The sequence below is a fragment of the Legionella pelazae genome, assembly GCF_052527395.1.
This window is the reverse complement of the sequence record NZ_JBNVZS010000015.1, coordinates 1-57,671: the sequence shown is the minus strand read 5'-3', so window position 1 is coordinate 57,671 and position 57,671 is coordinate 1. Positions and strand designations below refer to the sequence as shown.

Here is a 57,671-nt window from a genome sequence, read left to right as displayed (position 1 = left end):
CTAATAAAGCTTCCTCCACCAGTTAGGCGATTAAGCGCTTTCGTTATATCATTAGCTTTTTTCTTATAAAAATCCCAATCATCCTGGCCCTGACTTCGAGCCTGTTGTAATTCTAAAGATAACTTTTCAAAGAATTGTCTTAGTTGTTTTATCTCATCGAAAACCTTAGCTTTGGGAGCTAGTGCTAATGTATTAAATTGTGCTTCAAAGCAATCCTGCGGTGTAGTTAGAGAACAACTCGATATAGGGTATTTAGCGTTTCCAAATAAATCGCCAGCAAGCATTACAATTTCGCCATAGGTAACTTTTATTCCATTCGGAAGAATTAATTCAGAATTAGAATTTTGCAGACCTTTTAAAACAAGAGCATCCCCCAATTCGCGGTGTTCTAAATTTGCAAAGCCAAAGCCACCTTTTTGAATTATTTGCTCTAAGATACTTGTTGTAAAAAAATTTTGTTTCGTCTGACCTCCAATACTAAAAAATGAAATAAATACTAGTAAAAGGCAACGCAGACTATTTTTCATAATAATTGTCCTTTAGCAGAAATAGGAAGTAGAAAAATACTATGTAAGCTTCCAATTAGTTTAAAATTTATGAAGACACCTATTGATGTATAAATTTTCGGCTTAATGTTAATTAACTTTAATTTAAGATATTTAATAATCAGTTAGAAAAGAAACAAGGTAAACTAGCTATTCAGACTTATAAGAATTATTTGCTAAATTGACTACCCAGGCTGTGTCGATATAGCGTTATTAAAAGCTAAAGCTTTTGAAAATACGAAAAGTAGGTTCTTAGGATATAGCTATATACCTAACTTTACCTGTGCTAATTAGGTGTTAAATTTAACTAATCTAAATTTTTGTTTTATTAGATTAGATTAAACAGAAAAACTCTTTTAATTTAATATTATTGAATTTTCTAAATAGCTTAATTAATATCATAAAATTTTTAAATTTTTTATAAATGAGGCTTTAATTAAATGAAAAACTGCCTCATTTGAGCTCGAACAAACAAGTCTTAAAGGTCAATAAATGCTTTATTTAATAACCTTAAGATTAATTAATTAACAATTTGAAATTTAAATGACCTTTACGTTATAATAATGTCTTTATAAAGCGAATTCTTCTCAAAAGAATTAAAAAATCATTTATGTGGTAACAACAATGTATTTTTATTTAAAATTACCGAAACTTTTACCGGAGTTAGTAGAAGCGCTTAAAACTATACCTAAATCTACTACTGAACTTGATTTAAGTTCTAATAGCTTAAGTTTTAGGAATGTTTTAGAAATTAAAGTAGTAGTTAAATCTCTTCCAGATACAATCAGCCGATTAAACTTAAGCTCTAATGGCCTTGGTTATAAGAAATTAGCAGATTTAAGAGATATCTTTCTAATACTTCCGCCTAATATTAATGATCTAGATTTAAGCGAAAATAATATAGGTAGAGCAGAGTTAATAACTATATTACAATCTCTTCCTGAATGCATTACTCATATTAACCTAAATGGAAATCATTTTAGTAGTACAGATTTAATAGAAATTTTTAAAGCTATACCCCCTACAATTGTTGCTTTAAAACTAGATTCTTCTCATCAAGATGTAAAAGCGCTTCAAACTGCCTTAGCATCTGTTTATAAAATTAATCCCTGCCAGTCGGCTCATTTAGCAAAGATATCAGGTCAAAATAGTGAGGTACCGTCTTTATTTAAACAAGTAGCATTTTTTGCACATACTAAGAAACTGATTTCTAACGAGCAAGAAAAAAAATTACCCTTTGAAGTCCTTAACATTTTGAATGGCTTTAAATAAGAAACCTAATAATTTATTGAATTGTATTAAAATAAGTAAAGTTATATGACTAATGAATTACCTTTCAATAAAATATTTTTTAAAATTAATTCTGTGGTATTATTTTGCGTTTTGTATGATATTCTGATAATAGAATTGCCATTAATATCATTAAAGCACCTACAAAAATTGAGCAGTTATCTTCTCCTTCAAATATAGGGCTGCAGTTATTGTAGCAAAAACTGGTTCAAGGGAAAAAATTATTGCTGCTTTTGATGAGCTGACATATCTCTGAAATTTCAACTGTAATATAAAAGCTATAATTGAAGCAAAAATACTACAAAATAAAACTGAGACCCATACATTCATTTGTTGCGGAAGTCTGATTTCATTTGTTAAAAAACTAACTATGCCAACTACAATACAAACGAAGATTGATTGCAAAAAGGTTAATGTTAAAGTCTCATGAATACGAGATGCTTTTCCAGCAATAATAATATAACTTGCAAAACAAAAGGCACAATAAAACCCAAATATCACCTTGATTAATAATTAGTCCATTAGAAAGAGTAATAAGACTGATCCCAACAATGGAAAGAGCAATTGAAACTATTAAATATACAGATGTATAACTTCTGTTTAATAATGACTCAATCAAAGCAACTAATACCACAGATAATCCTGTAATAAAACTTGCAGTTGACGCAGTAGTATAAAAAAGACCAACAGTTTGAAAAATAACAGTACCAGCTAATGATATACCTAATGGTATACCATAATAAGTATTCTTTTTATTAATCTTAATTTTTTTAAAAAATAAAATAAAAAGTAATATGCTAGCAATGCCAAACCACCAGTATAAAAAATTAAAAGGATTAAGGGTTGTGACAGCATCTTTTATAAATGAAAAGGTCATCCCCCATAACATCGTAGCTAATAATATTGCACTTGTCCCAATGACCTTTTTATTATCTTTCATAAGAATTGTTTAGCATCAAATTTAATCTCTAATAATATGATTTAATATTAGGGTAAGTGCTAATACCTTAAAATCTATAAATCCTTTGTATAAGTTTAAAATTTTTATATCTTTTTTGATATCTCGTTAGCTTCTTTATTATTAATTTCTACTAATTTATTTTTAAAAAAACTGAATTTCTTTTGTCTGCTTGGCAATTGATTTTGATCAAGATTATCTATCATTGTTGGCCCCTGTGGAGGACTTGCATTAACTAAGATACCTGGACGCGCTTTAAACATTACTTTTGAGAAAGTAATATTATCTTTCTTCGCTTCCATTATATAATCACCTGGAGGAACATTGGTGAAAGCAACACCACCGTCAAGCGAGGTAACATTTAAGTTTTTACTAAAAGGGTTGGTTTTGTGAATAACTGGAAAAATCCCAAAATAAAATGGCTTTGTTTTTATTTCCGGAGATAAAGTTACTGATACACCAGCAATACCTTGAGGAATATCATCTAAAGTAGTATTTGGTGGAGTAATAGTTGCCGTAATCTGGCTTGCTTTGACATCCTCTTTAACGCCCATTGCTAAAGAAAAAAATTTATAGGCCATATTTGAAGGAACTTGAAAAGAAATATTATTCAAAAAATTACTGTTGTTTATACCATCGGGTGGAACTATAATTGTTGGAGTTTGGGTTGTCTTATAACCAGACCAAAAAGTACCTGGCTTTTCAAAAACTAAAGTAATAGGCTCTCCTATGGACCATTCAAAAGGCCCAAATTTTCCAGCTAAGTCAGTCTGAAATCTTAATTGCCTATTTTCAAGAACCGTAATTGTTGCATTTGAAATTGGGTTGCCAGATATAAATGAGCGAGCAAACCCCGATACTAATGCCTTATCTTTCATTTCTAAATTCCATTTAAATTTATTAATTTAATAATATTTCGTTAGCCTTATGTAAACAAGCTAAGATAACACGATTTAATTTGTTGAAAAAAATTAACTATAAAATAAGAGTAGAGTATGGTTGAAATAGAATAGCTTATTTTTTTATTTATAAAACGAAATAAGCTAATAACTAATAAGGGAGATTGTTCCCTCTACAAGAAAAATTTTTCTAAAATTAATTATTAATTTACATACTGCGTAAAAACAAAACTTGTTTTTTCTGATTTTGAACTTTAAAATAACTAGCCATTAGAATTCATCAATAACCACTTAAGTTAGTTATAGCTACTTTAGGAAACTTAACTTGCAATCTGAACCTCAAATAAAGAATATTAATAATTTAAGTAAGGATATGTTTTTGCTTGATTTAAGTCAAAGTAATCTTGGTAATAAAACAGGTTCAGAATTGAGAGAGATATTTTCTGGTATTCCTGCTCATGTAACTGCATTGGATTTAAGCTGGAATTTTTTTTACCTTCGAAGCTATAAAGAACTAACGAAAGCATTTAAAGCCATAGTTGTTAATGTAACTTCCCTCACTTTAACTTGGAATAATTTTGCTAAACAAACGGGTACTGAATTAGCAAAAATTTTTACCTCTTTTCCTAAACACATTAACACCATTTTTATAAATGGTTTTTGGAATAAAGTTGGAAGTGAACTTGCACTAGCATTAGCTTCTATTCCACCTAGTGTAACTTCTCTTGGATTAAAGAAAAACTATTTACATGAGGTGTCAGAGGAAAATTTAGCTCGACTTAAAGGTTGCTTACCTTATATAAAAACTATTCAACTAACTTATAATGAAGTTCAAGCAATGTCACCTCACCGTAGGCAGATGATTAAAGAAATTTTCCCTCATATAAAACATATTATCTTTTTAGATGATCAAGGAAATAAAGTAGTAAACTCTAATTCATTTATTACTTCGCGTTACAAATGGGAACTTGGGGATAAAAACCTCCCCCCAACTTTACTAAATTGGGCTGCTTTTTATACAGTAAAAAATAAAACTAAGTTAAAAAATGTTCCTCAAGAAATTGTAGATCAAATAAATACCATCCCTAAGAATTTCTTTAGTTAAACTAGGAAAATGGAATACATAGCCAAATGATGATTAAAGAAGCGATATAACCTATAGCCCAAAAAATTGAGCGCAAAGTTGACCAGTTAAGTAAATATAAAGCATGATATAAACACCTAATGAGTAAATAAGTTATTGCTAATATTTGGATCGCATAACCTGTATGTTTAGTAGCAATAGCTGTTAAGCATGCTGTTGAAAAGATAATAAGAGATTCAAAACTATTTTTATGTGCAGCAAGAGCTCGTGCTCCCCAACCTGTAAGTGAGGCTTGTTGTATTCTTGGATTATTATTGTCATAACCTCCTAATTTATTATTCATGGCAAGAGCTACTGGGATCTTGGCTAAATAAGGAAATAAACAAGCAATAAAAAGGCAAATAATTATAATAAACATATAAACTCCGAGAATTAAGTATTAATTAATACAATTAAAAAATTCATTCTTACTCGATAAGAAAACCATACATGGTCTATTTTTTAGCTTTAAAATTGAATGATTGAAAGCTGATTATGAATTAATTTAATCTTATATACGAATTTAAGCTTTTATTTTTAAAATCCTCTATTAAAGCCGCCATCACAAACTAAATTAGTACCGGTAATATGATTAGAACTGTCTGATAAGAAAAACTCTATAATTACTGCTATTTCTTCTGGAGATGCATATTTCCTTAGCGGAACATTTGAAGTAGATTCTCTATATTGCTCTTCAAAAGAAAGATTTTTTTCAATGGCTTTCTCTTGCATATTCTTAATTCCTTGTTCGGTCATTACCCCGCCAGGCGAAATACTATTAACCCGAATTCCTTTTGGACCTAACTCATAGGCTAGAGCTTTTGCCTGAGCTAGCCACATTTTTCTTAAAACCGAATAAAGAGGTTTACCAGGCATATACTGAACGGAAGCAATTCCAGAAAGAATAACTATCTTTGCAGATTTATTTAAAAAGGGCAGTATTAAACGGATTAATTCCATGGGCCCAATAAAACAAGTATTGAAAAGTTCTTGCCATTCATAGGAAAATGGTAAAAATGAAGCGGATGTCAAGGGCTTAGGGGTAATAATAACTACGCCATTAAATTTAGGCTGAGGAGGTCCTAATAAATTAATATAATTTTCGATGCTAATAAGATTAGCAAAATCGATTGTGTGAACATCTATGCTCTTGCTTGAGGTGTTTTGTAGCTCATTTTGCAAGTGAAAGAGTTTAATTTTATCACGGGAAAGTAGTGTAAGCTGATACTCTCTTTTGAATAAAAAATGAGATAATGTTTTCCCTATCCCTCCGGTAGCACCTGTAACAATAATATTTTTTGACATATATTTATATCTAAATTCAATCAAATTAATTTGAGTAACATAATTAATTATAACAGTAATCTCTTAGACAAAGAATTGCAGTTAAATTTAGAGGTAAGCTATGAGTTAGAAGCGCTGTAGAAAAGACTCCTATTTCACGCAAATTATTAAACGAGGCTTAACTATTTAGTTCTATATTAATACCAATTTAAAAGCTTGAATCCTAACTATTCCTAAAATTAAATTATACCGTAATAATTTAAATTATTAATATTTTAATTTTTCTTCGCAACAATTGCATAGATATGCCAATATTTATTATTACCTAAAGCATCTGTTCCCTCTTTTTTTGTCTCTGCAAACCATTTAATGTCAAATTGCTTGAGAAGATTATTTAAATCATCCATGCTCCAGAATGTCATATTAAATCTGTTTGTCGTATTCCAACTATCCTTTACTCCCAAAAATGTTCCTGCAAAAATTCCACCAGGAGGTAATGCTGTTAGGATTAAGCTCCAAAATTTATAGAAGGAATCGGATTTTAAAAAATGAAGGCTATAGTTCGCATTAATTAATGAGGCGAATGGAAGAGATGTTACAGATTCAAAGTTAGCTATCCTCATTATTAATCTATTCCTTAATAATAATGGACATAGCGCATGTAGAGTTGTTATTGCTTCTACGTTGGCATCAATTGCCAACACTGGCCATCCAAGCTCTAATAATTTAATTGTATCTGCTCCTGTACCACATCCAAGATCAATTGCTAAGGGAGCAAAGTCTAATTTATTTTTGTAATTTAAATAGTCAATTGCTTTAATTAAAGGTTCTCTCGGCTGCATAATTTGTTGGGTAATTTGATAATAATTAATCCAATTTTTTTTATTCATTTAAATTTCCAAATTGGTTACCGCCGGGTAACTAATTGACTGAGTAATATGACTTTCGTATCTTTAGAAATCATTAATTAATAATAAAGGAAATTATATGAAAGAAAAAATCATTAAAAAAATTGTTCAAAGGAAACTTTTAAAAAGAGGTAAAGGATGGTGTGGTCCAGGAACATGTATAGGATAGTAATTGTGAGCATCCTGTTTTAAAAATAGGATGCTTTAAATAATAGGATACTTAATATAATGTATAACCCTAGATTAAAGCTAATCACCGCCTATAAAAATGATAGAATTACCGCGCGTTATTCTAAAGATTATCCTAATGCTAAAATGCATTCTAAAGAAGCTTTAAAGGAATTAATGAAGTTTATCTGGCTTTGCCTTAAACATAGCTCAGATAGAGAAAAAGATCCTAATAATCCTTTATTAAATTTTTCTTGTATCATTCATCCAGAAATGGCGGACATTGATAATATGTGGCATACATTTATTCTCTTTACCAGAGATTATCTTGACTTCTGTAACCGGTATTTAGGCGGTATATTCTTCCATCACGAACCTATAACTTCCGAAGATAAATCAGATACAAATTATGAGCATGAATTAAATCTATACTTATCATATGTATATGATAATTTAGGTAAAAGCACGTTATTAAAGTGGTTTGGATAAAATAATAGTTAAAGCGATTTTAAAAATTTACTCTCCGCAGTCAGTATTGTCTCGATATTTGCTTCAGTCCATGTTTTAAGTGCGTTAAGAATAATACCTAGCTCATGTCCTAAAGCTGTTAATGAATATTCGACTCTCATAGGTAAAACAGGAAAAGGTTTTCTATTAATAAACCCTAGGCGCTCTAACTTACTTAGTGTTTGAGTTAGCATTTTAGGAGAAATACCGCCAAGTTCTCGCTTTAACTCACCAAAGCGCAAGGTTTTATATAAGAGTAAATTGATAATTAAAATTGACCATTTATCACTGATTTTTTCTAAAACGTTACGCGAAGGACATTGCTCATTATATACACAAAAATTCACTTTAGACATATAAGTGCTCTTTTACTTGAGTTAATTCCAATTATAAACTAATAGGCATAACCTAAAGATAGGCTCCCAAATTAGCGAAATATTTTTATAGTGTAGTATCTAAACTTACAATATTAATTTATACAAAAATTCAAATAGATTTTATAATTATACAAAAAGATAAAAATTATTTAGGTATTAATTTTTGTTAAACCATCTTTATTAAAATGTTTTACACAGAGTTATCCCCAGAAATTGTGAATAATTTTATTTAGAGCCCTCATTAAAGGGAAGTTACTAGATCAGAAAATAAGTTCGTAATTAATTGTAGGTCTAACATAATTGCAGGACAGTCACTTCTGGGCTTTATTGAAATAGCAAAATTCTATTTTTAGATTTATAAGCTATCTTCGCTATGGACGCAGGATGGTTAACTGTAAATATACAAAATGTTTTTATCTGGATTTGCTAGGTAAATTATAGTACAGATTTATAAATTTAATGTATACTAGTATATTCCTATATATACTTATATATATAAATATATATTACATTAAGCTTCATTCAATTATTAATTGTAATTTATTATTTTTTATAAGCTCATCAAGGCCCTTTCGCAAAAGATAATTCATAATTCCTTGCTTATTTCCATGACAATAATGAGCAATATCATTGGCTATATCTTTTTTTAAATACAGTAACACAGGCTTTTTCTCACACTCTTTTTCTCTATCAATCTTTCCTGCAAATGTAAGCAAGATATCTTCCTGGGAAGGCTTTTTAACTGCTTCTTTTGAATTATCAATGTTATTTGCATCCTCAATAAATTCATCTACCGTTTTAAATTGTTTACTTTTAATTCTATTTTTATAATGAGATCCTAATGTCATAATAAAACCTCTTCTTCAAGCTTTGCCATTTCAGTTATTGATAAGAATTTCTCTTGATATATCTCTTCATATAAAGAAATAATATCGTTACTTGCTTTATGTAGATATTTTTGCGCCCTATAAGGAGGAAGTTGTTTATATTCGTTAGCTTCAAATTCAACTACAGACCAAGAATTAGAAATAGAATATTTAAAAGATACACGGTGACCAATAGTAGTATTACAAAGTAAAAGCGTAGGAAAAGAATCTTTAATAACCAACCTTGCTTCTTCTGTTGTTTTTGTTTGAGCATGTGTCGAACAAGCATTTAAAATAATATAAGTTTTTAAATTAGGATTATAAGTATGTGATAATTCTGAAAGCTCTTCGATTGTTTCAAGCGTATCCATATCAAACTCAGATGGCTGTATAGGAGAGTACCAGTTTGATACAGATTTAGCTACCAAAGCTGATCTCAATTCTATTGAGTCTCGACCACCTACATCAACAATAATATCTTCATATCTTGAAGATAATCTATCTAATTCTGAATTTAGATGTTTACCTAAGATACTTATACAAGTTATCTCCGGCTTTACGCCATTTTCATTTCGCCTATCAAAAAATCTAGCGCCTGAACGTTGTTTATCAGCATCAACAAAGAGTACATCATGCCCTTTTAAAGCTCTCATAATTGCCATATTCACCGCAACAGTAGTTTTTCCTGTACCTCCTTTTTCTCCACCTACTACAATAACATTCGACATTTTGGCTCCTATTATTTTTTTAATCAATCATAACAAGCCAATATATATATGACAATATACCATCATATACCAGTATATATTAATATATATTCGTATATATTAAACTATATTAGGCATACATAAATTACCTTAATATATATTAAGGTAATTTAATATAATATAGTATATATTTATACTTAATTTTCAATAAGTTACGTTAAAATCTCATTTGACAAATTCGCTAAAGGAAAGTATAAGATCTAGTTAGGAAAGCTATATTTTAAAAATAATTATTTGTTAGTTAGATTAATATTAAAACAAGGACTAGCGAAAGCTGAGTAAAAAGGTGATTAAGAATGATAGATAAGAAAATTTGATTTTAACTTTAGAAGCCAAATTAGTGGGCAAACTAATTTGGCTTCTAAAAAAACATAAAACTGGGAACAAAGCTAAAACCTCCAAAGGTTATGAAATAGTTTTCATAGCTCTTGGATCTCTCAACTTTTATTTTAGCTATGTTCCTCTAAAAATTCAATAAGATAAGGAAATTATCTATGGGGAACTTATGTTCAATTTTTCATACACATTTTAAAAAATTGATGTTCTTAACTGATAATCCTAAAAAAGCTGTATTTTTAGATAAATGTATCTACTGGTGGCAAATATCTAAATACACCTTAGGAAATAATCAAATTTGGTTTACACGAAGTATTACAGAGATAGCTAATGAGCTAGCAATATCGGAAAGAACCGTCGGACGTTATCTAAAGGAACTAGTAAATAATGGTCTATTAGAAAAAACATGTAAGTTAAGCGCATCTAATAAAAAAGGGTCTTTCAAAGTTACAAAACGACTTTATATTCGCATAACTGATAAGCTGATTCACTCTTTACAATCTACTGATATAAAAAAGATTCCTATTTCCCAAAAAATCGAAACTGAATCAAAGGGCTGTTCTTTTTTGTACCAAAATGACCGAATCGAAAAAGACAATCTGTCAACACCTATATATAAAGATCAAAACTATAATTATTTAATTAACAATATTGTTAGTCAAAAGGATAAAATAGAAAATAATATGTCAAAATCAGAGGTACAAAGAAATTATCCCTATTTTACTGTAGAGAAAATAATAGGAGAACGGATAGATGAGCAAACTAAAAACTATATTAAAGGCATGATGAGCAACTTGCAAAAGCAACACCATATAAAATTTTCCTCACCGGAACAGATTTTTGCAGAGATTGTTTTCACAGTTACTAATCAAGCACAGTTAAAAAATGTTGAAACTACTCGCCATAAAGTCCAAATTATTGCAAAATTATTAAGAGAAAAGCGTTGGCTAACCCCTAAAGGTTTTTATAATCATACAGATTATGGTTATTTTTTTAAAAAAGTACCACATACTAATTTAAAGTATAAAAAAAATAACTTGCTTCTCAGTAAAAAAGCTCAGCTAGAAGAAATTAATCGATTAATCGCTTGTGAACAGCGTCATTTAAAAGAAATTTTATATAAACAGGATCAGAAAAATTCCATAAATGATTTACTTATTCAAAGTATCGGAAAACGTTGCGGCCAATTAAAACTAGAAGCTTCATTATTAAAGAAAGAAATAGAAGAATGCAAAGATGCTATTCAGCCTCTACTTGAGAAAGAGACTAATCAATTACACAAAAGAACATATCTAAATGAACTGCTAGTTAGGGCAGAGCAATTACGTTTACAAGTTAATAAGCAATTTGAAAAATATTGTTTCACTTTAGAAAATAAACAAGCTGAACCTCATCTTCATGATGAGGAGTATAAAAAATATGAGCAATTAAATCAGCAACTAAATTTCTGCGAAATGGAAATTTCAGACTTAGAATATAATTTATATATTAATGAAGCTGCTTAAAATTTAATAGAAGCAATTTAAAAATAATATATTTTTAAACCTATATTTGAGAGATAGGTGTCTAACAATATATCTATATAACTTAACTTTTATAATCAAATAGTATTTTAGGAAAATTATTAACTTAAGCTATAGAAGCCATAATAATGAATAAATAACCACTATAGGTAGCAATTTATAAAATTTATAGTTAAATTAATTCTATCTTTATAAGATATTAAAATTTAGCACATTAATAATATTAAATTAGATTATTAATAAAGTTTCCAAAATCAAACTAATTTAACATTATATTAAAGCTAAATTTGCCGCAATTCACTTAAATCTATCAAGGTTAGCGTCAACATAAATAATTATAGTAACGGCCAGCTAAAAAGGGAGAATTCCTTAATGTCAACACCTTGCTCAGTCAGTTTAGTGAAATTACGATCTCCCGAATGTGAGCTTGCACCATGCCCGCTTTATCATAAAGAGCTCTAAATCATTTTAGGCATTTGGTGTAAAGCGACTTCGTTGTTATATCTGGAATAAAGGTTTATGACGAGGCATGCTATTTCACTTTAAGTGATTAAGGTAAACTTGTAAGGCATCGCACAATTTTTTATTAGTTAAGTACGCATAGTGTTGTTTTTCTCCTTTGTCATAGCTCGCTTTAAACACACCTCATCAAGTAGTTAATAATGGCTATTAGCCACATCGGCAGTAGTTAATAAAGCAATTTCTTTGACCCACAAACCCAAACCAAACGAGCAATAAATTAAAGTAACATTTCGTATGGCTAGTGAACTATCTTTAGCTATTGAGAGTAATTATTTGAATTCAGCATCCGCTCTTATCTTTCTTTCGGTATTATTTTATTTTTTATCTAAAATCCTTAAATGTTATTGATTTATATAAAAAAGGAACTCTTGATAAAAATAAAAATTTTCTATCTTCTAAAACTATTGGTGTAACTAAAGAGTTCCTAAAATAGGTAATTTAGGTTGTCTTTGTTTTTAAATTCTTAATCTTAGTTTTATTAATGACATTTGTGGAAAAGGAGGAAATACGGATCAGAGTAATCAACAAAAACGCCTCTTTCTTGTAGTAATTCCATTATTTCTATAGATGAAGATTCACGTACGTTATCAACATCTTTTTTCTAGGCAATGCCAAGTACCAAAATACGACTATTTTTATAGCATTCATAGCGTGAGCAACTTTCTTAACGACTCAGTGGGGCATGTGGCTATTAATCTCACCAGCTAATTCTATAAACGAGTGTGTATTACATAATTACGTGCCTTCCAGGTTAAGTAAAAATGGGTCAAGGAATACTATGTCCACCAATTCCCGGGCCTGGATTACAAGCTACCAAACCTTTCAGTTTTGTAGCTACTGCTTCAATGACTTCATGAATATCAATATCAATTTTATCAGCTAGTATTTTAATTTCATTAACTAATCCAATATCTATAGAACAATGAGTATTCTTAAGAAGTTTAGTCATCTCAGCTACTTTTATATTAGAAAATAAAACAATATGGTGAATAATTGAAGAATATAGAGCCCAATCTGCAGTGCAATGTTCAGTATTTCCTCCACATACTTTTGGAATAGTTGCTGTAGAAAATTAGGGTTACCTGGATTTTCACGTTCTGGTAAATAGACAAGAAAAATATCCTGCCTATCCAACTTTTAGGCTTGTATTTTCAATCCTAGGCTTTAATCCCTCTTGTGCCGTATTAGGGATAAGTTGTACTTTCAAGAGAAACTAATTGTTCTTTTTGGAAAAAAGCTACAGGGAATCTATCGTTTGCAAAACAAAGCTTACATCAAGTTCGCGGTATTTATTTAAAGGCGTTGGCACATATAGTATGATAGTATCAGCTTCACTAGATTTCGAAAAAATCGGAGGTAGCAATAAAAAGTTTTTTAATCTTATTAATTCCTTCATTAGGGACATGCTTCATATGTTTTCCCTCGATTTAACAAATTGATCAGTATCAATTACACAATCTTGATTTTATTTAATTAAATTACTGGGTTATCTACCTTATAGTAGGATTTATACCAATCGACAAAATTTTTAATTCCTTTAGAGATTGGTGTATCCGGCTTAAAATCTATCCATTGATTAAGTGCTTCGGTATTAGATGCTGTTGCTGGAACATCGCCAAGTTGCATAGGCAAATAATTCTTTTGTGCTTGTATACCTAGGGCTTCCTCTAGGGCGCTAATGTAGGATATTAAGGGAACTGGATGATTATTTCCAATATTAAAAACTCGATAGGGAGCATTGCTAATTGCTGGATTTGGATTTGCTGCATCAAAATTGATATGGGCTGTTGCAGGCTTACGGGTGATTCGTATAACTCCTTCTACAATATCATCAATATAGGTAAAATCTCTTACCATTTTGCCATGGTTATAAATATCAATTGGTTTATTTGCTAGAATAGCTTGCGTGAATTTAAATAAAGCCATATCTGGACGTCCCCAAGGACCATACACTGTAAAAAAACGTAAACCAGTAGTGGATAAGTTATATAAATGACTATATGTATGTGCCATTAACTCATTGGCTTTTTTTGTTGCAGCGTAAAGACTTATTGGATGATCAATATTTTGGGATTCATCAAATGGCAAGGAAGTATTGCTACCATAGACACTAGAGCTGCTGGCATAAACTAGATGTTGGACATTATTGTAGCGGCACCCCTCTAGAATATTCATAAAACCTTGAATATTTGAATCAATATAAGAATGAGGATTTATCAAAGAATATCGAACGCCTGCTTGAGCAGCTAAGTGAACAACTTTTTGCGGCTTTTCAGTAATAAATAGTTCTTTAATCGATTGTTTATCACTCACATCTAACTCATAGAATTTAAAATCCGGACTAGAATTTAGCTGATTTAGGCGCGCTTTTTTCAAATTCACATCATAGTAATTATTAAGGTTATCAACACCTATGACTTCTTCTCCATCCAGTAAAAAACGCAAAGCAGTATGCATGCCAATAAAACCTGCACAACCGGTAAGTAAAATTCTCATCTATGTCCTTATTTGCCGCAGCGATTATTAAATTAACTATATCAAAGGGGGTGCATTAAATAAACAGTTATGTCAAATTATATCAAAATAACAGTAAGCTTTTTGGCTGCAAAATGATTAAAATTAATAACTGAATTAATTGAACTTTAATGAATATCTAAAACTTGTATTAATTCATTTACTTAAATAGCTAATTTAATGGAAAAATATATTTAAATTATTTAAGGATATTTGATTCTACAACCATTTATGTAGTCATTTTTATTTAATGATTAATGTGCTAAAAAATATTTATAAGTTTATTCATTTTTGTGATAGAAAGCCAAGTCTAAACACCTCCCATAATAATTGATAAAAAAACAACCAAAAAGTATTTAAAAATATCAATGATTTTGATATAATTATCCTATGTCTTTAAATGAGGTTAGGGTTATGGCAGTTACAAAACCTGCGGATTCTGCAGAACTACCCCCAATTACGTCTCCTAATTTTCTATTATTATCTGATGCTAGTGGCGATCAAATTACCTTAAATGAATCAACTCTTAGCAAGTGGCTTAAAGGGAATTTAGGTGAAAAATTTATAGCTCAACATGGATTACAAGACTCAACCCAAGTTATTTCATTCTTAAATACACATTCAGGAAAGATTGTACGTGAAATGATCCTAGAAGAATTAATTAAGATTGCCAAGCAAGAGGAATTTGTTTTTAAACAAATAAATCTAGAGCTGGCGTATAAACAGCAACTTTTAGCCTACTTGCTTCTTAAATTAGCTTATAAAGAAGATGAACAATTTAAGAGATTTTGTGAAACTGTCCAGGCTCAGATTGATAAGCTTTTAAATAAAGATAAAAGTTCTTCTAAAGGCGTAGAAGCTGAAATTCCATTATACTTATTAAGTCAATTAGAGAATCTAGAAAAACAAGCATATGATATAAAGCTTGCTTTAGAAGCTACAAAGGTCGAATTAACTAAAGTTGAGAAACAGTTACAAGAAATTGATTATGCTAGAAGTTCAGTTGTTCAACATCGTAGTGATTTTGAAATTCTTCTTGGCAATTTGCCAGATATCACTAATGATTCAATCTCGCTTGATCTATCAGATAGGCAAACTCAGATAGAGGATAATTTAGTTTCTCTACATAGAGTAGCTGATGTTCATTTGAGAACTATAAGTCCAAATCAAGGAGTACCCGCACCTACTCCTGTACTAGCAACTAGCTATCACAATTTACATTCACAGACAGCACATGTTAGAAATATAGTTGATACAATATTAGCTCGACGTAGTGCAAACAATAACGCAGTCAATATGTATATTGACGATAGCCAACTTTCTCCAAGTAGCCTCCATGCTATTGCAAAACAATTGAGTTCTCTTTTTATGGAAAATAGCCAAAATTATTTAAATCATTATGATAAAGAATATCAAACTTTGAGAGGCACACAGAAAACTCTACAAAATAAAATTAATACTTTTGAAGATAATCTTAAAACTATAAAAAGAGAATCAGAAAAGACTGAAAAACAATTAATGGATAAATACCCAAGTTATAAAAGATTAAAAGAGCGAGTAGGTAGTTTAAGCCAAGCACCAGGTTTCTTTGCTGATTTAACACCAAGTAATAGTAGGGACTCAGAAAATTTATCTCATGATTCTAGTCATAGAAATTTCAAAAAATAACCAGACTTAAATTATGGATTGTTCTTACAACCAACAAATAGTTAACTATAATAGTTATTTATTTTAAGAGTTATTAGCTCTAGAAATGAAGAATTTCTTTAAGCTCGTTACCTAAAGATAATTCATTAATATTAGAGTTATTTTTACTAACATAAAAGGCAGCCCAATTAAGAAGAGAGGGCGGATTTTGTTTATCACCTAATTCCCAAGCATACCGTTCAGATAACTGAATATTCTGGTTGGCTATTTTTTCACTATTTGTATTTACAAGCTGTACCTTCTCAATATTGGTAAATACTGCTTTCAAAGCCTGTCTTTGTAAGTTTGTCATAGCATAAACTTCACTTAAGCAAAATGAGATTTTTTTTATATATTGTAAAGAATTTTTAAGGATTAATAATTTATGTGCGTCAAGTAAATTTATGCCATTTTTTTGCAAGTTGAGAATTGTAACCGTTGAGGGGAGGGCGTTAAATATGTTTAATAATTTAGCTGCCTTTTTTAAATTTAACATGTTTGAACTTAGATTCAGCTCAATGATATTATTAAGTGCTTTAAAAGCTTCTATTAATTTTGTTGTGGAGAGAGTGCCAAAAAAATTCCCACTTAAGTTAAGACTATTAACTGTTGAGGGGATAGCTTTAAATATTTTCTCTATATCTGTTGTCGGTGTACTCCCTAATGCATTCTGGTTTAAATCCAATTTAATAATTGAAGAGGGAATTGCCTGCAATGCTTGCGCTAATTCATCTGAAGTTCTGGAATTAAGTATGTTCAGGCCCAAGTTAAGAGAATATACGCTAGCAGGAATGGCTTTAAATATCTGTACTAATTCTTCGGCAGTCTTTAAACCTAATCTAGTAAGTGTTAAATCAAGATCAACCACTGTAGAAGGTATAACTTGAAACGCTTGAATAATCTTTTCTGTTGGTATTTTACTTAAATCACAGCCCATTAAGTTGAGTTTAGATACACTTGAAGGCATAGTTTTAATTGATTCAACCAGATCAACATTAACATATACTTTTATTCGGTAGTGCATTTCATTTTAATTTGCTTCTTAAAGCCAGAGAGTATCACTTTTTCTGCAGTGAAAAAATATTATATCAACTAAAATCATGTAACATGAACAATTTTAAATATTTATATTACTCTTAATTTAACGAACTTTTACACTTAAAGTATTAGAAGAATTGATATTTATAATGTTTTTATATTCGATCATTATACGTTAGAAAAATAAGGGCAGAGGGTTAAAGAAGGCCATTCTAAATTAACTACTAGTTGAAGATGAAGTACACATTATTTATCAATTTTTTGCAAAATTAATTATTTTTACAGGATGCTAAAGGTGTTGGCGCTACAATTTCATAAAAATGATTAAAATAATTTTGCTTGATTGGAGTAGTTCCTTTTTTACCAGCATTAGGGCCAATGATAAATGTATCTTTTTTAGGTATCCCTGCAAGTTCATAAGCCTCTATATCTGTCATGGCATTACCGTAAGCACGTATAATATTTAACTGTTTTTCTTTTATGAGATCTTTTAAATAATTGCCTTTAAATTGTGCTGTGCTTTCTCGTAACAATAGTGAATTTCTAGTCTTCAGTGGCCAGGGAGGATAAAATAAGATATTTTCTAACCACTCTCTAGATACAGAAGCCATCCAATAAGGACGTGCAGTAAGAAAAATTATTTCATACCCTTTTTGCTTATAAGCATCTAATACTTCTGCTGCATAATAATAAGGAGCAGCTATTGACAATGATAAAAAATCTTTAACTATTTCAAAATCGGAAAGAGTTAACGTCCCATCAATGTCAAAAACTATCGCTTGATGTTTAGGATTAATTATACTGATTAAGCCATCAGCTGAGCTTCCATCTCCTTCTACGAACATACGAACTAAATAATCTCCAGGTGTTAGTCGTTGGTTTAAGGGTATAAATACCTCGCCATTTAAATCCGTTTTAAATTTTCCTAAATAACGCCATTGCTTAGTATGATCTGCATAAAGATAAGTATGAATATACTCATCTTCCAAGTCCTTATGCAAAACCCAATCATAATCAAATTTTGCATGTAACACGGCAGGATGATGTTCACTCAAAATTAAATCATGGACAACATGAAAGGGCTTAAATAAATTACTTAAAATTACATTCCTATAGTGCCTAAATTTTTTGATATCTGGAGGTATAAGATAAGGCGCCTCATTGGCTAAATTGATGTTAGTACAACGATCAATTTTTATAAAGGAGTTAGTGATATTTATACTATAAGCAAAATTGAAATTTCCAAGCAATATCAAAATTATTAAGTATTTTTCAATTTTCATTTTCCTTTTTTCCTTTAACAATCCATCCCTAATTCTTTAAAGACATAATTTGCTCTAATAGAAGCTCAGTAACGTTAAAGGTTGAATGAAGCACTTTATTTAAATAAAATGGTTTATTTATATTAAATACATTTTCTTAGTCTGGCTTGTGTTTAATTATATAACAATTTGAGAATTAATAAAGCAATAATATAATTAATTGATTAGTTTTTTTAAGTTACAGAGCCTATTCTTAATAGGCTACTTAGTAGAGAAATATTTTAATTTTCAAATAATTAAGCTTAATTCCGCCAAATTATTTTTGCTTAAATTTAATATTAAAATTTCACTAATATCAATTTATGCTTTATTTTCTTACAATGTTATTTGCGATTGCTCATAATAATAGCAATTTAAACAAAATTAATTACCAGATTAATCTCTAATGCTAATGATCTGCTCTAGTTTTGATATATATCATTGAAAAACCCTCTACCGTTAAACAATATATTAACTATCTTAAAGTGTGTTTCGTTTTGTAGTAGTTTAAAAGAGGTTGAGAGAGAAGAAATTCTCTGTGATAATTATCACCTTTGTTTAATAGGGATATTAATGTGAGTAAGAAGATTGGCTTAGTATGTCTCTTTCTAGCCTTCCCTCTGCATGCAGGCACTATTGGTGAATTTATTTCTTCTGATTACTCATGGTTTGCTTCTGTAGGAACAGGATTCTCTTGGACCGAAAAGCCTGGTATTTATAATCCTGATCCTGCTCAATGGGATCCTGCTGTTGAAGGTTATGATGCAAGCCTTGGTGATAGAGGGTTTTATACTTTCGCTATTGGCATGAAAGCTCTAGAATTTATTGATGTAGGAATTAGCTATCTAAATCATGAGGTATTTAATTATCAAAAATTTCAAACTGGTGAACAAACTATTCAAACTGCGTTTACTGGAAATGCTAGAACTCGTTTTTTCCAATTAGATAACCGTGCTTTATTGATTAATTGTCTCTTACATTCTTCTCAAAACTTAGCTAACTTTAGAGTTAATATTATACCTTTTGTCAGTGGAGGTATAGGATATGCCCACAATCAGGTATATAATTTTTATACAGTTGGCAGCACTACCGTAGCAGATACTGCTATTGGCTCTACAAGTTCTATTGGTTCTGCAAACAATACAAATAGCTTTGCTTGGCAAGGCTCCGCTGGATTAAGCTTTAATCCGAATCAAAGTTATTTAGGAATTAATATTGGTTATCGGTATTTTAATGGTGGAAAATTTAATACGTCATCTAAACTATATACTAACTCTAATGGTATTGTTAATACCAAAAATTGGAGTGGCTACTTAAAAGCAAATCAAGTTTTTTTTGAACTTCAATATTGGGTATAATTAACACAAGAATTTATCTTATCTCAAAGTAACGTTTCTAAAATTAATTTAAAATTAGCTATTGGCTGAAGAAGAAATAGAATATGTAGTGTTCTTTTCTAAGCTCAGTCTTTCTGGCTTAGGATTAGGAAATAAACCTACATTGTTTAATGTACTAGCTATGTTGATTCGTTCACTTACAACTTGTTCTAGTCGCTCAATTTGAATTTCTTGTTGGTTTAATAGAGAACTATGGTCTTCATTGAGACGCTCAAAATCCATTTGTACTTTACATAATTTATTCCCTGTCTCCAACAAACTATGAGCAAAGTGTGCTAGAGTTAGCTCCTCATTTGTTACGAATTCCTGTAAGCGCTGCTGAAAATAAGTGCGCTGCTCTTTATCTGTAATTATTGTTCCTGATAATACTTGTAATGAACCCTGTAAAATATTAGTGACCTGTTTTGCTTTCTTTAATTCTAACTCAAGTGTTTCATTGGTTTGATTTAATTGAGCAATTTGTAATGATAATTCAGCTTGCCTAAGCTCTGTAGATAATGTTATCTGCTCTAATTTTAAGCTATATTGCTCTAATAAATTTGCTTGTTCTTGAACTCTTAATGAGAGTTCTTCAACAAGACATTCTAGTTGATTTTGTGTTGTATGAAGCTCTTCCTTTGCTTTGGACAATGATATCACTTGCTCTTTCATGCCATTCATTTCTTTATGTAACTTTATAAGCTGATCAGATAAAATTTGTCTCTCTTGATGTATTTTTTCAATTTCAAGCCACAATTGGCTATGTAATTTATTAAGTGAAGTTATAACTTCTGAAATAATAGTTGCAAAACTTAAGAATCCTTGCCTTAACTTTTCTTTATCCTTTTCACAGTGTTTATAATGATTATTAAGAAAGAAACAACTTACAGTAAACATAAAAAGAACACTTAAGCTTACAACAAGCAACGGGATGAGATGTAACATAAGAGCTGCAATAAACATGGGGGCAATGAGAACAGTACCAAGAACAACTTTTTGCCACGCAGCCAATTTACCCCAAAATATAGCGACCCGTGAGAAAAGGCTTGAATTTTCTGCAAAGGTATTAATTAATTTATCAAAATCAGTTTTTAATTTTTCTAATAATTTCTTATTTAAATTAAGTTGATTAAACTGAATTTCATTAGAATGATACTTTGTATAAGCAGCGGATAGATTAATATTAGCTTGTTTTAATTTTTCATCAGTAGCACTGTCTTCCTGCGTACCTGTTAAAATTGGCATACTTTCCTTTCCTATTAATTTTAATAAATGACAGCTGATTAAGAAAGTCCATTGGCGAAGATTCTAGCGAATAATTTTAGCTCAGTCATTATTTTTTAATAACACTATGCAAAACATACGAAGACTAACTTGATTATAAGTTTGTATTAAACTAGGGTGTCAGAAAAACCTAAAATCAAAGCCTGTCTATTGGCATAATTGAACTAAGGAGAAGCAAAAGCTTCTCCTTATGAATCGCCTTAAAATTAAATGCTTTAATTTTTATAAATTATTATGAAAAAATCCTATAAATCTTTCTTATTCCCGATTATTTTATTTAGTTCAATTTTACTTGGAGGTATTACGGGATATTGGCTAGGTCCTAAAGGTCATTACTTAAAACCCTTTGGTGATATCTTTATTAACTTAATTCTTACTACTATTGTTCCTTTAATCTTTTTTAGTATATCTTCTGCTATTGCGCGCACTTCCTCTCTAGGTAAATTAACCACTCTGATGTTTTATATGGCCGCAGTATTTATCTTCACAAGTCTTATTGCTGCTTTATATGCTTTATTAATAGTATCTCTCTTTCCACCGGCTCCAGGAACATATATACCCTTTAATTTATCTGCATTAAGCAAGACCCCTAGTGTTTTTAATCAAATTGCAAGCATATTTACGGTGTCTAATTTTTCAGAGCTATTATCTCATCAACATATGTTAGCTTTAATTGTCTTTTCTATGATAATAGGTACAGCAATAACTCAAATCGATAAGCAAAAAGGCAGTTTATGTCTTGAAATTTTGTATGTTGGGGAAGCTGTGCTGATGAAGAGTTTTAACCTTATTATGTATTATGCGCCTATCGGTTTTTTTGCTTACTTTGCAGTTTTAGTCAGTGAACTAGGCCCTCAAGTTATAGGGAATTACCTACGCATTACCATTCTTTATTACTTTTCGGCTTCTCTTTATTTTATTATGGCATCAACATTATTTGCTTTTCTTGCCGCAAAGAAAAAGGGAATACTGTTGTTTTGGTCTAATATTTCCACTCCTATGCTAACTGCATTAGCAACATGTAGTAGTGCTGCAAGTATTCCTGTTAATTTAGAAGCAACAAAAAAAATGCACGTACCTTCTGAAATTGCAGATATTACTATACCATTTGGTTCTCTCGTTCATAAAGATGGTTCAGTTATTGGCGGTATATTTAAAATTTCTTTTTTATTTGGCTTATTTCATTTAGATTTCACTAGCCCTAATATACTTCTTACAGCCGTAGGAATTTCCCTATTAGTAGGTACGGCTATGGGTGCAATTCCTAGCGGCGGCATGCTTGGCGAATTATTGATTCTTAGTGCCTACAATTTTCCTCCATCTGTGTTAATTGCGATAGCAGCTATTAGTGTACTGATTGATCCTTTAGCTACTATGCTAAATGCGACAGGCAATAGCGTTAGCAGTTTGATGATTTCTCGGTTAATGTGTGGCAAAGAATGGCCACAAAAGACCTAATAATAAATTTTAAGGCTGTATTTATTTTTATATTTTAATTCATTTAAAAATTATTTTTCAAATTGTTAAAATAGCTCCATTACTCCCATTGTAATTTTAATAGATTCTAGTAAAGTAATTTAATAATAATCCTTCACTTTAATAATGAAAAAATTCCTTCTTGCGCTTCTTTATCTCTTTACTTTTAGTGCTTATGCTATTTGTATAAAAAATCAAACTGATTTTTCGATATATTATGAAATTCAAAACCAAAACACACATTTTCCTATGCCTAAGGTAAAATTTTATAGTGGAGTTGTAGAATCACATCAGCAAAAATGCCATGCACATTCTCAAGATGAAGGTGATGATTGGAAAATCTATCGTTTTGATAATATTAAGATATTTAAAATAAATGAGAATAATGATCATAAGTTAGCTTGTTCACGCCAAGTAGAAGGAATTCTTAATTTTTTAGAAATTGATTATCATCCTTGGTCTAATCAATGGTGGTGCCTTGATAGAAGTGATTATGAAGATTAATAAACTTCTTTAATTAATAAGTAGGAATATTAGTCATCACTAATTAGAGGCTTCAGATCTTATGTAACTAGATTGCTTCTCCATACTAATTCTAGAAAATAGTACTGATAATAGATACCCATTTAAGCCGCTCTGAAAAATCTAGCAACCTTTAGCCATTTAATTATAAAACCTATGAGCATAGCTATTATGATAGTTTACAACTTACTTTGATAAAAATAAGCGTTTATCGTACAGTAATTTCTATCTCATATTGATGCTATTAGGAAGGAATTAGTGAAAAAATATAAATTTTATAAACAATTATACTTCCAAGTCCTCATCAGTATTATTTTAGGAGTTTTAATAGGATATTGTTACCCACAGTTAGCAATACAAATGCGGCCTTTAGGTGATGGCTTTATTAGGCTAGTAAAAATGATGATTACACCAATTATTTTTACTACGGTTGTAAGCGGTATCGCAAGCATGAAAAATATAAGCGAAGCGGGTCGTATTGGTATTAAAACACTTATCTACTTTGAGCTCATTACGACCGTTGCACTATTAATTGGCTTAGCTATTGCTAACTTATATCGCCCTGGTATGGGAATGAATATTGATGTACACAGTCTTGATAAGACAGCTATAGCAAATTATGTAGTGCAAAATTCTAATTCTGATACGGTTACTTTTTTGCTTAATATTATTCCAGATACCTTTATTAGTGCTTTTACTAGAAGCGATGTATTGCCTATTTTATTAATAGCTATTTTATTTGGCTTCGGTCTTCTACATGCAGGTGAAAAAGTAAAATCTATCACGCGTTTTATTGATTTATTTTCTACAATCTTGTTCTCCATAATTGGTTTTATTATGAAAATTGCTCCTATAGGAGCTTTTGGAGCCATGGCCTATACAATTGGCGCTTACGGTATTCATACACTTCTTGCACTTAGTCAATTATTAATTGCAATTTATATAACAAGTTTGCTGTTTATTTTTATTGTACTGAACTTAGTTAGCAAGTTAGCAAACTTTAGTTTTTGGAGCTTCTTAAGCCTTATAAAAGAAGAATTATTAATTGTATTTGGTACATCGTCTTCTGAAGTTGTATTACCACAAATGATCAAAAAATTAGAACAATTTGGCTGCGCTAAAAGGGTAGTTGGATTAGTTTTGCCTGCAGGTTACACATTTAATTTAGATGGGACATCTATTTATCTGACTATTTCTGCTTTATTTATAGCTCAAGCCTTTAATGTTGATTTAACATTTAGCCAGCAATTAACCATTATTGCAATTTTATTAATAACCTCTAAAGGTGCTGCAGCAGTAACAGGCGGTGGATTTCTGGTGCTAGCTTCTACTTTATCTACATTGCCGTCTATTCCTTTGGAAGGGCTTGCTTTATTGTTAGGAATAGACAGATTTATGGATATAGCACGCTCTATAACAAATTTAATAGGTAATGGCGTAGCAACTATTGTTCTTGCTAAGTGGGAAGGCGATTTTAATGAAAGTACAAATAAAGCGCTCGCAAAAAAAGCCAAGGCAATCTTATCTACTTAAGTCATAAAATAAAATTAAATAGTAAATCGCTATTCATTTTAACTAATATTAAATTAGTAGCGGTCCCCATAAATCTTAAGCGTGATAAGGATGGGTAAGTTTACTAAAGGCGATGAAGGCACCAGGATTGGTAGTAGCATCATCATTGGGAAAATACAGTTTGCTTTTATCCAAACCTAAAACTGGCTTCAACTCAAATTTTGTATATTCATGAAATCCATAGTGTTTATAAAAAGCCTGAGCTCCATAATTAGTATTACGTGTATATGGAATAATGACCTAATCTAAGACCACTCATGATAATTAAAGATTCGAAATGAGGTCAAAAGTATAGCAAAATGAAATTATTTTGGTATTGTAAATTAAGAAGAGAAGTCGATTTTATAGTTAGAAACTTGATTTGTTTTTTCATTAAGGGAAATATTTTGATAAGGCAGCCAAAAATCAGGTAGATAATGCGAGCTATCTTCTTTAGGATTTGAAAAATCATTGTCGCTAATTTCAAGATTACTCACCTTAAGTTTTTTACCATAATTCGATGGTTTGTAGAATCTATGATTGCAACACTTGATTCAGCTGAAGCAAATTTTTCTGAGTGCGAGTCTGATGAAAACTTTGCAAAACGGTTACAAGAAACGGAATTTAGAAAAGCTAGGATTAACTAACTTAAGAACAGTTCTTTTGTGCTTGTTCTAACTCTATTTAAAGTCCTTAGTTATCGATTTATGATATTATTAATAGTAATTAAAAGGACAACTCATTGATGTTAAAGACTCAGCAAATGAATATATTTGCCCAAAATGAATTTTATAATCTTACGTTTTCAGATTTAAAATTAGAGAAATCTGAAGTTGAAAATAAAATCTTTAAAAATTGTAAATTTGAAAAGATTAATTTTAACGAAGCCAAATTAATTGCCTGTAAATTTGTTGATTGTGAGTTTGTTTCATGCAATTTAAGCGCTATTCAAATAACTAACTCATCTTTTAGTGAGACTATTTTTGCTGACTGTAAATTAATTGGAGTTAACTGGACAAAAGCCAAGTGGCCTCTCATTAGACTAACAAGTCCAGTTCAGTTTTATCGCTCCAATATCAGTTATTCAAGTTTTTATGGATTAGATTTAAAGGAAATCATTATTGAAGAATGTATCGCACATGATGCGGATTTCAGGGAGGGAAATTTTTCTAATGGAAATTTTATGTTAACTGATTTGGAAAGTAGTCTCTTTATGTATACTAACTTAAATTCGGCATCCTTTATTGATGCAATTAATTACACCATAAATCCCAGTGACAATGATATTCGCCGGGCAAAATTCTCAGTGCCAGAAGTATTAAGTTTACTACATAGCTTTCAAATTGAAATCGAATAAATGAGCTAAACTTATTATTACTTTTGCAATATAATGGAAATTTATATCTAGTAGTTTAATTTTTTCTTGTGAAGACAACTTCATTGTACATAAATTCTTAGACAGTTTATATTAACCGCAAAAATATATCCCTTTGATAACAAGATGGCAGTTTTAGGTTATTAGATACTTTATTTTGTATATTGGAGACTATTGTGCTATTAGAAAAACGCTTTGAACGATTTCAGCAAAGATACAAACAAATTATTAATATTAAGGGAAATCATTCTACTGCATATGAAAAATTAAAAGCTTTTATTTTCAGTAACATTACTTACCCTCCCGAAGATATAGAAGACTTTGAATTTTATCTTGATAAGCAGAGAAAGAAACTAGTTTTTAGTGTCACCGGCGGGCTTTATAACGGAAATGCCAGCGAAATTCTCCACTTTTTTAGGCACTATGATGATCAAGCAGAATGGTATTTATTTAGCGATAGAATTAAAACTGTAAGAAAGTTTGAACTTAATCTTGAAAAACTAGACAATAATTTCTTAAATGATTTCGAAGCATTTGTAGTTAATCCGCAACTTAACAGATCTCTTGCACAGTTACCAAGCGAGATGCAAAGCAAGGATTATATTTCACCTATCAATTATAGAAAATATACAGACGTTTCTAAAAAACCATCTATGATTACCGAAAATTTACCTATAGCTTCTCAGAGTTCACCTATAGTTCCTCAAAATAATAAGCTTAATACCTGTTGTAATACACGTACCCTAGCAAAATTTGCAGGCCTATTTGCTATAGGTGCAGCTATCCTGATTTCTAATCAGCTAATCCAAAATCCTGAAAATGAGCAAAAAAATATTTTAAATTAAAAATTATAATACAGAATAGGTTAACTTTAAAATCACACCTAGATTCAACTCGGTAATGTAACCAATTTTACAAAGATTTAACATGGCAAAAAAGAATAAAGATAAAGTTTATCAAGTATATGATGAAATTATTGACTGGTTTGACAATAATCGCAGAAAAGATCTGATTATGGAGAAATTTTATTTAAATTTCATTCAAAAATATCTTCCACCTCGCAGCACAATATTAGATATAGGATGTGGTACAGGAGAGCCTATTGATAAATTTTTAATCGATGAAGGTTATACAGTCATTGGAATAGACGCTAGCAAGAAAATGATTGATTTGTGTAAACAAAGGTTTCCAAAAGAAAGGTGGCTTTTAGCAGATATGCGTACTTTGGATTTGAATGAAAAATTTCATGCTGTTATTGCATGGCACAGTTTGTTCCATTTACCTCAGGAAGATCAGCGCAGCACATTAAAGTTACTAGCTTCTTATGTGGAGCAAAATGGTTTATTAATGTTCACTTCAGGGCCTGAATCTGGCGAAGCTTGGAGTGAAAATGGAGGGCAAGATTTATATCATGCCTCACTTACAATTGAAGAATATGAACAGATACTTATAAATAATAACTTTAAGATATTGGTGCATAAAGTTAAAGATCAAGGATGCGGAGAAGCTACTGTTTGGGTTGCTCAGAAAATCTAACTACACCTATTGGCTAATCCATGGTTAATATATTCTTTTTAAGTTTGATTCTCTTGCCAGGCTGAGCGATAAGTTATTTAGAAATCTTTCAAATTAAAGTAATGTGCAAATGATATACTTAAAAAAAGTATTATTTACTCTGCCCTTTTTAAATATTTGCGCAAGGGTATATTAAAGAAATTAAAAGATAAAGAAATTTCAAGTTAAGTAAAGTGAATTATAATTTCGTTAATAAATTCTCTCTAGGATTGAAATTGATTTTAAAGCTTAAGTATTAAATTCTCTTCTTTTTGAATCCAGTTATTATCAGTACATACAGCAAAAGGTATATTTTTAGTTTGGTCTGCCTCTGAAAAAGGGTATCCATAGATATCGGCTATAACTTTATTTAAATAATGATAAGGAATTTTATAAACCTTGCTTGTTCCAGTAGAATCATTGGGATCAAGGTAGAATACCCACTCGCCACTGTCATTAATTTCTGCCCCTATAATTAGTACAGCATGTCCAATATCTCCATATTCAATGGTTAGTTCTTCTAAATAATAAAGAGGACGAATACCAATTTTGTTACTTTCTAAGGATGGAAGAAAATCCTCTTTAAATTGAAAATATCCTGATACCGCTAAAGGGCCTTCCTTGTTTAAATGTTCAATAAGATGCTCTATTTTATAACAAGGATTCCACGTAGAAATTTTTAAATGGTATTGTTTTACAGCCTCTAAATAAATTAGATTTTGAAAAATTATATACTCATCTGATATAGTTAGATTATCGAATTCAAAATTAGCGTGTTCTTTTATATGCTCTTGCAGAGCATGATTAGAATTTATTCCTAATTCTTCCAGGCAATGGCGAGCATTAGTAATATACTTCAATAAAATTATATTATTTATATATAAACTAAGCTCATTAAATTCAAACTGATTTAAGAAATTTTTCAGCAACTGTATCTCTTCCTCTTTGAAGGGGTCTTCCGACTTTAAGCTTAGCTCTTGATTAATATTTAAGCGTTTTTCTGCTATTATCTTATCTATTTCTTCTTTCTGATACTCAAATTGCAAAGATTCTAGAGAAGCAAGAAATTTTGATGTTATATTCTCAATCTTAACTATATTATTTCGAAATAAGGATAATATCCTTTCAATCCTTCTATAAGGATAATCTTGATTAGGAAAATCTTTACCATATCGGATCCTGAGATAGTTGAGTACATAATACCAACAAGTACCCCCTTTTTGGGCTGATTGGTCCCTAAATAGCCCTAAATTGCTTAAATAATACTTTTTAGTGGGAACATGAATAAATATTTTATTTTTTTTATATTCAGTTAAAAATCTTTCCATTAAGCAAAATTTGCTAAAAAATAAGGTATTGTAACTAAAAATAATTAAGGTTATATTAACTCTGCGGCTATTGGATTTAAATTTTTTCAGATTTATCCTCTACCCGCAGTAACCCAAGCCACGTACGATAAAAAGACAAAAGATTGCTCTAATCCCGATTTATTAACCAAATAGCTGAGTATAATGTTCGCTTAGTTATGAAACAAACCCAAAGCCTCCTACTGTCTAAATTAGTTAAAGAGGGTAAAATTAAAGTAGTTGGTGGAATGCAGGATATTGCGACTGGAAGAGTGACTTTTTTAATTAGGGTAAGGGACCTACAAAGGAAATTAATGAATAAAAATTTCATTCATCACTCTTTTTACTTACAAGTAATTTTTTAGTTAATTACATGATAAAATAGTTAGTTTTAAAAATCTGCATATAGTTATCTAAGCTTTTAGTAACTAAAAATGACGGATAGTCTATGGATATACTATATGTATAAGCTTATAGTCTTAATAGGATGTTTATTCATGAGTACTAATATCGCTTCAACTAATGATAATACAAGCAAACCTTATGGTAATGCATATGATTATTCCTTCCATTCATTGGTTGGACATCAGCCTTTACCCCTTAGTCAATTTAAAGGAAAAGTTTTAATCATCGTTAATACGGCGTCAAAATGTGGATTTACACCTCAGTATGCTAGTTTGGAAAAACTCTATCAAAAATATAAAGATCGAGGTTTAGTAATCCTTGGCGTTCCTTCAAATGATTTTGGCAGCCAAGAGCCCGGTTCAGAACAGGATATTGCTGATTTTTGTCGAGTTAATTATGGTGTCTCTTTTCCAATGGCTGCTAAAGAAGTGGTTTCGGGTCAAGGGGCACATCCTTTTTATCGTTGGGCTAAACAAAAATTAGGATTTGGAAGTTCCCCAAAATGGAATTTTCATAAATATCTCATCAATCGTAAGGGCGAGTTGATTACCTTTTTTTACTCGACTACCAAGCCAGATTCCCCAAGATTAGTAAAGGTTTTAGAGAAAGCCCTTAATGAGGAATAAAAATTTTCTAGGCATCGTAGACTTTAACTTTCGAAGTAAAATTAGTAATAATTCTTTCCTTCCTTATAAAATTTCGAGCAAAAATTTATAGCCATGGACTGTTTATTAAAGGAGGATCTTGTTTGCCCGCAAGATAATTACTCTTTTCACCCTCTTTGGGCAAGGTGAAAATTTTTATCAGAATGTGAGAGATTGCTAAAAATTTAATGTTTACAAATTGTGAGTTAGTACGGAACAATTATGGATACTCTAAGCACGTTAGCATCGATTAATTCATTTGCAGAATTTGAAGATTTAAAATTAACTAGCAACATTTTTGAAAGTACTGTAAAGAAAATTCTTGTTCACCATGATTTACCTTTAAAATCATTAACACTTTTTTCTGAAGGAACTAATATTGTATTTTCTTATGATAGGTTTGTTATTAAACTGTTTCCCCCTTTTCACCAAGACCAATTTGAAAGCGAACGATTAGTTCTCAAAGCACTTGAAGGAAAACTATCAGTTAAAACACCTGTACTTCATTATGAAGGTGAAATAGCTGGATGGCCTTATCTAATAATGACTCAGTTAGAAGGAACGCTGTTAGAAACACTTTGGCACACCTTAGAGCATAATAATAAATTACTTATTATGAGGGAGCTAGGTTCATTAATCAGAGAGGTTCATTCTTTATCAACACAGGGCTTAGAATCAATTGGTTGTCATTGGAAAATGTTTATTCAAAATCAAATAATAGGCTGCCTAGAAAATCATAGAATTAAAAATTTATCTACCACGTTACTGCAGCAAATTCCTTCCTATATTGAAACAGTTAATGAATCCTTACTTGAAATTGAAAAGCCGGTTATTTTAACTGGCGAATACACACCAATGAATGTTCTAGTCAATAATATTAAAGGTGTTTGGCATATTTCAGGCTTAATTGATTTTGGCGATGCCAAGTTAGGTTATTACAAATATGACTTATTAGGCCCTGGTGTATTTTTAATCCAAGGCAATAAAGAATTACTCAAGGTTTTTTTAAATGCTTATGGTTTTTTACCCCATGAAATAAATGCGGATCTAAGTCACCAGTTAACGGCGTTAATGCTTCTTCATAAATATAGCAATTTAGAGATTCAAATAAGAATTCCCGGCTGGCAAAACAAAGTATCTTCTCTAAAAGAATTAGAAAATTTGGTTTGGGGATTTTAATTCTATTATGTGCTTAAGTTAATTGGCTACTCTAATTACGCCCGATCTAACATGGATTGATTTAAAGTCCGAGGAAGGACACTACTATATCATTTTCAACCTGTAATCTTTTTTCATACTCTAGAATTTGCTGATAGAGATCATAAATAACAGTATGAAGTTTTTGTGACTGATACCAGGATTTTTTTGGTAAAGATAGCGGGATACCCTCAGCTAGAAAACGTTTATAATTAGAACTATTTAAAAACACACTAATTATTTCAATGTTAAAAGGAATATCTTCATCAACGGAAAGGGACCACAGCTTTCCTAAGCTCCAATATCTAGATAATTGCTCTGCTTTTTCTTCAATAAAGCTATTCTCGAGATATGCCTTTATCAAGCAAGCTTTTAAAATTTTAATCACCCAATCTTTTTCCTGTAAAAATTCTAATAAATTATTACTTAAATTGAATTTTGTCCTATTTGCATTTTCTTGACTTGCTACATAGTCGCTTAATTTAGATAAATCGAGTTTAAACATAATAAGGCGTCTTACTCTTTACTACCGTTGAAGGTTTAATTAGAAAGTCTATAATTTTACAGATAACTGTCAAGGTAGTATAAGAATTTTATCAATACATCTTAGTTAAAAGAAGATGAATATAGGCAACTTATTTGTTCAAAAGGTCGTGTTGCAAAAAATATGCGATACGTAAGAATAATAATCTCTGGCCGTAGCTCAATTGTACACATGAAATAAGATTAATAAATGATATCTCTTTAGATTCGCATACATCTTGTTTTAGGCTTTTGATTGGTAGTATTTTGAATGTTGATTTTGGTATTATGAATATTAATTAAATAGTTAATGTGCTAAATTATATTTAAAATTTATATGCTTAGTTTGCTCTAACAAACAGCAAATTTGACTAACTGATAGTATGAAATCATTACCAAAACCTAATTTATAATCAGGCTTTTCATACTTATATCCCTTATCGGCAGATTAATTTTAATAATAAAACAATTATTTCATAATTTATTAAAGTATAGAAAAAATATAAACTATTTAACATTTATGACTTTCTCCAGTGTCTTTTACTAAGTTTTATTTAATTAGGTCAGAAACTTTATATTTAAGCTATACTTTTACTATAAAAAATCCTCAATAGTATTTTTAATAAAATGTAAAGTATAATAATTTAAATAGCTTTTGCTAGCTGTATATTAATTATCAAATTTATTAAGGAAGATTCTATTAATGAAAAAAGGGGTTTTCGATAAGCTTTTTTTATTTATTAATTATATTAATCCTCAACGCTTATCAGAAAAAATTCGTAATGAACAAGTTCAACTACTTTATAAACAATTATCTAAATTTATATTGTTATCTGAGGGCTTAGTAGCCACAGGTTTAAGTGTGGCTCTATGGAATATAAGTAGTCATTTCTTACTTATATATTGGCTTTTATACATGTATTTATTTCCAGGAATAAGCCGAGGCCTTTTACTTGTAATTTATCAAAAAAATAAAAAAAAAATTCCTGTTATTTTTGGTTAAATTTATTTTGCTTAGGCGTCTTCTTTTCTGGAAGTGGCTGGGGCTCTGTTAGCATTTTTCTCTTACCAGACAGAGAAATTATTCATCAATTTATAGGGATAATCGTCATATTTGGGGTAACCGCAGCTGCAAATAACTTATATTCGCCTGTTTTTATCATTTATGCCTTTTTTTTAATTTTGTCTTTTTTGCCATTAACTATTTGGTTTTTCCTTCAAGGAGACCTTTACCATTTGCTAGGTTTGATGAGCTTTCTTTATATAGGGGTCATGCTTAGTATTGCATACAATAGCTATAATCTCCTTCTAACTTCATTAGATCAAAATGATAAAATTAAGACAAAATCAAAAGAACTTAAAAATTCACTTGCAGCAACAAAAGCAATTTTAGAATCGACTAACGATGGAATACTTGTAGTAAATTCAAATAATAAGCTTGAGTACTACAATCAAAGGTTTCTAGAAATATGGCAACTTAGCCGCGAATTTGTCGACTCGCATAATGATGATGAAGCTGTGGCTAAAGCCATCACGCAGCTTGAAGATCCCGAACAATTCCTAAAAAGGCTTAAGTACTTTGCTAAACATCCACACTTAGATAGTTTTGATGAATTAAATTTTTTAAATGGCAAAATATTTGAACGTTACGGTAAACCTCATATATTAGAGAATAAGATTATTGGCCGGGTATGGACTTTTCATGAAGTTACGGACCGTAGAAAAATGGAAGAGCAAATAATATTTCAGGCAACACATGATACTTTGACAGGTTTACCCAATCGCTCACAATTAACTAAAAAACTTTATCAAGAGATTAAATATGCAAAACGATTTAAGCTCAACTTAGCAATCTTATTTATAGATCTCGATAATTTTAAAACGATTAATGATAATTTAGGTCATGAGGCAGGCGATATCTTATTACGCCAAGTTGCCAAAAGATTAGTACTTTGCCTGCGTGAAACAGATACCGTGTTTCGATTTGGTGGCGATGAATTTGTTATTTTTTGTTTAATCCAAAACTCAGAGGAAATAAACGACTTAGTTCAAAAAATGCATTATTGCCTGTTAAGCCCAATTAAAATTGGGATAAATAATGTTATTATTACGGTAAGTATGGGTATAAGTATTTATCCTAAGCATGGCAAAGACCCATCAAATCTTTTAAAAAATGCTGACATTGCGATGTATTGGGCCAAAAAGCAAGGCCGAAATTCTTATCAGGTCTATAAAAAAGAATTACGGCAAGGCTCTAAAAGACGTATGACGCTTTTAAGTCAATTACACTTAGCTATTGAAAGAAAACAATTTTCCCTCGTCTATCAACCTATTATCGATTTAAGTAGCGAACAAATTTGCTCTCTTGAAGTGCTCCTACGCTGGGAGCATCCTCAAATGGGCAATATTTCCCCTAGTGAATTTATTCCTTTAGCAGAAGAAAATGGATTAATTATTCAAATAGGGGAATGGGTATTAAAGGAAGCCTGTAAACAAGCTAAAATTTGGCAGGAAACAGGCCTCAACCCCGTGCAACTGGCTGTAAATGTATCAGGCATCCAAATAAGTAAGCAAACATTCTTCAATACATTGGAGCAAATTTTAAAAGAAACAAATCTAGAAGCAAAGTATTTAACTATCGAATTAACCGAAAGCACTTTAATGTCAAATCAACAAACCATCTCAACAACACTTGCAAAACTAAGAGAAATGGGAATAAAAATTTCAATAGACGACTTTGGTACGGGGTATTCTAGTTTTGCTTATCTTAAAGATTTTCCAATCGATAAAATAAAGATTGATAAATCGTTTATTCTCGATTGTACAACCGCCTCTAATTGTATTTCTATTATTAAAGCTATCATTGCCATGGGAAAAAATTTAGATTTGTCAATCGTTGCGGAGGGAGTTGAGACGCTAGAGCAGTTACACTTTTTAAAAATGCAGGATTGCAATGAGATACAAGGCTTTCTCTATAGCCGGCCACTACCTGCAATAGATATCCCCAGAGTAATGAATATAAGTCTAAGTAAAATGCTTGAAAGAAAAGGGTTAATAAAAAGGCAATAATTACTTAATCTAATCTTTTCCAATCTGCTAAATATGAGAAATTATTAAAACTCGCAAAGAAGAAATTCGATCTTTATGGACTCACTTTCAAAAAATAATTTATTTCAGGGATGGAAGATATTTGTAAGGAAAAGAGTAGAGGGAATCACAGAACCCAAAAGTATGAAAAATTTTCTCATTTTTTAGAAATAGAATTGCCAAATTATTTTGAAGAAAGAATTCTGCCTGCAATTGATGTCTTGCTTGCTGCAATGGCAAAAGTGCATAGTCTTAAGCTTGTAACAAGAAATACAAAGGATTTTGTAAATGCTTCCGTAGAATTAATTAATTCGTGAAAATAGTAAAATTTTATAACTCTAAAGCTTCACTATAATGTCTTCCAAAGACTATATTAGCAGACGAAATAGGCATATATAAATCGACGATTAGTCGGGAACTTAATCACAATCTAACCTTTGTTTGAACTCGTTTAGGTTATTGAACTTATAAAGCGAACTACGCCAAAAGTATGCTGATGACCGCCAAGGAGATAAGCCAAAGTATGTAAAAGCGAGTGATGAAATTAAGGCGTTTATTAAAGAAAAGCTACAGCAAGATTGGAGTCCTGAACAGATAAGCGGCTATGCTAAGCGTAAACGATTATCTAGCTTGAGTTCTGAGTGGATTTATCAGTTTATCATAGAGAATAAAAAACATGGCGGATGTTTATTTAAGCACCTAAGATATCGACAAAAGAAGTATCGTAAGCGCTATGGTAGCCCCAAACGTCAAGGTCAGATTAAGAATCGGCGACTCATTGATGAAAGACTTAAAGTCGCTGATGAAAAAACCTGAGTCAGTGATTGAGAGATTGATACCATTATTAGCAGGAATCGCACGCATGCTATTGTTTCAATAGTTGAACGTAAGACAAAGTTTACTCTTCCTAAAAAGGTTAATCAAAAAAGACCACCAAAATGTCAGCCTAGCACGATAGATGCTTTAAAGCCATATTATAATTTAGTTTTATCAATTACAGCCGGGAATGGCAGCCAATTTGCCAAACATCTTAACCATAGATGGCGGTCGTTCAGTAAATTGGCTAGGTCAAGATATTCCTAAAGCCGAAGATAACTATTTACCCAAGCAAAATTATAATTAACTTTTATTCTTCATTGTTACATTCTGTATTCAGTCAGACTGGCTTGTTATGAGATATCCTTAGAATATCCAAATAAAGAAATGTGAAAAGTGCATAGGCAAACAATAACAATTCAAACACTGAAGGTGGGTCAAAAAACTGATTAATAAAACTATTCGATATTTAAACTGCAATAAAATTAAGTCTAAGCAGCATATTAATTAGACTTAAAAGATTACTACTGAGTCTATCTTTTCTAGATAAAATTCTTTTCCTACTACTTCTAGTACGATTTATTTTTGGTAAATTCATTAAGCGAGGGTAAGATTTTCTTTTAGGAATTGGACAAAGCACTTAATTTTAGGTGGTAACTTTATGTTACTTGAATAAATGGCATAAATAGGCATTTTTATACTCACATTTTTATTAAAAAGTACAATAAGCTTATTTTCCAATATTTCATCAGCCACAATATATTCTGGCAATCGTGCAATACCTTTATTTCTTAGTAAAGCATTTTTAATAATAGAGCTATTAGCAGAGACTAAATTACCCTGCACCGTCATAATTTTCACTGATCCTTGTAGTTGGAATGGCCAGTGGTTTTGGACAGGATCAGCAGAATAAATTAAACAATTATGTTGTAGTAATTCATCTGACTCTTGTGGCATGCCGTATTTACTCAAATACTCGGGCGTGGCACAAATAACAAAGTTAAACGTAGTAATTAAACGTGCAACATAATTTTCATCAGGCGAGTGTGTAATACGCAGTGCAATATCTATCCCATGCTGTAATAAATTTTTAACTGAAGATGATGAATCTATTGTTAAGGACATTTTTGGATATTGTTCCTGAAACTTAGGTAACAATTGTGCTAAAAAGGTTGAGCACATTGATGGGGGAGCTGTAATTTTTAAATGACCGTGGGGCTCTTCTTGCGAATTTTTTAACAAAGATGCGGCAAGTTTCTTTTCTCTTACGATATTTGTGCAGAACTCTAAAAATAAAATCCCTTCCTCGGTTAAACTTAAATGACGAGTAGTGCGATACAATAATTTAACGCCTAAATTTTTTTCTAATGCAGTGATTTGCGTACTGACATAACCCTTTGACACCCCTAGGTCTAATGCCGCTTGTGAAAAACTATTCCAAGTTGCGACAAAATAAAAAATTTCCATTTGGTTCAATGTAAACATTAATTGTTCTCCTAAAAAAATAATGTGTTCATTTATAGCTATATTATCGCCCATTTATAGATAGTTTATAATCTAATTAATTTTTAAGAAAGAGGATATCATCATGGCTCTTGTGCAAAAGAAAATCAGAGAGATAAAAAATGAAGGCATTATAGTTGATATGGCTTTAGGTTTTGAGCCAGAAATTGAAGTGCCTGATAAATGGGAATTATTTGATCGTTATATCCAATCAGGATTTACCTATATAGGTCTTGCTATCGCTGGCGAGTTTACCAGTTTAGAAACAACAATACGATATATGGCAAGACATAAAGCTAATATTCAAAGCAAAATTGATAAATATGTTTTTGTTGAAAAGGTTGATGATATTTATAAAGCTAAGCGTCAAAATAAACTTGCTTTGGGTTTTTGGCTGCAAGGTTCAAATCCTCTTGCGAATGATATTAATATGATTGAAACTTATTACAGACTAGGAGTGCGTTCAATTTTACTTTGCTATAATTCGCAAAATGCTATAGGCAGTGGGTTAGTAGAAAAAGTTGACAATGGCTTAAGTCGTTTAGGATTCAAGGCAGTTGAAGAAATGAATCGTGTAGGTATGTTGATAGATTTATCGCATGCAGGTATTAAAACATCTTTAGATATAATAGAAGCTTCGAGAGATCCTGTTATTTTTTCACACTCCAATTCTTATCACGTGGCCTCGCATATACGTAATTTAACGGATGAACAAATTATTGCGGTTGCAAAGAAAGGTGGAATCATTGGTATTAACGGAGCATCTCAATTATTAGGTGGCGACAAATCAACTAGTAAAAAGATGGTCGACCATATTGACTACATAGCAAAATTAGTAGGCACGGATCATATCGCTTTAGGATTAGATTTAATCTATTTTCATGAGATTCTAGCTTTATTTTACGAAAAAGCAGGCGAAGTTTTTTACCCTAAAGGATATCTTCAAGAAAATATTACTGACTCGTTTCAACCGGAAAAAATAGATGAATTAATAGAAACCTTATTAAAGCGAGGCTTTTCTGAACTTGCTATTAAAAACATCTTAGGCGGCAACTATTTGCGCGTTGTTAATCAGGTATGGAAATAAGGGAGTGTTTTAATGACTCTTCACGAGCAAGCAAAGAAAATAGTTCAGAAGGGAATTGTTATTGATGGCCAACTTGGCTTTGAGCTAGCAATGCCCTGAACTTTCGCAGAAAAATGGTCGTTAATAGACCGATATAAAGAAGCAGGTTTTGATGCTGTAACTTTATCAATAGCAAATGAAGAAAGTACTACTGAACGGGCATTAGTATATTTAGCCCAAATAAGAAAATATATTTTTCAACATTCTGAAAAATATATTTTAGCCAAATCGAAATTTGATATCTTACGCGCAAAGAAAGAAAATAAAATAGCATTACGCTTAATGTTTCAAGGAACAGCTCCTATAGGAAAAAATTTAGATTTACTGGAACTGTTTCATACTCTTGGTATAAGCAGTTTGGTATTAGCCTATAATATATACACGCCCATGGGTAATGGCGTTATAGAAGAGAAAGATAGTGGTCTGAGCCATCTTGGAAAACGATTTATTGCTGAAATGAATCGCTTAGGAATGATAATTGATATTGCACACACAGGTTATCAAACCGCGATGAATGCGGCAATGTTAACAACATTACCACTAGTAAATTCACATTCTGGAGTTTATGGCATTCATCCGCATGTGAGAAATGTACATAACGAACAAATCAAGGCAGTTGCAAGGACAGGCGGCGTAATTGGCGTCAATGGTATAGGCGTGCTTCTAGGCAATCCTAAGGCTAGTGTTGAAAAATATGTAGATCATATTGATTACATAGCAAAACTCGTCGGGGTAAGATATGTCTCACTTGGTTTAGATAATCTTTATTTTGCTGAACAATTTAATCAATATATGCAAAACCAACAAGTGACGCATCCAGAAGCTTATGCTAATAAAGCTGGTGATAGGAGTGATTGGCAATGCTTACAACCGGAAGATATTATTTCAATAGTGGAGAATCTTCTACTCCGAGGCTATGTTGATGAGGATATAAAGAAGATTTTAGGCAGAAATATATTGCGACTGATGTAATGATGCATCTAATTTTTATAAAATATTCTAAATTTAGTCAGATTAGCAGACTAATCAGATTTATTATTAGATTTTGCAACGCGCTATAGCTTATATCTTTAGCTACACAATTTTCTTATAAGCGTTATTTATCTAGATAACCATGAATTTAACTACCATCTTGAATTTAAGCGCTGCGTAAAATCACCATTTGGATCTCTATCATTATCAACTAATTGTTTTAATTTTTCCTGAACATACTCTAAACACCAATTGAATTTTTCATGAGGATAATTCCTACAAATATATTCATAGGCTTCCTTACATCTTATTGGTGTTTTATAACTTTCTGAGATTATTGGTATAGAAAATATATTCTCATAATCACTAGAATCTTCTGATAAATACTTATTACGCTTAATCATGTTAGTATAGTTTGTTTGCTCTTCTAATGTGTGATGCGTGAAGAAAGGTGTCATACTGCTTCTTTCTATGCTGATAATTGGATCTCCTTTCTTTTCTTGAGTTTGTTCTTTAATGATATCTAATAAAACTTTTTGCTTACTAATACGCTTAATAAGATGATCTTTGCCATCTGAAAAGTAGACTTTGTCCACTACTAAAGTTAATTTATCAAGTGCGCCACTACATAAAAAAAAGTCTCTCAGTACTACAGCTCCTCCGATTATAGGATAAGCATCTACTGTCAATAATATATTAGTTGGAAGAGTGCTTAAGAGAATATTATTTTTTGCACTCAATGAACCTACTACAACAAAAGTATGAGGGATATTTTTCCCAGATAATTCCTTTAGGCCACAAATATTTATTTGAGTACCCCTAGGTAATATGGCTCTTAATAAAGTTGCTAGCACATAGGCATGTTGATCACAACATCCTGATAAACTTAATACAGCTACAGCAGCATTTCTTTCAATATGACTTCTATGTATTTTGTACTCTGTGGTTGGTATATGATAAAAAAACCTCTGCGAATGCCCAATTTTGTACATTTCAAACCAATCAGATTTTTGAGCTTTTTTAGAGTCCTCATTGTAGATATCGTGATCGGTTCGACTCAAATAAAGCCAGTTACTTCTGTATTTCCCAGCGTCTATTGAGCGACCTTTATTTTCTTTAATATCAATCCAGTTATTTTCAGAGCCAAGAGCAAGTAACATTTTTGTGATCTTTGCAGTTGCATCACATAACTCGATTAAGCTCAAAGAAGTTACATTTAATTTTTTACTTAATCTATTATCTACCATAGAGTTTTTATATTTTAGACTTTTTTTAATTAGATATTCTGAAGTAGACATGGCTTCATCCTATAAATGAGAATCAAATATAATATAAAGGATACTTATTAAAAATTTATTTTTGCATTATTAAAAGGAAATTTATGTTTAGATTATTTTCGACCTCAGACAATGCTTCCGTTATTTTGTCATCCAGGCCCATCAAAAAAAATAGGAGAATAGTTGTTGCAGATTTATAGCATGGATTTTCCTGTCGCATAATTTTTAAAAATCTGCTATAGAAAGATTGATAGTTACATTAGCTTGTTGAAAGAAATGAATGATTTTCTCTAAATCTTCTTGATTAAATCCTAAATCTAAGAAGTCTTCTAACAACTTTGATTCAAATTGTTTTGATTGTTTATCGGCCTCTTTCTTTATATTTTTTAACAATTTTTCTTGAGCTTCAGTCTTAGATAAAGGAGGGAACTTTTCCTCTTTATGTTGCATATCTAAAACCTTTATTTACGCTTTACTATAATAAACAATTATAGCATCGTTTCTGATGGTAAATATTTATACGTATTCCATAAATAAAAACCATTAAATTTAATTACCAAACGAAGCTTAATGAAATTAATTCTATTCAAAAATGCTTGCCTTCTCTATTTTTCTCTAGTTTATAAAGATTAGTAATGTCTATAACCCCTAAAAATAAATGCAAATTATCTAACTAAACAAAAACATCAAAACAGAAGTGTTTGTATGTTCATTGAAGATTTGGAGAGCGAGCATTGATAGCCCTTGATAAAATAAATTTTAATAAATCTGGTTAGCACCTTAATTAGACTTATAGCTTTTTTGAAATAAATTAGGCCTTAATGAAATTGTACTTTTTCATCTGTATCCATATCGGTAGTTTAATTAAAATACTAATGCTTAGTTCAGAATCTTTTTCAAAAAGAGGGCAGACTCTAACAATTCAATAAATGAGGAACTTGATGTCATTACAGATAAGTTAAATAATAGGCCCCCGCAAAAGCTTAGGGTACAAAATTCCTGACTTTATACTTAATGTTCCAACAGATACGAGAGGAAAATCGTCTTACTGTCAAATAATATAGTGAGCAATTAAAGCAATAGATAAGGTATAATTATCGACAAATATTCTGTTTGGTTAACAAAAAGCAGCTACAATAATATGTTAAATTCAGCCTCGCAAATTTATAAATTTGGTTAGCAAATCAAACTTAGAGAATTAAATAACTATGTCTTACCTCCATGATTTATGCAAGCTACACAATAAGGTTTATCTAAACAATAATTTTGTTTACTAGCTGAAATGATAATACTTAATTATTTTTAGAGCGATTTAAAAATTTTAAAGCTTTACTTCTCTAATGTGATAAAATAAAAAACATTATTAAATTATATAGAGGCATGATGTTTAAATTTAAGTCTGATCCACTCTTTTTTCTTGATAAATATTTAAAGCCAGCTTTAGCTGCAACAGCTTACATTTTTCTTGCTAAGCAGGCTCTAAAAAAGGACATTTATGATGAATCAGTTGAAAAGAGAATCCAGGCCTATACCGAGCAAGAAGCTATTTCAATGGATATAAATCCTGATGAATTGAAGAAATTCATGGATTACTATTGCCAGTTATCAAGAGATATTCAAACTCAATTACAAAATAGGAGCGAGCTGTGCAATTATGAATTCTCATCTGCAGAAATAAATGCTTTAAACGATCTTCAACAGAAGTTACCTGAGTTTTCTAAAACTAGAACTTTAAATGAAGTACAAAGCTTGCTTTTTAGTAATCCAGACCTATCGACTAAGTTGCTTAGCTGGGGACGTTCAATAATTTCTGAAACAAATAATAAAATATTTAAGTCAATTAAAGATTTAAGTAACAGAAAAGCTGTGTTGAGCACTGATACCGTTTTGAATGTTTTAAATAGGATTTGTGAAACTACTTTCCCTAGTATTAATATAAATTATTATCTTACTGCAGAGATGGCAAAAGCAATTTCTGCTTGCACGAGAATGGAACTTGATTCAACAAAAATTAATAACATAAAGTAGTAAGGAATAATATCACAAAAAATTATGATAAATTATTAATTTTAAAAAGTATATTAAACAGATTCATAACTTTTAAAATTAGTTGGATTTATCGGTTGAATCCGCGGTTGAATGTAATACTTTAAGTCTAATGAGATCTAGTTAAATTAAATTTAATCTTTTGCACGAGAAGTTGATATTATTTATTTGAATACAGAAGCACTTACATTACAGCACATTCATGGAGGGGCTTGGCTAGTAGGTGAACATCTTATCCCCTTAGAGAATATTTATTATTTTGTAATACCTCCTTGCCAACTTCTTCTTTAAAAAATCCAAAATGACTATTAACAGATAGGCGAGGTAAAGACATCGAGACCTGAATAAGTTGCTCTATTTCGCTATAGCCCATAATGTAGGCAATTTCATGAGGTAAAATAGGCAGAATCTCTGCTGTATCAACGGTTAGTCCTTTACTTTCAATGAAGGCTTTTGCTCTGGTTACTACCTCTTCTTTCCCGGAGTTGTTAGCAATACTAATTAATCTCTCACTATTTAATTGGCAAGCCTTAAAGCAGGAGGCCCCCATTTTCAATAAGCAAGAAACAACATTCCTATGGCCGTTTTGTGCAGCAGCGAAAAGTGCAGTTTCGTCATCAACTGTAGGTTGATTGATGAGCTCTTCAACTTCCGCTTCACTTAAATTTTTGATCAAGGCGGTAATTGTATCCTCATGGCCACTTTGTGCCGCAGCATAGAGTGGTGTTGGACCAGTTTGGTAGGGCATGTAGGCCTTACCTAATACTTTTAAGGTATTAATTACGGCTTCTTGACCCTTTAGTGCCGCAACATAAAACTGTTTAAAGTATTCCACCAATGAGAGGGCAGGGAAGGTTGTATTGATCGTATTTAAAGCAGAGTGAAATAGCAAGTTCAGGGGATCTTTATATTGCAGAGTTTTCTCCATTGCCTCTGGATTTTTGTTTACTACCTCCTCAATTAAATCGATGGGAGGGATAGCATTGGCCTTTTTTCCTCGGTTAACTTGACTAGGTGATGCAGATGCGCTGCCTGTTGCTGCTGGATCCTGTGAGCCAGGTGCTATAGGTAACTTAGATGACTTGTTACTTTGTAAGTGTGTATTTTTAAGGGCTTGTGCTTGGTTATATAGGCCTTGCTGTTCAAGGAATATCACGCGCCGCCTCCATTCTGCCTCAGACGATTGAGTGGGTGTGCTTTGAATATGCTCTTGATCGTTGCTGTTGTTAATGGCTGCAATTAATTCCTTGAATGCCTTATACATGTAACGAATGTCTCTTGCGTAGGGTTGATGAATAGAAACAGACACTTTTGCTCGTGTAACGGCGACAAAGAGTTCATTAAAGGCAGTACTGTTGCGAACACTGCCTTCAGTGCTTTTAGCAACCCCTGCGTTTTGCATATCACATGCTCCAATGACAGGATCGGCTGCCCTGTACATATCTTGCTCTAAAAGGCGATAAAGTAAGACATGGTCGTATTCAAGTCCTTTAATACTCTCTGGGGTAAAGACACGCTCACGGCCAAATAAAGCGGCGGCCTCATCTAATAATTCAGGACTGGTAATCACAGCAAACTGCGCATTGTTTTTGTCATTGATAAGTGGGTTAAGTTCTGCTTCTTGCTCAAGCCAATAAACATGGCCTGCTTGACTTAAGGCAGAATTAGCTTCAACATGCACCAATTCATTTTTATCTAAAAACTCTCTGCCGCCTATGGCTTGATATTTAAGCCCCAACACTCCATTAGCAAGTGCAATAATTTCTTTTGGACACCGGTACGATGCGCCTAACTTCACCACGGTGGTGATATCTTTTTCATTTTTTTGCCAGTAAACCGAGCGAATAAAAGGAACCGTGGTCTCACTACCAAACAAACGCTGATGATCACCCACACAAAAAATAACCCGCTCTGATTGGCTAGCCAGTGAACTAATTTGGCAACGGGATAAATCTTGTGCTTCATCAACCACAATGAATTCATATTCTTGTGCTAACTTAATCGGTTGGAACGCTAAATCAATGGCCTTATCATGGACAAGCTTGGCTAGATAGTTTTCATAGACTTGCCATAACCACTGTCTTGCGTCTGGCTGAGGAAATAAGGAGAGCTTACTGGTGACATGTTGCATGTAGTTATCAAATGATCTGTAGCCTGACATGGTGTGTAGTTCTTGATACACTAAAGGCGCTTCTTTAGCACTCACCGGGAGTGCTGCTTTTTCGCCTTTCTTTAATTTAGCTTGCGTGTCTAAGTATTGCTTAAACCAATGAACAAATTCCGTTTCGCCTTTGAAAGCCGCAGCACCTTGGGTGTCTTCATATATCATTTGCGGTGTTTTAAAAACCACTGACTCAGGGTTAATGTCTGGAAAATTGGCACAAAAGAAGTGCCAATCTTCAGATAAAAAATGAATTAAATTAACCGATTTGGCTATCACTAAAACAGGCTTTTGCTCTGACTTATATTCAACAGCTTGTTGAATATTATGCCAAACAATCGATACTCCAACGCTCGTTTTACCAGATCCCGGGGGGCCGGTAATTACGGCTGGCATCAATTTCATGCCAGTTAGTTGGGCCTGCTCTTGTCCTGAATCAAATACAATAAACCTTCTACCACAAAATTCAACTCGATTTGATATTTCAATATTAATATCTTCAGTCACCATCTCATTTGGGCTAGCTTGAGGTTGTTGAGTGTTTTCAACTAAGTCATTGAAAACAATTTCTTCGCTTATGGTTTTGGAAATTTGTCTACTGAGCCATCCCTGTGGCTTTTCTTTTAACTTTATATACTCATGATTAAGTAAGATATCAATTAACAACCAAACCTGGCCTGCAGGACTGGCAACAGGGCACAAAACAAGACGGCTTTTCTTGTTCATGCGAATTGTGTAGATAGGTTGTTCATCGAACTTGCCGTGGAGTTTCTCTAAATTTAAACCCTTCTTATCCTGTTTAACTATAAAGCGGCTTAAAGCCTTTTTATACAGGGCAGATTTATCGTTAAATTTTTTAGCTAATTCAGGCCGTATGAGTATCTTTCTAGGCATTGCTTATTAAGTATGTTTAAAAAAAAGACTGATTGTAGCATAAATACTTAAAATAGGGCAGCAGTTTACTAAAAATATAAAATTTGGCCTTTTTTAGGTATTTAATATTAAGACAATTTTATATTTATACCGATCCATAAAAGCAAATACAAAGATCGATTTTTAATGTAAAAGCCACTTATGAACGCATTTGTTTTTTGCAGCGAAGTAACCATTAGAAATTTAATTTAATAGGGAAAACTGGGGCCAAAGACAACCAAGTTAGCTCCTTATTTAGCTTAATTTAAGTCCATCTCAATTAAATCTGATAACCCCAATTATCAGATTTAATATTGAAAATGTATATATTTGTCACTCTACTTTAGATTATTAATAAGCTCTTTTAGTTTTTGTTTTTTACTATGAGAGTAAGAGTCGTTTTCAAGAAGGTCATTGGTTGAACATATCTCAATATAATTCTTTTGTAGCAGTCAAAAAACTTACTTAGAACAAAGTTTTTTTATAACTAAAAAATACGATTTTCCAAGCTAGCAGCTTCATCAGCGCCTAATCTTTCTAGTTCGTTCTTAAGCTTGCTCCCCAGTAACTCTAAGAACCCTGGAATATTTTTCTGTACACTTTCTCTTGTTCCTGAAGCTGCTTCAATTAAATTTTGGTTGGTTATTATACAGGAATTAATTTCCCGCAATAATTCCTTTGGATTAGTCATTTTTTTTGAAGTAGTTTGACATCTAGGATGTAAAAAAAGTTTAACCAGATTTTGATTTATCTCTTTGAGGCTCTCCTGGTTTATTTCTACACTATCAGAATAATATATAGGGGGCGCACTAAAAGTAATATCGATTTTTATTAATTTTTCATCTACTTTACTAGTACTTAAAGAAAACATTGATTCCTCTACTTTAGAACTCTCATCCTCACAAAAACTAAACGAGAAATTTTTCAGCGTTCCGTTTTCATTCAAACCGATTAATAGATGCGAATCAAACTCCTCAGCATCGTAATAACAAGCAGATATTACACCATTATATGCACAGAATTTTATAACTGTTCTAGATACAATATTACCATTAGGAAAAAATCTAAGCATAATTGCTAGTCTAAATTGAAAAATTATAAAATAAGGGTAATAAAAAAGCACTAATTATAAAAGATATAATATTTGTTGAAGAAGTGCTTTAAAAGGGCTGTTTTCTAGCTTGAGCAGTTGCGTCTAGACACTATTTTTGGGCCTTTTGGCTTTTAACTTCGAGTTCCCTTTCTTGGTGGTTGGGAATGTAATATCTTAAGTCTGATATAAAAATAAATCAGACTTAGTAGGTATTTATTGACACCCTGTACCATCAATTCACTAAAATCTATTGTTATCTAGTTTTATTTCTTTTAGGATTCGCCAGCTTACAAAAGCAAATCAATTTAATTTAATCATATTAGTGGGATAAATTAATAACTAGTATTTGAGGATTTATATGTTTAATATGTTCAATTTTTTTCTAAGAACGGATCAAACCAATTTCAAAGCTTAGCGTTTACTTCCGCCAACCCTACTTCAAATAATGTTTTCCGTGGAAGTGTTAATGAATTTTTAAGTAAAGAAATTAGCCCTTATGATATTAAGCGTGTCGAAGTATATGGCAACAAGGTATCAGATGGCGTCTATGATAGTTCTCTTCAAATTTCTCCAATAGAACTTAAAGCTTTTATGAATAAAATCGATGAAAATAAGGTTAAAGAGCTAAGTTTTGATGGATGCACACTTTCTCCAGAAGCAGGGTCTACTATTAGTGAAGCAATAAAGAAGAATAAAACACTTGAATATCTTGAAGTATGTTCAAGCCAGTTGGGTAGCATAGGTATGATGGCTGTTTTATCAGGATTAAAAGAAAATACTTCAATCAAAACCTTTCGCGCAAGGAGTTACAATGTAGAAAGTTATTATTGGTCTCACAGAGAATTGAATTCGCTTGCTGAAGTCATCACAAATAATTCAACGCTCGAAAAAATAGAATTACCAAATAATCAGTTGAATGACTTCTCTGATATTACTACTCTATCTCAACCTTATAAAGAGATAAAGCATAGACTTTTGGCTTCTATTTCAGGTTTTGAAGTAAGTAAATCAAGTTATGTTCCCGATATTTGTGCTAAAAACATGGAAGCTTTAGATGAGCTTAGCCAAGATAGATTCATAAATAGACATTATTAAAATATTTATCAGAAAAATTTTAATTCTGTAAATATAGTAAGTGAAGCAATTAATAAATCTGGTTATAAAATTAGCCAGATTTAACGTTTCTATGGTAGATTCAAAGATAGTGGCTATATTTTCCCCTTTTCCATGTAATATTAGCTAGCTATGAAATTGCAGAAACAATTTTCATCTTGAAAAATCAAGTAATTTTTATTTCTAATTCTGGGAGCATGTCTAGATTAATACAAGAATATAAATACTCACTGCTCACCTGCTGTGTGGTAAAATTAATAAAAAAATTTCTCATTTCGCATTCAAGTTGAAATTCTAGTCTTTTTACAAGCACATTACTTTTGAAAAGATAGAAAAATACATTTCAGGAGGTTTTTCCATCTCATGTAATTGCATGGCTTCTTGAATAAATAACTTAATGTCATCAGCTGATTTATCTGTTTTAGCCCAACTCCAGTGAGGAGCTAGCTCTTTAATCGATGCTTGCTCAGCTTCAAAATAAGGAATAACATCTATTAATTGCATTGGTCGTATAACCAACCTGGGTGTTTCGTTCTGAAAAATTTTGGTTTTCATCTCAAAGCCTAGATGTTTATATAGATAAACCTAAATCTGTAACGCGAATTTCAATAAGTTTGCCCATTACTTTAGTACTAAGGCGCTTTTAAACTAATATTGCTTTGCTTTAAATCTAATAATTCATCTAATGGCATACCTTACTGATTACTCTATTTTCTGTTATAAAAATTTCTTATTATAAAAATATCTAAAATAAATTATATGTTTTAATGGGTTTATTATCTGCCCTATTTAGGATATTAGGAAGAGCTATCCGTAAATACATTCAAAGAATTTTTAATACTGTTTATATGAGATCGCTTGTTTTTTCTTTTGCAAAAATCAAGGTTAAGTCATTTTGCAATTAATGGAATAAGTAACATTTTCTAAAGCTATTTTAAAAACATGGTTTTTTGGGACAATTGCTCTTTAAAACTATGAAAAATTAGCTCGGTAATCCTCGCAAATTTCTTCAATTATTTTTGTAACATCTGTGTCTTCAATTGGCCAGCAAACTGTTTTCCATAATGCCCAGCCCATAGCTCTAATCCACGTGTTTTTATCTAGATTGACACTCGTGCGAAATATTTCGCGGCTCTCGGGATCAAAAAAATTCCAAGCAATAACTAAATCACACGCAGGATCACCAATAGCCAGTTGGCCAAAATCAATAACTGCAGTCAATTGTCCTTTTTTGACTAGAATATTATTACACGCTAAATCGCCATGTACCCAAACAGGACTTTTCTCCCAATAAGATGATAATGCCTGCTCCCATATCCTTTGAATTAACAATTTAAGACTATTATCTTGTATGTTTTTCAGTGCATGACGCATTTCTTCATCATAAACGGATAATTGACCGCCTCGGTAAAAGTTATGAGCGCCTGCAACTGGCCCTCCGGTAGCATCAGCTTTTTCAAATTCATAGAGAAAGTGCCCTAACTCCTTAGCAAAATTATTAATATCTAAAATAGAAGCACTAGTTACTGTATCTCCCTCAATCCATCTATTTATAGACCAGTACCAAGGGTAGCTATTGCTAGGTTTGCCCAAAGCTAAAGGTAAAGTAACTTGGTAGATAACGTTTTTCGCCAAATGTGGTAACCATTTGAATTCTTTAAGGATTTGAGGTGAATATTGCTCAGAACTAGGCAAACGTATAGATAATTCCTTTCCAAGATGGAAGGTCCTATTGTCCCAACCACTCTTTTCTACCGGTATGATTGATAAATGCTGCCACTCAGGAAATTGTTCTTCAATTAGTGATTGAACCAAATTAATATCAATATTCATTCATTCTTTTCAATTTAACTTTATGATAGTTAATTTTACACTTAATGATTAGCTTTTTATTTAATTTATGTGGTTTTGGGACAACATAGAAGAGAAAGATTAAAATTTGCTTATTATTCTTAAAGCAAGAATATTAAATATCTATTAGTTTTTTTTCTGCATTATTAAGAACATTACAGTATTTATAAGGGATGGTGTGAAAATAGATTTAACTATTTTGTGAATCACATCGATTTGTTATGATAACCTCTACTTTGTAATTTTTACCGGTAAGAAATGATGCTCTCGTATTTTTTTGCAAGCAGTGCAAATCTGAGTAATAAAGAATTATTAGAATTAACACGCAAAAAATTTTCTACTCTGCCTACAACTGAGCTTGAAAAGATGATAAATGCGCCATTATTTCTTTTGAAAAGCCTTGACCCAAATGCACCAGATTTTGGTATAAGTTACGACAGAATTATTATTGGTACCATCATTATAGCTTTAGCTTTTGAGAGTGATAAATATGCGGACTCTCTATCATTATCTCGTTACTATCCTCTAACTTATTGGGCTCTTGCAAAAAAATGTGAATTAGAAATCTTACCGAGCCTTTTAATGTCCGGAGAAAAGGGGCTCAAAAAAGATCATCGATTACATCATTTCATTAAACATACAGGAAAAATGGCCTTAGAAGAAAAATCTATACCTTTAAATTCTAAACATTTGGATTTATATTTTTCTCATAATAATTCATTAAAAGAAATTTTAAACAAACGCTTAGCAAAATATAATCTTGATGGATTTAACCCAGAAATGGAACAACCTCAAAATTCTTTTAAGCCATGTAATTTGCTCTAATCTAGTCTAAGCGCTGCACGCTAATTTGGAGGGAATCGATTAAACTCCTAGATGCTTCAGAGTAAATTCCATCATAGATTTAAATATTTGTTTTTGGGACATACATCTGTCCTGCCAGCTTTCTAAATTAACCCCAAAAATTTTGTTCTAAATTGACCCTTAAAGCTGATTGCCTTATAGCTATGCTTTTTCATAATATTAAAATCTTTATTTTTTATCTCATATTGATAAGCATAATTGTATAATCGTTACACTATAATGAAAGTATATATATAAACTTTACAAAGTATTTTTTAGCACCTATAATAATAATATATTTGGAGACAATATATGTTAACCTCAGATAATTTAATGCAAACGTTAAAAGATCCCTTAAAAGAAATTGAAATCATTAGGCATGGTGCTCTTCCTGATGCTTTTGAAAAAATCTTAAAGTCAAAAAGCTTTGTAATGAAGGATGTATTTAATAGATTAAATATATCGGGCTCAACATATAAAACAAAGAAAAGAGAAAAAAAACTCCTTGACTCTTCATCTACCGAAAAGTTGTTACGTTTAGTTTCAATAATCCAGTTAGCTAGTAAAATTTTAGGCCCTTCTGAAGCTAAGAGCTGGTTATATAGAGAAATTGATTCTTTGGGAGGAAGTGCACCAATAGATCTATTAGATACGGAAGTAGGTCATAGACTAGTTGAACAAACCCTTCAACAAATAAAATATGGTATCTATAGTTAATGGTAAAATGGTATAGAGCAGGTCAATCCCAAATATCTGAATTAGTTTTTTCTGGTGAAGGTGGATTGTATGTTCAAGGTAGATGGAATCATAAAGGCAGAAAAGTAATATACTGTTCTCAGTCTATTTCATTATGTACTTTGGAATGGTTATCTCATAATGGGCTATCTGTATCTGGTTTTACATATTCTAAATATTCAATTGATATTCCTGAAAAGTTGATTAGGAAGTATGAGGTTCAAGATTTACCTATAAAATGGAATACATCTCCAGCAGGTGATGTAACAAGGGATTTTTCTGAGAAGAAATTATTTAATCAACAGAAATATATTGCTATTGCAGTGCCTTCTGTAGTTGTTCCTGAAGAGTACAATTTAATTATAAACCCTCTTCATGAAAAATTTTATGACCTGTTAAAAACAATAAAATTTCTAGGAACGTTCACTGCTCCTAAAAGATAGAGTTTACTAACCCTTAAGCCCTTTAACTTTTCAGACTTTGATTAATATACAGAGTTTGTGGACTAAATTTAAGGGTGAATTTGAGATTTCTGATAGATCAATTGATGAGTTCATAAAACCCATCCGGCCTGTTGACTTTTATGTTCAAATTAAGATCAATTTAACTAACAAGAATTGGAGCCAAAAAGAAATTATCCTTTTGATGTTAATAGCAATAGCAGCCAAGCCTTGTTTATCCTAAAGCGATTTCACAACTATCAATTATTAAAGTGATTGAACAGGAGATAAGTCACCAAACATTTTATGAAGCAAGATGTCACGACAGTGGGCAGAGAATGTTAACCACGCCTTGGCTTTTGACGTTGGAAGCAGAAACTATCGCACGAATTGAGCGAAACAAAGGCGCGGTTTCTACTGTGGCGTCCTTAAAGAGTGTAAAAGCCTTTCAGAAAGAACGCGCTCCTTTATTGCCTCAGCCAATGACAAGCTCACAAAAAGAAGCGATGAGTGTACTGCTAACCAGCAAAGACCGCTATTTAGTTATTCAAGGTTATGCAGGTGTTGCAAAAACGTCCATGCTTGCAAAAGCAAAGTTAATTATTGAATCAGAAGGTTATCAGCTTCACGGTATTACTGTTGCAAGCTCTGCAGCATTTGAATTGCAAGAAAAAGCAGGAATAAAAACAGATGTTTTTCCGCTTGTGCATCAAGAGTTAAAATCTGAAAAAGTATAAAACTCAAGATGAAATTACAGTAAAAAATTTACTACTAATTGAAGCTTTCAAAAAATTCTATAATAAAAAAATTGATCGAGATAGTAAATTGAAGCTGGATGTAAGCACTAAAAACATGTCCCCAGAGAGTAATGTGATGAGTATTTTATTAGATAAAATAATTTTTGCTGATTTATTGAGTGTTTTGCTTCAAGCTGGTTACACGGTAGTTAACAGGAATGGTTTGTTTTCAATAGTAAAAAATAATCAACTCTTAAATGCACCTTTCTTTACCTTACTTAAGCGAATTGCCATAATCAAAGTGAAAGAATTTATTGAGATAAGGAACACATATCAAAATAATTATTAAAATTTAGCAAAGCTAAATTGTATTGTTAGCTTCTATTTTATTTATAGTGTATTTATAAAGCCTTATACTTCTACTACTCAATCTAATGAGGTAGTAAGTAAATTTGGATACTTAATGTTAAAGCTAAAGCATTGAGGTTGAATACTATGGCTAATGATAAAGATAATAATCTTATTTGGATTTTTAAGGACCTTAAAGAGTCATATGATAAACATGGAAAGATACTTTCTGACGCCGTGCTTTTAGGTGATGTCTATGAAGAACATGACTTTAACGGGGATTATGATTGGCTTTCTAGAGAATTAGTGGCTAATTACAACCTTGATGAACCTTGGCCTGAGCCACGAGAATTAACATTTGAAGAATGAGTTGAATGGTTACATTATCTTAGCCAGACTAAGTCGGATATAGAAAAGGACTAGTTGAGCAGCCAGAGATTGTTTACAGCTATAAAGACTGGCTTATCTGTATGCTTAAAGAAGGCGTGGCTTGCGATCCTCAGTAACCACTATTGATTTAGTAGTAGGTAAATTTGGCCGCATTTACTCGAATTTTCAGATGTATTTATTAGGTCTGGTTAGCCACTTTATCAGACTTATAAGTAGATATAACAGTTCTAAATAACTAAATATTGCTTACCAATTTTAATAGGGATAATTTTATTAATGATGAAGAAAACATTTTCAAAATTGGAAAGTCTTCCTATTGACGTTAGTTATTCTTTAGCAAGGATGTTAGATAATCCTAATCTAGCAAATCTATCTACTACCTCAAAATATCACTGTTTTCTATTTTCACCTCCTTTAAAAGCTAGACTTGAAAATAAAGTCATTGAATATCTAGATATTGGTAAATCAGAGCGAATAAACGATTTACTTCGAACACACTTAGAATTAAGAAATGACAATCAATTTATGGCTAAGTTTTTAATGCATCTTGCAGAACGTGGGAAATTTTGGGATGTGGAAAGAGAATTATTAAAAAACCCTGAGTTATTATTAGTACGACTAAATTTTACTGATATGTGGGGACGTACTTTTAAGAAGATTACGCTTTTTCAATATGCTTGGTGGTCTTTTAATTATTATCAATGTTGTTGGGCACTATACCATTTTAATAAACTTGATAATGGTTTTATTAAAGCAAGAGCACAGCTAGCTGAAATAGAGCTAACTGGCATAACGTATAGCACGGACATAAATGGTGTTATAAGTGAAAGCCAGGGAACAAAATATTTTGATATGATGCCACTTATGAAAATGTATTTAGAATATGATAATCAGCTCAATAAAGAACAAGCTTCAGAAAATATTCAATTAGCTGAAAAGCAATTACCAAATTTTATAAATTTTCTTCTACATGATTATACCATGGAATCTGATGGAAGTTTTTTACCTGGTAGGCATAATCTTCTGAAGGATTGTATTGAAGAAAGAGAGAGTTCTTTTGAAGAATATAAACAATTTTTAGAGAATCCGTTACCAGAACATAGATTATATGAATTCGTTGGGCATCATGCAATGCGAGAAAAATTACGAGAAGATGAGGCTTCTCATTTAAACTCTGTAAGTGACTCCTCAGATAAAAGCTTCTTTCAATGTAATATCATTTAGAAATGTTACAAAATTTTATTTCAAACCATACAAAAAATAGATTTATATATTTCAAAAAGGGAAAGAAAATTTATTATTAAAAAGCCATATTAAAGCGAATACTTAAAGGATAGAAGTTAAAGCATGCCTCGCTAAGTCTGATTATCTGAGTTATCAGACTTAATAGAGATTTTGGGGAATCTCACTCGAAGTGCAACAAATCCCTTCTGCAAGCCACTATTTCAGATCATCAAATAAAGCTTACTGTTAATAAGTCTGTAATATTATCACAGATTCAGTCAGCTAATTAATAATTTGCATGACTTAAATGCCACTGGAATAATTCAGTAGGCGTTTGATAATCTAAACATTTTAATGGTCTGTTGAGATAAGCGCTAATGCAGTAGCCTTTGCTGTTTTATTCTCATTTTTGATGGCAATTAAATAGCGTGTCTTTCCCTTAACGTCAGTAAGTTACCTTTGATACCTCGCTTAAACATCGTGAGGTCACCTTCCCAGTAGCCAAATTCAATACGTTCATTAATGGCTTGAGGTCGATTAGTAATAAGCAATTCACTAGGAAATCTTGATTGACGTGAATGACGCTTAATACGTAGCTTGTGCTTTCGCCTTAGGCATGAATAAAATCGATTACGAATGGCGTAATCACTATAAATATAGCGGTAAATTGTCTCATGAGAGATAAGCATCCCTACTTTATTTTCACGTTGTAAACGCCCTTCAATTTGCCAGGGCGACCAACCAATCGAGAGCTTTTCATGCACATAGCTGCGAAGTGGTTTATTACCATCTAACTTTGTTTGGCGTTTTCGTCGCTTTAAATAGCGTTTATGAGCGACTTCTGCTAAATAATAAGGCTTATTGTCAGCCCAGGTGCTAGCGAAGCTATTACGCTTTATCTCTCGATAAATCGTTGACCGGTGGACCTTTAACAAGGTTGCTCTCTTTGACTTAGTATAACCTTTAGCCAACAGTAGACTAATAAATCCTCTATCTAGCTCGGTTAAATGCTTATAGCGTTTTCCCATCTCTTTCCCCTCGTACAACTGATGATAGTTTAATCATCTGCCGCACTTCAGGAAAGATTCTGCCGTCAGCGATTATCTTGCTTTTTGAGGAAACCCAATAAATTAGACGCTGCAGGTTCTATTGATATAAAGCCAAATTTACCATTCCAGATTAAGTTGCCTGTTGTTTAGCTTTGATAGCACAAATTATTAGCTTCGATTAAAGCCTAAATGTTTAGCAACTCTGCTAGGGCTTTGATTATGGATAGTATACATCAATTCTTTGCTAGCCTTATCATCTAAGACAGCTAAAAACTGTCTACCAAAAAAGGTCTCTTTTTCATATTTGACGTTAAAATTAAGGCCTGTTAAGTTAAAGAGCTTTTCATTGATACATTGCGCAACATGCTTAGCATCTTCCTCATTAGCGCAATGGATAGCTAAGCTGTTTTCGCTGGAAGTATGTGCATTTTTCACTTGTATTATCATATTTGCATCGAAATTGCATAACTTAGCAATGTCTTCCTTGCTATATCCAAGGAACTTCTTTTAGGAAAAAGCCTATATTGCTCGCTAAAAAAAATGTCATAGCCTTCTTTCTTTGCGATTCCTTGGATCTCCTCACCTGTTATTGGTTTTGAATTAAAAAAGGTCATTGTTCTTAAGCCTTTATTTAGAGACTTTTCTATTAGCAGCCGGTTTATTTCCATAGTAAATGCTTTAAATACTAGCTCATCTTGTAAATTTATTGCTTGATGATTTTTATCACAACGACAAGTACGATCATTATTTATGATGTCATACTTTAAGTTTAATGAATCTAATAAATTAACAACTTTATTGAATTCAGCTAATTGCTCGTTCTCAATTATGATTGAAAGTTGAGTAGGACTCTTAAGAGCTGAAATCATGACTTTATATTTATTATCTTCTGCCTCGTTCTTACCCCACTCATTTTGAGTAAGTAATTCAAATAAGGCCAATTGTAAGTTGCGTGCGGCATTGACTAATGGATTCTGCTTGGCTAACTTTTTTTCTTTTTTTATTCTATTTAGTGCCTTCTGTTCAGTAGGCTTAACTCATCTTCTTCGCACTCTTCTAACCAATCTCTATTTAATTTTAAATAGCTATTTAGCATGGTAAACTCCTCTCCTAGCTAATAATAATTTATTAGCTTTTTTATCTATCTAGGCTACTTGATGTTAGCAAAAAAGCTAACAAATTCTAGCTGGAAAATTTGCTTTGAAAACGTAAACATTCTTCTTTTACATTATCTTCAAATTCTTTATGTTGCTTCGGGTAACATTCGTTCACGGTAATCTTCATAGGTTACTTTAGTACATTTAATTTTTCGTAACTTATCTAAATAAAAAACAGAACTGCCACAATCAGTAACTTTACTAGTTTTTTCTGGCGTTGATTTCATTTAATATCCCTTAACAATTTTAATTAATAAATATTCACTATGGTCATATTATGTACACATTTTTTTTAATGTCAAGCTATAAAGCATCTACGAAACTGTCATATATGCTTCTGTGGTGCTATTGAAAAAATAAATCTATAGCATAATTACTAAAGTTATAATCTATCAATGAGCGCTAAAATCCCATTAAATTCAAATAATGACATTCTCATGGCGAGGGAATAATGACTCCGTTGCAAATAATATAAAGCATTTAAAAAGACATATTTTGCCTAGCTCTTAAGGGTAGATTTCAAACAATTGATTAATGAAGGTCTTTTCATTTTGATTATCATAGAGCCACCTAGCAAATTGTTCTTTTCGAATAGCAAAGAACACAACTATATTAACACTGAGGCTGATGTAGCCTATGCACCAGTCGTTGGTAGCGGCCGTGATACTATTCTTAATCTTTTGCCAAACCAAAACACTCAAAATAGGCTTACACAAATACTTGCTAGTGCATTTGGCCATAATTTTAAGCTTTGGAATTCTCAGAAAAAAGAAGTTCCGTTCCATGTAACTATTGCACAAACTGATAAATTAAATCTTAAGCTTGCGAATATTAATAGTCATTTAGAAGGATTTAACGATGTTAGCACGTTAGCGATATAATAATTTTATTTTATAGAAACCCCAGTAATGGGTTTCTATAATTGAG

59 protein-coding genes and 1 pseudogene (1 of these 60 running past the window's edge) are annotated in these 57,671 nt (G+C 31.5%); 30 read left to right on the top strand and 30 right to left on the bottom strand.

The genetic code is table 11. The features are described 5' to 3' along the window. A protein-coding gene (locus ACQUW5_RS13355; RefSeq protein ID WP_444991763.1) for a phospholipase crosses the window boundary here: on the bottom strand, positions 1-527 show its start. Its footprint begins 688 nt before the window's first position; the window shows 527 of its 1,215 coding nt (coding positions 1-527); it begins with the start codon at positions 525-527; its stop codon lies beyond the left edge, outside the window. A 642-nt stretch (positions 528-1,169) separates the two neighbouring features. Here ACQUW5_RS13355 and ACQUW5_RS13350 point away from each other — a divergent pair. Continuing rightward, entirely contained in the window at positions 1,170-1,817 is a 648-nt protein-coding gene (locus tag ACQUW5_RS13350) for a leucine-rich repeat domain-containing protein (protein WP_444991762.1), read from the top strand. 159 nt (positions 1,818-1,976) lie between these two features. On the opposite strand, the gene ACQUW5_RS13345 is transcribed toward ACQUW5_RS13350, so the two are convergent. The 3 genes from ACQUW5_RS13345 to ACQUW5_RS13335 form a co-directional block, all read right to left on the bottom strand. Further along, the gene (locus ACQUW5_RS13345; protein ID WP_444991761.1) at positions 1,977-2,336 is read right to left on the bottom strand and encodes a DMT family transporter; all 360 of its coding nucleotides are present in this window, start codon (positions 2,334-2,336) and stop codon (positions 1,977-1,979) included. Further along, positions 2,260-2,775, bottom strand: coding sequence for an EamA family transporter (locus tag ACQUW5_RS13340; protein WP_444991760.1), 516 nt, complete (start codon positions 2,773-2,775; stop codon positions 2,260-2,262). The genes ACQUW5_RS13345 and ACQUW5_RS13340 overlap by 77 nt, the downstream gene beginning before the upstream one ends. Positions 2,776-2,879: 104 nt before the next feature. Beyond that, positions 2,880-3,671 carry a carboxypeptidase regulatory-like domain-containing protein gene (locus tag ACQUW5_RS13335; protein WP_444991759.1) on the bottom strand — a complete coding sequence of 264 codons (792 nt, stop codon included), beginning with the start codon at positions 3,669-3,671 and terminating at the stop codon, positions 2,880-2,882. Positions 3,672-4,017: 346 nt separating this feature from the next. Between ACQUW5_RS13335 and ACQUW5_RS13330 the strand changes: the two genes are divergently transcribed. Further along, entirely contained in the window at positions 4,018-4,797 is a 780-nt protein-coding gene (locus ACQUW5_RS13330) for a hypothetical protein (protein WP_444991758.1), read from the top strand. Between the two features lies 1 nt (position 4,798). Here the strand turns inward: ACQUW5_RS13330 and ACQUW5_RS13325 are convergent, their stop codons facing one another. The 3 genes from ACQUW5_RS13325 to ACQUW5_RS13315 all read right to left on the bottom strand — a co-directional run bounded on the left by ACQUW5_RS13325 (position 4,799) and on the right by ACQUW5_RS13315 (position 6,989). Next, positions 4,799-5,194 (bottom strand): MAPEG family protein, encoded by a 396-nt coding sequence (locus tag ACQUW5_RS13325; protein ID WP_444991757.1) that lies wholly within the window; start codon positions 5,192-5,194, stop codon positions 4,799-4,801. Between the two features lie 158 nt (positions 5,195-5,352). Further along, a complete protein-coding gene (locus ACQUW5_RS13320; RefSeq protein ID WP_444991756.1) occupies positions 5,353-6,120 on the bottom strand; it encodes an SDR family oxidoreductase in 768 nt (255 codons plus the stop codon). Positions 6,121-6,374: 254 nt separating this feature from the next. Then, the gene (locus ACQUW5_RS13315) at positions 6,375-6,989 is read right to left on the bottom strand and encodes a class I SAM-dependent methyltransferase (RefSeq protein ID WP_444991755.1); all 615 of its coding nucleotides are present in this window, start codon (positions 6,987-6,989) and stop codon (positions 6,375-6,377) included. A 246-nt stretch (positions 6,990-7,235) separates the two neighbouring features. Here ACQUW5_RS13315 and ACQUW5_RS13310 point away from each other — a divergent pair, with 246 nt between their 5' ends. Continuing rightward, a complete protein-coding gene (locus ACQUW5_RS13310) occupies positions 7,236-7,664 on the top strand; it encodes a UCP032817 domain-containing protein (RefSeq protein WP_444991754.1) in 429 nt (142 codons plus the stop codon). A gap of 8 nt (positions 7,665-7,672) precedes the next feature. Here the strand turns inward: ACQUW5_RS13310 and ACQUW5_RS13305 are convergent, their stop codons facing one another. From ACQUW5_RS13305 to ACQUW5_RS13295, 3 genes are all read right to left on the bottom strand, one after another. Next, the gene (locus ACQUW5_RS13305; protein WP_444991753.1) at positions 7,673-8,038 is read right to left on the bottom strand and encodes a winged helix-turn-helix transcriptional regulator; all 366 of its coding nucleotides are present in this window, start codon (positions 8,036-8,038) and stop codon (positions 7,673-7,675) included. Between the two features lie 539 nt (positions 8,039-8,577). Further along, the gene (locus ACQUW5_RS13300) at positions 8,578-8,907 is read right to left on the bottom strand and encodes a hypothetical protein (RefSeq protein WP_444991752.1); all 330 of its coding nucleotides are present in this window, start codon (positions 8,905-8,907) and stop codon (positions 8,578-8,580) included. Then, the gene (locus tag ACQUW5_RS13295) at positions 8,904-9,653 is read right to left on the bottom strand and encodes a division plane positioning ATPase MipZ (protein ID WP_444991751.1); all 750 of its coding nucleotides are present in this window, start codon (positions 9,651-9,653) and stop codon (positions 8,904-8,906) included. Before ACQUW5_RS13295 ends, ACQUW5_RS13300 begins: the two co-directional genes overlap by 4 nt. Positions 9,654-10,231: 578 nt before the next feature. Between ACQUW5_RS13295 and ACQUW5_RS13290 the strand changes: the two genes are divergently transcribed. Beyond that, positions 10,232-11,533 (top strand): hypothetical protein, encoded by a 1,302-nt coding sequence (locus ACQUW5_RS13290; protein ID WP_444991750.1) that lies wholly within the window; start codon positions 10,232-10,234, stop codon positions 11,531-11,533. Between the two features lie 1,018 nt (positions 11,534-12,551). Here ACQUW5_RS13290 and ACQUW5_RS13285 read toward each other — a convergent pair. The 3 genes and pseudogenes from ACQUW5_RS13285 to ACQUW5_RS13275 form a co-directional block, all read right to left on the bottom strand. After that, positions 12,552-12,662 (bottom strand): annotated as a pseudogene (locus ACQUW5_RS13285) (hypothetical protein); the annotation flags it as partial. A gap of 177 nt (positions 12,663-12,839) precedes the next feature. Continuing rightward, complete coding sequence (locus ACQUW5_RS13280) at positions 12,840-13,022, bottom strand: hypothetical protein (protein WP_444991749.1); 183 nt, start codon at positions 13,020-13,022, stop codon at positions 12,840-12,842. A 524-nt stretch (positions 13,023-13,546) separates the two neighbouring features. Further along, positions 13,547-14,569 (bottom strand): NAD-dependent epimerase, encoded by a 1,023-nt coding sequence (locus ACQUW5_RS13275; RefSeq protein ID WP_444991748.1) that lies wholly within the window; start codon positions 14,567-14,569, stop codon positions 13,547-13,549. 432 nt (positions 14,570-15,001) lie between these two features. Here ACQUW5_RS13275 and ACQUW5_RS13270 point away from each other — a divergent pair, with 432 nt between their 5' ends. Then, on the top strand, positions 15,002-16,255 hold the full coding sequence (locus ACQUW5_RS13270) for a hypothetical protein (RefSeq protein ID WP_444991747.1): 1,254 nt from the start codon (positions 15,002-15,004) through the stop codon (positions 16,253-16,255). Between the two features lie 79 nt (positions 16,256-16,334). On the opposite strand, the gene ACQUW5_RS13265 is transcribed toward ACQUW5_RS13270, so the two are convergent. Beyond that, a complete protein-coding gene (locus ACQUW5_RS13265; protein WP_444991746.1) occupies positions 16,335-17,297 on the bottom strand; it encodes a leucine-rich repeat domain-containing protein in 963 nt (320 codons plus the stop codon). A 283-nt stretch (positions 17,298-17,580) separates the two neighbouring features. After that, on the bottom strand, positions 17,581-18,594 hold the full coding sequence (locus ACQUW5_RS13260; RefSeq protein ID WP_444991745.1) for an LNS2 domain-containing protein: 1,014 nt from the start codon (positions 18,592-18,594) through the stop codon (positions 17,581-17,583). A gap of 593 nt (positions 18,595-19,187) precedes the next feature. Between ACQUW5_RS13260 and ACQUW5_RS13255 the strand changes: the two genes are divergently transcribed. Beyond that, positions 19,188-19,970 carry an outer membrane protein gene (locus ACQUW5_RS13255; protein WP_444991744.1) on the top strand — a complete coding sequence of 261 codons (783 nt, stop codon included), beginning with the start codon at positions 19,188-19,190 and terminating at the stop codon, positions 19,968-19,970. Positions 19,971-20,024: 54 nt separating this feature from the next. Here the strand turns inward: ACQUW5_RS13255 and ACQUW5_RS13250 are convergent, their stop codons facing one another. Further along, positions 20,025-21,233, bottom strand: coding sequence for a coiled-coil domain-containing protein (locus ACQUW5_RS13250; protein WP_444991743.1), 1,209 nt, complete (start codon positions 21,231-21,233; stop codon positions 20,025-20,027). Positions 21,234-21,506: 273 nt separating this feature from the next. On the opposite strand from ACQUW5_RS13250, the gene ACQUW5_RS13245 reads away from it, so the two are divergent. The 3 genes from ACQUW5_RS13245 to dctA all read left to right on the top strand — a co-directional run bounded on the left by ACQUW5_RS13245 (position 21,507) and on the right by dctA (position 24,803). After that, positions 21,507-22,730 carry a dicarboxylate/amino acid:cation symporter gene (locus tag ACQUW5_RS13245; protein ID WP_444991742.1) on the top strand — a complete coding sequence of 408 codons (1,224 nt, stop codon included), beginning with the start codon at positions 21,507-21,509 and terminating at the stop codon, positions 22,728-22,730. 144 nt (positions 22,731-22,874) lie between these two features. Further along, positions 22,875-23,252: a hypothetical protein gene (locus ACQUW5_RS13240; protein WP_444991741.1), complete on the top strand. Its 378-nt coding sequence runs from the start codon at positions 22,875-22,877 to the stop codon at positions 23,250-23,252. A gap of 276 nt (positions 23,253-23,528) precedes the next feature. After that, a complete protein-coding gene (dctA, locus tag ACQUW5_RS13235) occupies positions 23,529-24,803 on the top strand; it encodes a C4-dicarboxylate transporter DctA (protein WP_444991740.1) in 1,275 nt (424 codons plus the stop codon). 362 nt (positions 24,804-25,165) lie between these two features. Here the strand turns inward: dctA and ACQUW5_RS13230 are convergent, their stop codons facing one another. Next, the gene (locus tag ACQUW5_RS13230; protein ID WP_444991739.1) at positions 25,166-25,318 is read right to left on the bottom strand and encodes a hypothetical protein; all 153 of its coding nucleotides are present in this window, start codon (positions 25,316-25,318) and stop codon (positions 25,166-25,168) included. A gap of 248 nt (positions 25,319-25,566) precedes the next feature. On the opposite strand from ACQUW5_RS13230, the gene ACQUW5_RS13225 reads away from it, so the two are divergent. The 3 genes from ACQUW5_RS13225 to ACQUW5_RS13215 all read left to right on the top strand — a co-directional run bounded on the left by ACQUW5_RS13225 (position 25,567) and on the right by ACQUW5_RS13215 (position 27,732). Next, complete coding sequence (locus tag ACQUW5_RS13225) at positions 25,567-26,178, top strand: pentapeptide repeat-containing protein (RefSeq protein WP_444991787.1); 612 nt, start codon at positions 25,567-25,569, stop codon at positions 26,176-26,178. Positions 26,179-26,372: 194 nt separating this feature from the next. After that, the gene (locus ACQUW5_RS13220; RefSeq protein ID WP_444991738.1) at positions 26,373-27,041 is read left to right on the top strand and encodes a hypothetical protein; all 669 of its coding nucleotides are present in this window, start codon (positions 26,373-26,375) and stop codon (positions 27,039-27,041) included. A gap of 82 nt (positions 27,042-27,123) precedes the next feature. Further along, a complete protein-coding gene (locus ACQUW5_RS13215; protein ID WP_444991737.1) occupies positions 27,124-27,732 on the top strand; it encodes a class I SAM-dependent DNA methyltransferase in 609 nt (202 codons plus the stop codon). Between the two features lie 260 nt (positions 27,733-27,992). Here the strand turns inward: ACQUW5_RS13215 and ACQUW5_RS13210 are convergent, their stop codons facing one another. Further along, positions 27,993-29,078, bottom strand: coding sequence for a hypothetical protein (locus tag ACQUW5_RS13210; RefSeq protein ID WP_444991736.1), 1,086 nt, complete (start codon positions 29,076-29,078; stop codon positions 27,993-27,995). Positions 29,079-29,593: 515 nt separating this feature from the next. Between ACQUW5_RS13210 and ACQUW5_RS13205 the strand changes: the two genes are divergently transcribed. Both ACQUW5_RS13205 and ACQUW5_RS13200 read left to right on the top strand, forming a co-directional pair. Beyond that, a complete protein-coding gene (locus ACQUW5_RS13205) occupies positions 29,594-30,127 on the top strand; it encodes a glutathione peroxidase (RefSeq protein WP_444991735.1) in 534 nt (177 codons plus the stop codon). Between the two features lie 240 nt (positions 30,128-30,367). Continuing rightward, positions 30,368-31,324 (top strand): aminoglycoside phosphotransferase family protein, encoded by a 957-nt coding sequence (locus ACQUW5_RS13200; RefSeq protein WP_444991734.1) that lies wholly within the window; start codon positions 30,368-30,370, stop codon positions 31,322-31,324. Between the two features lie 61 nt (positions 31,325-31,385). Here ACQUW5_RS13200 and ACQUW5_RS13195 read toward each other — a convergent pair whose 3' ends face one another. Further along, entirely contained in the window at positions 31,386-31,847 is a 462-nt protein-coding gene (locus tag ACQUW5_RS13195; RefSeq protein ID WP_444991733.1) for a hypothetical protein, read from the bottom strand. Between the two features lie 720 nt (positions 31,848-32,567). Between ACQUW5_RS13195 and ACQUW5_RS13190 the strand changes: the two genes are divergently transcribed. From ACQUW5_RS13190 to ACQUW5_RS13175, 4 genes are all read left to right on the top strand, one after another. After that, a complete protein-coding gene (locus tag ACQUW5_RS13190; protein WP_444991732.1) occupies positions 32,568-32,867 on the top strand; it encodes a hypothetical protein in 300 nt (99 codons plus the stop codon). A 269-nt stretch (positions 32,868-33,136) separates the two neighbouring features. Continuing rightward, positions 33,137-34,933 (top strand): sensor domain-containing protein, encoded by a 1,797-nt coding sequence (locus tag ACQUW5_RS13185; protein ID WP_444991731.1) that lies wholly within the window; start codon positions 33,137-33,139, stop codon positions 34,931-34,933. A 110-nt stretch (positions 34,934-35,043) separates the two neighbouring features. Continuing rightward, complete coding sequence (locus ACQUW5_RS13180) at positions 35,044-35,268, top strand: PIN domain-containing protein (protein ID WP_444991730.1); 225 nt, start codon at positions 35,044-35,046, stop codon at positions 35,266-35,268. Between the two features lie 313 nt (positions 35,269-35,581). Continuing rightward, the gene (locus ACQUW5_RS13175; protein WP_444991729.1) at positions 35,582-35,767 is read left to right on the top strand and encodes a hypothetical protein; all 186 of its coding nucleotides are present in this window, start codon (positions 35,582-35,584) and stop codon (positions 35,765-35,767) included. Between the two features lie 597 nt (positions 35,768-36,364). Here ACQUW5_RS13175 and ACQUW5_RS13170 read toward each other — a convergent pair. After that, the gene (locus tag ACQUW5_RS13170) at positions 36,365-37,252 is read right to left on the bottom strand and encodes a LysR family transcriptional regulator (RefSeq protein WP_444991728.1); all 888 of its coding nucleotides are present in this window, start codon (positions 37,250-37,252) and stop codon (positions 36,365-36,367) included. A 103-nt stretch (positions 37,253-37,355) separates the two neighbouring features. Between ACQUW5_RS13170 and ACQUW5_RS13165 the strand changes: the two genes are divergently transcribed. Both ACQUW5_RS13165 and ACQUW5_RS13160 read left to right on the top strand, forming a co-directional pair. Continuing rightward, the gene (locus ACQUW5_RS13165) at positions 37,356-38,357 is read left to right on the top strand and encodes a dipeptidase (protein ID WP_444991727.1); all 1,002 of its coding nucleotides are present in this window, start codon (positions 37,356-37,358) and stop codon (positions 38,355-38,357) included. Between the two features lie 123 nt (positions 38,358-38,480). Further along, positions 38,481-39,368, top strand: coding sequence for a dipeptidase (locus tag ACQUW5_RS13160; RefSeq protein WP_444991786.1), 888 nt, complete (start codon positions 38,481-38,483; stop codon positions 39,366-39,368). 152 nt (positions 39,369-39,520) lie between these two features. Here the strand turns inward: ACQUW5_RS13160 and ACQUW5_RS13155 are convergent, their stop codons facing one another. After that, the gene (locus ACQUW5_RS13155; RefSeq protein WP_444991726.1) at positions 39,521-40,666 is read right to left on the bottom strand and encodes a hypothetical protein; all 1,146 of its coding nucleotides are present in this window, start codon (positions 40,664-40,666) and stop codon (positions 39,521-39,523) included. Between the two features lie 204 nt (positions 40,667-40,870). Continuing rightward, entirely contained in the window at positions 40,871-41,095 is a 225-nt protein-coding gene (locus tag ACQUW5_RS13150; protein WP_444991725.1) for a hypothetical protein, read from the bottom strand. 930 nt (positions 41,096-42,025) lie between these two features. Here ACQUW5_RS13150 and ACQUW5_RS13145 point away from each other — a divergent pair. Continuing rightward, complete coding sequence (locus tag ACQUW5_RS13145) at positions 42,026-42,673, top strand: hypothetical protein (RefSeq protein WP_444991724.1); 648 nt, start codon at positions 42,026-42,028, stop codon at positions 42,671-42,673. Between the two features lie 250 nt (positions 42,674-42,923). Here ACQUW5_RS13145 and ACQUW5_RS13140 read toward each other — a convergent pair whose 3' ends face one another. Together ACQUW5_RS13140 and ACQUW5_RS13135 are read right to left on the bottom strand one after the other, a co-directional pair. Continuing rightward, positions 42,924-45,746, bottom strand: a complete 2,823-nt coding sequence (locus tag ACQUW5_RS13140) for an ankyrin repeat domain-containing protein (RefSeq protein WP_444991723.1) — start codon at positions 45,744-45,746, stop codon at positions 42,924-42,926. Between the two features lie 505 nt (positions 45,747-46,251). Next, entirely contained in the window at positions 46,252-46,836 is a 585-nt protein-coding gene (locus tag ACQUW5_RS13135) for a hypothetical protein (protein ID WP_444991722.1), read from the bottom strand. A 612-nt stretch (positions 46,837-47,448) separates the two neighbouring features. Here ACQUW5_RS13135 and ACQUW5_RS13130 point away from each other — a divergent pair. After that, on the top strand, positions 47,449-47,952 hold the full coding sequence (locus tag ACQUW5_RS13130; RefSeq protein WP_444991721.1) for a leucine-rich repeat domain-containing protein: 504 nt from the start codon (positions 47,449-47,451) through the stop codon (positions 47,950-47,952). A 321-nt stretch (positions 47,953-48,273) separates the two neighbouring features. On the opposite strand, the gene ACQUW5_RS13125 is transcribed toward ACQUW5_RS13130, so the two are convergent. Together ACQUW5_RS13125 and ACQUW5_RS13120 are read right to left on the bottom strand one after the other, a co-directional pair. After that, the gene (locus ACQUW5_RS13125; RefSeq protein ID WP_444991720.1) at positions 48,274-48,525 is read right to left on the bottom strand and encodes a hypothetical protein; all 252 of its coding nucleotides are present in this window, start codon (positions 48,523-48,525) and stop codon (positions 48,274-48,276) included. A gap of 417 nt (positions 48,526-48,942) precedes the next feature. Further along, entirely contained in the window at positions 48,943-49,803 is an 861-nt protein-coding gene (locus ACQUW5_RS13120; RefSeq protein ID WP_444991719.1) for an aminoglycoside phosphotransferase family protein, read from the bottom strand. Between the two features lie 384 nt (positions 49,804-50,187). Here ACQUW5_RS13120 and ACQUW5_RS13115 point away from each other — a divergent pair, with 384 nt between their 5' ends. The 7 genes from ACQUW5_RS13115 to ACQUW5_RS13085 all read left to right on the top strand — a co-directional run bounded on the left by ACQUW5_RS13115 (position 50,188) and on the right by ACQUW5_RS13085 (position 54,538). Further along, positions 50,188-50,646 carry a hypothetical protein gene (locus ACQUW5_RS13115; protein WP_444991718.1) on the top strand — a complete coding sequence of 153 codons (459 nt, stop codon included), beginning with the start codon at positions 50,188-50,190 and terminating at the stop codon, positions 50,644-50,646. 330 nt (positions 50,647-50,976) lie between these two features. Next, complete coding sequence (locus tag ACQUW5_RS13110) at positions 50,977-51,381, top strand: Xre family toxin-antitoxin system antitoxin (RefSeq protein WP_444991717.1); 405 nt, start codon at positions 50,977-50,979, stop codon at positions 51,379-51,381. Next, positions 51,381-51,842 carry an RES family NAD+ phosphorylase gene (locus ACQUW5_RS13105; RefSeq protein WP_444991716.1) on the top strand — a complete coding sequence of 154 codons (462 nt, stop codon included), beginning with the start codon at positions 51,381-51,383 and terminating at the stop codon, positions 51,840-51,842. The genes ACQUW5_RS13110 and ACQUW5_RS13105 overlap by 1 nt, the downstream gene beginning before the upstream one ends. Positions 51,843-52,177: 335 nt before the next feature. After that, on the top strand, positions 52,178-52,576 hold the full coding sequence (locus tag ACQUW5_RS13100) for an AAA family ATPase (RefSeq protein ID WP_444991715.1): 399 nt from the start codon (positions 52,178-52,180) through the stop codon (positions 52,574-52,576). A 115-nt stretch (positions 52,577-52,691) separates the two neighbouring features. Beyond that, positions 52,692-52,925 carry a hypothetical protein gene (locus ACQUW5_RS13095; protein ID WP_444991714.1) on the top strand — a complete coding sequence of 78 codons (234 nt, stop codon included), beginning with the start codon at positions 52,692-52,694 and terminating at the stop codon, positions 52,923-52,925. A gap of 146 nt (positions 52,926-53,071) precedes the next feature. After that, positions 53,072-53,293, top strand: coding sequence for a hypothetical protein (locus tag ACQUW5_RS13090; protein ID WP_444991713.1), 222 nt, complete (start codon positions 53,072-53,074; stop codon positions 53,291-53,293). 297 nt (positions 53,294-53,590) lie between these two features. After that, positions 53,591-54,538 carry a hypothetical protein gene (locus ACQUW5_RS13085; protein ID WP_444991712.1) on the top strand — a complete coding sequence of 316 codons (948 nt, stop codon included), beginning with the start codon at positions 53,591-53,593 and terminating at the stop codon, positions 54,536-54,538. A 419-nt stretch (positions 54,539-54,957) separates the two neighbouring features. Here the strand turns inward: ACQUW5_RS13085 and ACQUW5_RS13080 are convergent, their stop codons facing one another. The 4 genes from ACQUW5_RS13080 to ACQUW5_RS13065 form a co-directional block, all read right to left on the bottom strand. Then, entirely contained in the window at positions 54,958-55,566 is a 609-nt protein-coding gene (locus tag ACQUW5_RS13080) for an IS30 family transposase (protein ID WP_444991711.1), read from the bottom strand. 189 nt (positions 55,567-55,755) lie between these two features. Next, complete coding sequence (locus ACQUW5_RS13075) at positions 55,756-56,022, bottom strand: hypothetical protein (RefSeq protein ID WP_444991710.1); 267 nt, start codon at positions 56,020-56,022, stop codon at positions 55,756-55,758. A gap of 8 nt (positions 56,023-56,030) precedes the next feature. Then, a complete protein-coding gene (locus ACQUW5_RS13070; protein WP_444991709.1) occupies positions 56,031-56,528 on the bottom strand; it encodes a hypothetical protein in 498 nt (165 codons plus the stop codon). Between the two features lie 302 nt (positions 56,529-56,830). Then, positions 56,831-56,971, bottom strand: a complete 141-nt coding sequence (locus tag ACQUW5_RS13065; protein WP_444991708.1) for a hypothetical protein — start codon at positions 56,969-56,971, stop codon at positions 56,831-56,833. A 324-nt stretch (positions 56,972-57,295) separates the two neighbouring features. Between ACQUW5_RS13065 and ACQUW5_RS13060 the strand changes: the two genes are divergently transcribed. Further along, entirely contained in the window at positions 57,296-57,625 is a 330-nt protein-coding gene (locus ACQUW5_RS13060; protein ID WP_444991706.1) for a hypothetical protein, read from the top strand. Positions 57,626-57,671: the final 46 nt, after the last annotated feature.

Bases quoted from the DNA above. Each gene is read 5' to 3' on its own strand.
- ACQUW5_RS13350 (WP_444991762.1), top strand. From the start codon at position 1,170: ATGTATTTTTATTTAAAATTACCGAAACTTTTACCGGAGTTAGTAGAA.
- ACQUW5_RS13340 (WP_444991760.1), bottom strand. From the start codon at position 2,775: ATGAAAGATAATAAAAAGGTCATTGGGACAAGTGCAATATTATTAGCT.
- ACQUW5_RS13335 (WP_444991759.1), bottom strand. From the start codon at position 3,671: ATGAAAGATAAGGCATTAGTATCGGGGTTTGCTCGCTCATTTATATCT.
- ACQUW5_RS13325 (WP_444991757.1), bottom strand. From the start codon at position 5,194: ATGTTTATTATAATTATTTGCCTTTTTATTGCTTGTTTATTTCCTTAT.
- ACQUW5_RS13320 (WP_444991756.1), bottom strand. From the start codon at position 6,120: ATGTCAAAAAATATTATTGTTACAGGTGCTACCGGAGGGATAGGGAAA.
- ACQUW5_RS13315 (WP_444991755.1), bottom strand. From the start codon at position 6,989: ATGAATAAAAAAAATTGGATTAATTATTATCAAATTACCCAACAAATT.
- ACQUW5_RS13310 (WP_444991754.1), top strand. From the start codon at position 7,236: ATGTATAACCCTAGATTAAAGCTAATCACCGCCTATAAAAATGATAGA.
- ACQUW5_RS13305 (WP_444991753.1), bottom strand. From the start codon at position 8,038: ATGTCTAAAGTGAATTTTTGTGTATATAATGAGCAATGTCCTTCGCGT.
- ACQUW5_RS13300 (WP_444991752.1), bottom strand. From the start codon at position 8,907: ATGACATTAGGATCTCATTATAAAAATAGAATTAAAAGTAAACAATTT.
- ACQUW5_RS13295 (WP_444991751.1), bottom strand. From the start codon at position 9,653: ATGTCGAATGTTATTGTAGTAGGTGGAGAAAAAGGAGGTACAGGAAAA.
- ACQUW5_RS13290 (WP_444991750.1), top strand. From the start codon at position 10,232: ATGTTCTTAACTGATAATCCTAAAAAAGCTGTATTTTTAGATAAATGT.
- ACQUW5_RS13280 (WP_444991749.1), bottom strand. From the start codon at position 13,022: ATGACTAAACTTCTTAAGAATACTCATTGTTCTATAGATATTGGATTA.
- ACQUW5_RS13275 (WP_444991748.1), bottom strand. From the start codon at position 14,569: ATGAGAATTTTACTTACCGGTTGTGCAGGTTTTATTGGCATGCATACT.
- ACQUW5_RS13270 (WP_444991747.1), top strand. From the start codon at position 15,002: ATGGCAGTTACAAAACCTGCGGATTCTGCAGAACTACCCCCAATTACG.
- ACQUW5_RS13265 (WP_444991746.1), bottom strand. From the start codon at position 17,297: ATGCACTACCGAATAAAAGTATATGTTAATGTTGATCTGGTTGAATCA.
- ACQUW5_RS13260 (WP_444991745.1), bottom strand. From the start codon at position 18,594: ATGAAAATTGAAAAATACTTAATAATTTTGATATTGCTTGGAAATTTC.
- ACQUW5_RS13250 (WP_444991743.1), bottom strand. From the start codon at position 21,233: ATGCCAATTTTAACAGGTACGCAGGAAGACAGTGCTACTGATGAAAAA.
- ACQUW5_RS13245 (WP_444991742.1), top strand. From the start codon at position 21,507: ATGAAAAAATCCTATAAATCTTTCTTATTCCCGATTATTTTATTTAGT.
- ACQUW5_RS13240 (WP_444991741.1), top strand. From the start codon at position 22,875: ATGAAAAAATTCCTTCTTGCGCTTCTTTATCTCTTTACTTTTAGTGCT.
- ACQUW5_RS13225 (WP_444991787.1), top strand. From the start codon at position 25,567: ATGTTAAAGACTCAGCAAATGAATATATTTGCCCAAAATGAATTTTAT.
- ACQUW5_RS13215 (WP_444991737.1), top strand. From the start codon at position 27,124: ATGGCAAAAAAGAATAAAGATAAAGTTTATCAAGTATATGATGAAATT.
- ACQUW5_RS13210 (WP_444991736.1), bottom strand. From the start codon at position 29,078: ATGGAAAGATTTTTAACTGAATATAAAAAAAATAAAATATTTATTCAT.
- ACQUW5_RS13205 (WP_444991735.1), top strand. From the start codon at position 29,594: ATGAGTACTAATATCGCTTCAACTAATGATAATACAAGCAAACCTTAT.
- ACQUW5_RS13200 (WP_444991734.1), top strand. From the start codon at position 30,368: ATGGATACTCTAAGCACGTTAGCATCGATTAATTCATTTGCAGAATTT.
- ACQUW5_RS13195 (WP_444991733.1), bottom strand. From the start codon at position 31,847: ATGTTTAAACTCGATTTATCTAAATTAAGCGACTATGTAGCAAGTCAA.
- ACQUW5_RS13190 (WP_444991732.1), top strand. From the start codon at position 32,568: ATGAAAAAAGGGGTTTTCGATAAGCTTTTTTTATTTATTAATTATATT.
- ACQUW5_RS13185 (WP_444991731.1), top strand. From the start codon at position 33,137: ATGCTTAGTATTGCATACAATAGCTATAATCTCCTTCTAACTTCATTA.
- ACQUW5_RS13180 (WP_444991730.1), top strand. From the start codon at position 35,044: ATGGAAGATATTTGTAAGGAAAAGAGTAGAGGGAATCACAGAACCCAA.
- ACQUW5_RS13170 (WP_444991728.1), bottom strand. From the start codon at position 37,252: ATGTTTACATTGAACCAAATGGAAATTTTTTATTTTGTCGCAACTTGG.
- ACQUW5_RS13165 (WP_444991727.1), top strand. From the start codon at position 37,356: ATGGCTCTTGTGCAAAAGAAAATCAGAGAGATAAAAAATGAAGGCATT.
- ACQUW5_RS13155 (WP_444991726.1), bottom strand. From the start codon at position 40,666: ATGTCTACTTCAGAATATCTAATTAAAAAAAGTCTAAAATATAAAAAC.
- ACQUW5_RS13150 (WP_444991725.1), bottom strand. From the start codon at position 41,095: ATGCAACATAAAGAGGAAAAGTTCCCTCCTTTATCTAAGACTGAAGCT.
- ACQUW5_RS13145 (WP_444991724.1), top strand. From the start codon at position 42,026: ATGATGTTTAAATTTAAGTCTGATCCACTCTTTTTTCTTGATAAATAT.
- ACQUW5_RS13140 (WP_444991723.1), bottom strand. From the start codon at position 45,746: ATGCCTAGAAAGATACTCATACGGCCTGAATTAGCTAAAAAATTTAAC.
- ACQUW5_RS13135 (WP_444991722.1), bottom strand. From the start codon at position 46,836: ATGCTTAGATTTTTTCCTAATGGTAATATTGTATCTAGAACAGTTATA.
- ACQUW5_RS13130 (WP_444991721.1), top strand. From the start codon at position 47,449: ATGAATAAAATCGATGAAAATAAGGTTAAAGAGCTAAGTTTTGATGGA.
- ACQUW5_RS13125 (WP_444991720.1), bottom strand. From the start codon at position 48,525: ATGAAAACCAAAATTTTTCAGAACGAAACACCCAGGTTGGTTATACGA.
- ACQUW5_RS13120 (WP_444991719.1), bottom strand. From the start codon at position 49,803: ATGAATATTGATATTAATTTGGTTCAATCACTAATTGAAGAACAATTT.
- ACQUW5_RS13115 (WP_444991718.1), top strand. From the start codon at position 50,188: ATGATAAATGCGCCATTATTTCTTTTGAAAAGCCTTGACCCAAATGCA.
- ACQUW5_RS13110 (WP_444991717.1), top strand. From the start codon at position 50,977: ATGTTAACCTCAGATAATTTAATGCAAACGTTAAAAGATCCCTTAAAA.
- ACQUW5_RS13105 (WP_444991716.1), top strand. From the start codon at position 51,381: ATGGTAAAATGGTATAGAGCAGGTCAATCCCAAATATCTGAATTAGTT.
- ACQUW5_RS13100 (WP_444991715.1), top strand. From the start codon at position 52,178: ATGTTAACCACGCCTTGGCTTTTGACGTTGGAAGCAGAAACTATCGCA.
- ACQUW5_RS13095 (WP_444991714.1), top strand. From the start codon at position 52,692: ATGTCCCCAGAGAGTAATGTGATGAGTATTTTATTAGATAAAATAATT.
- ACQUW5_RS13090 (WP_444991713.1), top strand. From the start codon at position 53,072: ATGGCTAATGATAAAGATAATAATCTTATTTGGATTTTTAAGGACCTT.
- ACQUW5_RS13085 (WP_444991712.1), top strand. From the start codon at position 53,591: ATGATGAAGAAAACATTTTCAAAATTGGAAAGTCTTCCTATTGACGTT.
- ACQUW5_RS13080 (WP_444991711.1), bottom strand. From the start codon at position 55,566: ATGGGAAAACGCTATAAGCATTTAACCGAGCTAGATAGAGGATTTATT.
- ACQUW5_RS13065 (WP_444991708.1), bottom strand. From the start codon at position 56,971: ATGAAATCAACGCCAGAAAAAACTAGTAAAGTTACTGATTGTGGCAGT.